The 57671-nt window shown below is 33.9% G+C and carries 56 protein-coding genes and 1 tRNA gene (1 of these 57 running past the window's edge); 43 read left to right on the forward strand and 14 right to left on the reverse strand.

Features of this window, described 5'->3' with window-relative positions; all coding sequences use genetic code 11:
• The coding region (locus J3U14_RS09745) for an autotransporter outer membrane beta-barrel domain-containing protein (protein ID WP_267369645.1) at nt 1–221 on the forward strand (221 nt) is incomplete at its 5' end.
• A 137-nt stretch (nt 222–358) separates the two neighbouring features.
• On the opposite strand, the gene J3U14_RS09750 is transcribed toward J3U14_RS09745, so the two are convergent.
• Nucleotides 359–1750, reverse strand: coding sequence for an MATE family efflux transporter (locus tag J3U14_RS09750; protein WP_267349680.1), 1392 nt, complete (start codon nt 1748–1750; stop codon nt 359–361).
• A gap of 363 nt (nt 1751–2113) precedes the next feature.
• Here J3U14_RS09750 and yejK point away from each other — a divergent pair, with 363 nt between their 5' ends.
• The 6 genes from yejK to J3U14_RS09780 all read left to right on the forward strand — a co-directional run bounded on the left by yejK (nt 2114) and on the right by J3U14_RS09780 (nt 7643).
• Complete coding sequence (gene yejK, locus J3U14_RS09755) at nt 2114–3118, forward strand: nucleoid-associated protein YejK (protein WP_267349678.1); 1005 nt, start codon at nt 2114–2116, stop codon at nt 3116–3118.
• Nucleotides 3119–3161: 43 nt separating this feature from the next.
• Nucleotides 3162–4010 (forward strand): deoxyribonuclease IV, encoded by an 849-nt coding sequence (nfo, locus tag J3U14_RS09760; protein WP_267349677.1) that lies wholly within the window; start codon nt 3162–3164, stop codon nt 4008–4010.
• Nucleotides 4011–4468: 458 nt separating this feature from the next.
• A complete protein-coding gene (locus J3U14_RS09765; RefSeq protein ID WP_267369647.1) occupies nt 4469–5335 on the forward strand; it encodes a hypothetical protein in 867 nt (288 codons plus the stop codon).
• Nucleotides 5336–5504: 169 nt separating this feature from the next.
• Nucleotides 5505–5906, forward strand: coding sequence for a hypothetical protein (locus J3U14_RS09770; protein WP_267369648.1), 402 nt, complete (start codon nt 5505–5507; stop codon nt 5904–5906).
• Nucleotides 5885–6493, forward strand: coding sequence for a hypothetical protein (locus J3U14_RS09775; protein ID WP_267349674.1), 609 nt, complete (start codon nt 5885–5887; stop codon nt 6491–6493). Before J3U14_RS09770 ends, J3U14_RS09775 begins: the two co-directional genes overlap by 22 nt.
• A 562-nt stretch (nt 6494–7055) precedes the next feature.
• A complete protein-coding gene (locus J3U14_RS09780) occupies nt 7056–7643 on the forward strand; it encodes a hypothetical protein (protein ID WP_267349672.1) in 588 nt (195 codons plus the stop codon).
• Nucleotides 7644–7750: 107 nt separating this feature from the next.
• Here the strand turns inward: J3U14_RS09780 and yccS are convergent, their stop codons facing one another.
• Nucleotides 7751–9895: a YccS family putative transporter gene (yccS, locus tag J3U14_RS09785; protein WP_267349670.1), complete on the reverse strand. Its 2145-nt coding sequence runs from the start codon at nt 9893–9895 to the stop codon at nt 7751–7753.
• 455 nt (nt 9896–10350) lie between these two features.
• Between yccS and J3U14_RS09790 the strand changes: the two genes are divergently transcribed.
• The gene (locus J3U14_RS09790; RefSeq protein WP_065558000.1) at nt 10351–10677 is read left to right on the forward strand and encodes a Grx4 family monothiol glutaredoxin; all 327 of its coding nucleotides are present in this window, start codon (nt 10351–10353) and stop codon (nt 10675–10677) included.
• 41 nt (nt 10678–10718) lie between these two features.
• Here the strand turns inward: J3U14_RS09790 and rnt are convergent, their stop codons facing one another.
• Together rnt and J3U14_RS09800 are read right to left on the reverse strand one after the other, a co-directional pair.
• The gene (gene rnt / locus J3U14_RS09795) at nt 10719–11402 is read right to left on the reverse strand and encodes a ribonuclease T (protein ID WP_267349667.1); all 684 of its coding nucleotides are present in this window, start codon (nt 11400–11402) and stop codon (nt 10719–10721) included.
• Between the two features lie 106 nt (nt 11403–11508).
• Nucleotides 11509–12261, reverse strand: coding sequence for a hypothetical protein (locus J3U14_RS09800; RefSeq protein WP_267349666.1), 753 nt, complete (start codon nt 12259–12261; stop codon nt 11509–11511).
• A 371-nt stretch (nt 12262–12632) separates the two neighbouring features.
• Here J3U14_RS09800 and J3U14_RS09805 point away from each other — a divergent pair, with 371 nt between their 5' ends.
• From J3U14_RS09805 to cysZ, 7 genes are all read left to right on the forward strand, one after another.
• A complete protein-coding gene (locus J3U14_RS09805) occupies nt 12633–13391 on the forward strand; it encodes a Nif3-like dinuclear metal center hexameric protein (RefSeq protein ID WP_267349664.1) in 759 nt (252 codons plus the stop codon).
• A gap of 95 nt (nt 13392–13486) precedes the next feature.
• Nucleotides 13487–14365, forward strand: a complete 879-nt coding sequence (dapA, locus tag J3U14_RS09810) for a 4-hydroxy-tetrahydrodipicolinate synthase (protein ID WP_267349663.1) — start codon at nt 13487–13489, stop codon at nt 14363–14365.
• Nucleotides 14366–14400: 35 nt separating this feature from the next.
• On the forward strand, nt 14401–15117 hold the full coding sequence (gene bamC / locus J3U14_RS09815; RefSeq protein WP_267349661.1) for an outer membrane protein assembly factor BamC: 717 nt from the start codon (nt 14401–14403) through the stop codon (nt 15115–15117).
• Nucleotides 15118–15375: 258 nt separating this feature from the next.
• The gene (gene purC, locus J3U14_RS09820) at nt 15376–16086 is read left to right on the forward strand and encodes a phosphoribosylaminoimidazolesuccinocarboxamide synthase (RefSeq protein WP_267349659.1); all 711 of its coding nucleotides are present in this window, start codon (nt 15376–15378) and stop codon (nt 16084–16086) included.
• The gene (locus J3U14_RS09825; protein ID WP_267349657.1) at nt 16086–16541 is read left to right on the forward strand and encodes a DUF441 domain-containing protein; all 456 of its coding nucleotides are present in this window, start codon (nt 16086–16088) and stop codon (nt 16539–16541) included. The genes purC and J3U14_RS09825 overlap by 1 nt, the downstream gene beginning before the upstream one ends.
• Before the next feature lie 3 nt (nt 16542–16544).
• Entirely contained in the window at nt 16545–18488 is a 1944-nt protein-coding gene (locus J3U14_RS09830; protein ID WP_267349655.1) for a tRNA(Met) cytidine acetyltransferase TmcA, read from the forward strand.
• A 71-nt stretch (nt 18489–18559) separates the two neighbouring features.
• The gene (gene cysZ, locus J3U14_RS09835) at nt 18560–19372 is read left to right on the forward strand and encodes a sulfate transporter CysZ (protein WP_267349653.1); all 813 of its coding nucleotides are present in this window, start codon (nt 18560–18562) and stop codon (nt 19370–19372) included.
• Between the two features lie 31 nt (nt 19373–19403).
• Here the strand turns inward: cysZ and J3U14_RS09840 are convergent, their stop codons facing one another.
• The 3 genes from J3U14_RS09840 to J3U14_RS09850 form a co-directional block, all read right to left on the reverse strand.
• Nucleotides 19404–19595 carry a hypothetical protein gene (locus J3U14_RS09840; protein WP_267349651.1) on the reverse strand — a complete coding sequence of 64 codons (192 nt, stop codon included), beginning with the start codon at nt 19593–19595 and terminating at the stop codon, nt 19404–19406.
• Nucleotides 19596–19720: 125 nt separating this feature from the next.
• A complete protein-coding gene (gene dapE / locus J3U14_RS09845) occupies nt 19721–20857 on the reverse strand; it encodes a succinyl-diaminopimelate desuccinylase (RefSeq protein ID WP_267349650.1) in 1137 nt (378 codons plus the stop codon).
• A gap of 13 nt (nt 20858–20870) precedes the next feature.
• Nucleotides 20871–21227, reverse strand: a complete 357-nt coding sequence (locus tag J3U14_RS09850; RefSeq protein WP_267349648.1) for an ArsC family reductase — start codon at nt 21225–21227, stop codon at nt 20871–20873.
• 353 nt (nt 21228–21580) lie between these two features.
• On the opposite strand from J3U14_RS09850, the gene J3U14_RS09855 reads away from it, so the two are divergent.
• The 5 genes from J3U14_RS09855 (at nt 21581) to tkt (ending at nt 27883) form a co-directional block, all read left to right on the forward strand.
• Nucleotides 21581–21823: a FeoA family protein gene (locus tag J3U14_RS09855; protein WP_267349646.1), complete on the forward strand. Its 243-nt coding sequence runs from the start codon at nt 21581–21583 to the stop codon at nt 21821–21823.
• Entirely contained in the window at nt 21820–24117 is a 2298-nt protein-coding gene (gene feoB, locus J3U14_RS09860) for a Fe(2+) transporter permease subunit FeoB (protein WP_267349645.1), read from the forward strand. The genes J3U14_RS09855 and feoB overlap by 4 nt, the downstream gene beginning before the upstream one ends.
• Before the next feature lie 95 nt (nt 24118–24212).
• Nucleotides 24213–24443: a FeoC-like transcriptional regulator gene (locus J3U14_RS09865; protein ID WP_267349643.1), complete on the forward strand. Its 231-nt coding sequence runs from the start codon at nt 24213–24215 to the stop codon at nt 24441–24443.
• 360 nt (nt 24444–24803) lie between these two features.
• Nucleotides 24804–25754: a transaldolase gene (gene tal, locus J3U14_RS09870; RefSeq protein WP_267349642.1), complete on the forward strand. Its 951-nt coding sequence runs from the start codon at nt 24804–24806 to the stop codon at nt 25752–25754.
• A gap of 122 nt (nt 25755–25876) precedes the next feature.
• Nucleotides 25877–27883 carry a transketolase gene (gene tkt / locus J3U14_RS09875; RefSeq protein WP_267349640.1) on the forward strand — a complete coding sequence of 669 codons (2007 nt, stop codon included), beginning with the start codon at nt 25877–25879 and terminating at the stop codon, nt 27881–27883.
• Between the two features lie 79 nt (nt 27884–27962).
• Here the strand turns inward: tkt and J3U14_RS09880 are convergent, their stop codons facing one another.
• The 4 genes from J3U14_RS09880 to J3U14_RS09895 form a co-directional block, all read right to left on the reverse strand.
• Nucleotides 27963–29285 carry a phosphoethanolamine transferase gene (locus J3U14_RS09880; RefSeq protein ID WP_267349638.1) on the reverse strand — a complete coding sequence of 441 codons (1323 nt, stop codon included), beginning with the start codon at nt 29283–29285 and terminating at the stop codon, nt 27963–27965.
• Between the two features lie 574 nt (nt 29286–29859).
• Nucleotides 29860–31248 carry an MATE family efflux transporter gene (locus J3U14_RS09885; RefSeq protein WP_267349637.1) on the reverse strand — a complete coding sequence of 463 codons (1389 nt, stop codon included), beginning with the start codon at nt 31246–31248 and terminating at the stop codon, nt 29860–29862.
• Between the two features lie 9 nt (nt 31249–31257).
• Nucleotides 31258–32574, reverse strand: a complete 1317-nt coding sequence (gene rimO / locus J3U14_RS09890) for a 30S ribosomal protein S12 methylthiotransferase RimO (protein ID WP_267349635.1) — start codon at nt 32572–32574, stop codon at nt 31258–31260.
• Between the two features lie 393 nt (nt 32575–32967).
• Nucleotides 32968–33897, reverse strand: coding sequence for a siderophore ABC transporter substrate-binding protein (locus J3U14_RS09895; protein WP_267349634.1), 930 nt, complete (start codon nt 33895–33897; stop codon nt 32968–32970).
• A gap of 169 nt (nt 33898–34066) precedes the next feature.
• On the opposite strand from J3U14_RS09895, the gene J3U14_RS09900 reads away from it, so the two are divergent.
• From J3U14_RS09900 to J3U14_RS10005, 22 genes are all read left to right on the forward strand, one after another.
• Nucleotides 34067–36055: a TonB-dependent receptor domain-containing protein gene (locus J3U14_RS09900; protein WP_267349633.1), complete on the forward strand. Its 1989-nt coding sequence runs from the start codon at nt 34067–34069 to the stop codon at nt 36053–36055.
• 756 nt (nt 36056–36811) lie between these two features.
• On the forward strand, nt 36812–38380 hold the full coding sequence (locus tag J3U14_RS09905) for a hypothetical protein (RefSeq protein WP_267349631.1): 1569 nt from the start codon (nt 36812–36814) through the stop codon (nt 38378–38380).
• 853 nt (nt 38381–39233) lie between these two features.
• Nucleotides 39234–39392 (forward strand): hypothetical protein, encoded by a 159-nt coding sequence (locus J3U14_RS09910; RefSeq protein ID WP_267349629.1) that lies wholly within the window; start codon nt 39234–39236, stop codon nt 39390–39392.
• Between the two features lie 127 nt (nt 39393–39519).
• Entirely contained in the window at nt 39520–40056 is a 537-nt protein-coding gene (locus J3U14_RS09915; protein ID WP_267369654.1) for an antiterminator Q family protein, read from the forward strand.
• Between the two features lie 747 nt (nt 40057–40803).
• Nucleotides 40804–41130 carry a phage holin family protein gene (locus tag J3U14_RS09920; protein WP_218837354.1) on the forward strand — a complete coding sequence of 109 codons (327 nt, stop codon included), beginning with the start codon at nt 40804–40806 and terminating at the stop codon, nt 41128–41130.
• An 11-nt stretch (nt 41131–41141) separates the two neighbouring features.
• Nucleotides 41142–41582 (forward strand): D-Ala-D-Ala carboxypeptidase family metallohydrolase, encoded by a 441-nt coding sequence (locus J3U14_RS09925; RefSeq protein WP_267369657.1) that lies wholly within the window; start codon nt 41142–41144, stop codon nt 41580–41582.
• A complete protein-coding gene (locus J3U14_RS09930) occupies nt 41582–42058 on the forward strand; it encodes a lysis system i-spanin subunit Rz (RefSeq protein WP_267369659.1) in 477 nt (158 codons plus the stop codon). Before J3U14_RS09925 ends, J3U14_RS09930 begins: the two co-directional genes overlap by 1 nt.
• 306 nt (nt 42059–42364) lie before the next feature.
• Nucleotides 42365–42862, forward strand: a complete 498-nt coding sequence (locus tag J3U14_RS09935) for an LIC_12616 family protein (RefSeq protein WP_267351839.1) — start codon at nt 42365–42367, stop codon at nt 42860–42862.
• Nucleotides 42859–44370 carry a DUF3383 domain-containing protein gene (locus J3U14_RS09940; RefSeq protein WP_267351840.1) on the forward strand — a complete coding sequence of 504 codons (1512 nt, stop codon included), beginning with the start codon at nt 42859–42861 and terminating at the stop codon, nt 44368–44370. The genes J3U14_RS09935 and J3U14_RS09940 overlap by 4 nt, the downstream gene beginning before the upstream one ends.
• 9 nt (nt 44371–44379) lie before the next feature.
• Nucleotides 44380–44814 carry a phage protein gene (locus J3U14_RS09945; protein WP_065558727.1) on the forward strand — a complete coding sequence of 145 codons (435 nt, stop codon included), beginning with the start codon at nt 44380–44382 and terminating at the stop codon, nt 44812–44814.
• Complete coding sequence (locus J3U14_RS09950; protein ID WP_065558726.1) at nt 44814–45230, forward strand: phage tail assembly chaperone; 417 nt, start codon at nt 44814–44816, stop codon at nt 45228–45230. Before J3U14_RS09945 ends, J3U14_RS09950 begins: the two co-directional genes overlap by 1 nt.
• A gap of 159 nt (nt 45231–45389) precedes the next feature.
• Nucleotides 45390–47261 (forward strand): hypothetical protein, encoded by a 1872-nt coding sequence (locus J3U14_RS09955; protein ID WP_267351842.1) that lies wholly within the window; start codon nt 45390–45392, stop codon nt 47259–47261.
• A complete protein-coding gene (locus J3U14_RS09960; protein ID WP_267351844.1) occupies nt 47261–47983 on the forward strand; it encodes a phage baseplate protein in 723 nt (240 codons plus the stop codon). The genes J3U14_RS09955 and J3U14_RS09960 overlap by 1 nt, the downstream gene beginning before the upstream one ends.
• Before the next feature lie 68 nt (nt 47984–48051).
• On the forward strand, nt 48052–48408 hold the full coding sequence (locus J3U14_RS09965) for a phage baseplate plug family protein (RefSeq protein ID WP_267351846.1): 357 nt from the start codon (nt 48052–48054) through the stop codon (nt 48406–48408).
• On the forward strand, nt 48362–49186 hold the full coding sequence (locus tag J3U14_RS09970) for a phage protein (protein ID WP_267351848.1): 825 nt from the start codon (nt 48362–48364) through the stop codon (nt 49184–49186). Before J3U14_RS09965 ends, J3U14_RS09970 begins: the two co-directional genes overlap by 47 nt.
• Before the next feature lie 60 nt (nt 49187–49246).
• Nucleotides 49247–49534: a DUF6694 family lipoprotein gene (locus J3U14_RS09975; RefSeq protein WP_267351849.1), complete on the forward strand. Its 288-nt coding sequence runs from the start codon at nt 49247–49249 to the stop codon at nt 49532–49534.
• A 429-nt stretch (nt 49535–49963) separates the two neighbouring features.
• On the forward strand, nt 49964–50632 hold the full coding sequence (locus J3U14_RS09980) for a Gp138 family membrane-puncturing spike protein (protein ID WP_267351851.1): 669 nt from the start codon (nt 49964–49966) through the stop codon (nt 50630–50632).
• Nucleotides 50629–50994, forward strand: a complete 366-nt coding sequence (locus J3U14_RS09985; protein ID WP_267351853.1) for a hypothetical protein — start codon at nt 50629–50631, stop codon at nt 50992–50994. The genes J3U14_RS09980 and J3U14_RS09985 overlap by 4 nt, the downstream gene beginning before the upstream one ends.
• On the forward strand, nt 50975–52096 hold the full coding sequence (locus tag J3U14_RS09990) for a baseplate J/gp47 family protein (RefSeq protein ID WP_267351855.1): 1122 nt from the start codon (nt 50975–50977) through the stop codon (nt 52094–52096). The genes J3U14_RS09985 and J3U14_RS09990 overlap by 20 nt, the downstream gene beginning before the upstream one ends.
• The gene (locus J3U14_RS09995; protein WP_267351857.1) at nt 52089–52745 is read left to right on the forward strand and encodes a DUF2612 domain-containing protein; all 657 of its coding nucleotides are present in this window, start codon (nt 52089–52091) and stop codon (nt 52743–52745) included. Before J3U14_RS09990 ends, J3U14_RS09995 begins: the two co-directional genes overlap by 8 nt.
• Nucleotides 52742–53581: a hypothetical protein gene (locus J3U14_RS10000; RefSeq protein WP_267369661.1), complete on the forward strand. Its 840-nt coding sequence runs from the start codon at nt 52742–52744 to the stop codon at nt 53579–53581. The genes J3U14_RS09995 and J3U14_RS10000 overlap by 4 nt, the downstream gene beginning before the upstream one ends.
• A gap of 11 nt (nt 53582–53592) precedes the next feature.
• A complete protein-coding gene (locus J3U14_RS10005; protein WP_267351863.1) occupies nt 53593–53760 on the forward strand; it encodes a hypothetical protein in 168 nt (55 codons plus the stop codon).
• Nucleotides 53761–54102: 342 nt separating this feature from the next.
• Here J3U14_RS10005 and J3U14_RS10010 read toward each other — a convergent pair whose 3' ends face one another.
• The 3 genes from J3U14_RS10010 to J3U14_RS10020 all read right to left on the reverse strand — a co-directional run bounded on the left by J3U14_RS10010 (nt 54103) and on the right by J3U14_RS10020 (nt 55714).
• Nucleotides 54103–54360, reverse strand: a complete 258-nt coding sequence (locus tag J3U14_RS10010) for a gp53-like domain-containing protein (protein WP_267369663.1) — start codon at nt 54358–54360, stop codon at nt 54103–54105.
• A 100-nt stretch (nt 54361–54460) separates the two neighbouring features.
• Nucleotides 54461–55396 (reverse strand): tyrosine-type recombinase/integrase, encoded by a 936-nt coding sequence (locus tag J3U14_RS10015; protein WP_267360067.1) that lies wholly within the window; start codon nt 55394–55396, stop codon nt 54461–54463.
• 241 nt (nt 55397–55637) lie between these two features.
• A tRNA-Val gene (locus tag J3U14_RS10020) sits at nt 55638–55714 on the reverse strand.
• Between the two features lie 234 nt (nt 55715–55948).
• Between J3U14_RS10020 and recQ the strand changes: the two genes are divergently transcribed.
• Nucleotides 55949–57671, forward strand: partial view of a DNA helicase RecQ gene (gene recQ, locus J3U14_RS10025; RefSeq protein ID WP_267351869.1) — the 5' portion only. 107 nt of this gene lie beyond the right edge of the window; 1723 of the gene's 1830 nt are visible here — the first part of the coding sequence; it begins with the start codon at nt 55949–55951; its stop codon lies beyond the right edge, outside the window.

The raw sequence follows: 57671 nt of genomic DNA on the forward strand, positions 1-57671 counted from the left end.
TTATTGAAGCAAACTGGCTATATGATTCATCTTCACCAGAAGCGAAAGTAAAAGGAAAACATGTTGACTCAAATCAAGGTAAAAATTACGCAGAGTTTAAAGTCGGTGTGAGTGGAAGTATGACAAAATCACTAAGTGCTTATGCTCAACTTGATACTCGATTTGGCTCAGATAAATATTCACGAATTGGTGGACAACTAGGTTTAAATTATTCATTCTAATAATAGTAATATCTTAGTAAATACAAAGCAGTACAATTAAGTACTGCTTTTTTTATAGATAATTATTAATAACATCAAAAACGATACAATTGTATGGCTTAATCTAACCTAATAACCGATTCTAAACAGCTGAAAAATTATTCATTTAGTTTTGATGAACAATCTCGATTTTTAATGGATTTAAAATAACAATAGAGCACAATATAGGCCGTTCCTGTCGATAGCAGATCTGCTGTTGGCGATGCTGCCCAAACACCATCAAAACCAAAGAATAGCGGTAAAATATATAACGCAGGTAATAAAATTAAAATCTGCCTTGAAAGACTTAATAGGATCGAAATTTTTGCCATGCCAATACATTGGAAAAAGCTTGTTGTCACCATTTGGAATCCAACAAAAGCAAACGAAAGTGTCGTATAGCGAAGCGCTATAGCTGATAAAGAAACCAAATCCTGTTCAGAACTAAAAGCACGAACAAGTGTATCGGGAATAAAAAATCCCAGTATAAATCCAATTGATGTGACCACCGTTGCAACCTTAACCGCATAAAAAAACGTTGCTTTAACTCGTGCGTAATTTTTAGAACCATAATTGTAACCAATTATAGGTTGCATGCCTTGATTAATACCGATGACTATCATAATAATTAAGGTAATAAGTCGATTTGCATTTGAATAAGCTGCGATAGCATCATCGCTCGATTCATGGGCTAATGGTGCATAGTGATTAAGTTGCCAGTTGATAAACACAACCACAACGGAAGCGGCAATTTGCATAGCAAAAGGTGACATCCCGATGGATAAGATCGCTTTGACAATTTTTAAATTAAGTCTGAAATTGCGTAGATACAATTTAATATTGCTATTTTTACTAATAAAATGCTGCATGACAAACAGAAAACTTATCAACATAGATAGTGTGGTTGCCAAAGCAGCCCCACGCATACCCCAACCCAAACCAATAATAAAGATTGGCGCTAAAATTATATTAGCAATAACGCTGACAAACATCGTTACCATCGCTTTAAACGGATAACCACTTGCACGCATCATATTATTATAGTTAAACGTCAATGTCAGGAAGATACTGCCAGGTAAAAAGACTTCTAAAAATTCTCTGGCATAAGTGTGATTAACGGGACTTGACCCCACAAACCGTAAAACGGGATCAACAAAAAAAAGCAATAATGACAATGTTAAACCACTTAATAGCGCAGTTAACATAAACGAGGTACCGGCAACTTTTTCTGCCTGATCATTTTCGCCTCGCCCTAAAAAAATTGATATTCGGCTAGCAGAACCTATTCCAACTAACATACCTATTCCTGCCGCAAAATTCATGACTGGCAAAATAAGCCCAGCGGCGCTGAGTGCTTCACGTCCAATCCAATGACCGATAAAAATACCATCAATAATGTTATATAACGTATTAACAATTGTTCCTATTACCGCAGGCAATGCATATTGCCAAAATAATGAACTGATTTTTTTATTTCTGAAATCATTATATATATCTTTGGAGTGAGCCATAGTTATTCTTACCACAATAAGGTTTTTTAAAAGTTATTTGTTTACAATATAGTTTAATATATTATTTAAAGTCAGTAATGTTTGCTAGTTGAATTAGCAAAATTCGTTACTTTGACGATTTATCAAACCAACATTTAAAATTAATATTCAATTAATACCAGTAAATTTTTTTAAGAAAGCGAGTCATCGTCATCTATTGTAGCTTTAAATGGTAAGAAAGCTTAAGTAGATAAGATGTTATTGCCGATTTTGGAATGTTTATCTCATATAAGTCAAACAGGTTTTCATTTGTTGATAGCACTTTTTCAGTGCTTTGGTAAAATATATCATAATTTAATACTGCGATCCAAATAGGAATCCCTAATGAGTGTACAAATAGAAAAAGTTATCTTGCATAAATTAATTAGAAAAAGCGATACTGAAATTGAACTACAATTGCGTGACTCGATGTTAAGTAATCAACAAGCTGTGGTTAATTTAATTGAAGATATAAACCGTATTTATAATAATAAAAGTAAAGCATATGGTCTGTTCAACGAAGAAAGTTTATTTGAACAATCCCTTAAAGAATTACGGCTTGGCAACCAAGATTTTTTACATTTTAGTCAAGAATCTACCAAACAGTTACGCAATGAACTGGCTAAATATCCTTTTGCTGAAGGTGGCACAGTCGTTTTTTGTCACTATCGTTATTTAGCCGTAGAGTATCTGATCATTGCGGTTTTAAATAGTTGTTCGAGTATGTTAGTCAATGAACAACTTGATATATCTGAAACACAATATTTAGATATTGATCATGCTGATATTATCGCTCGAATTGATATCACTGAATGGGAAACCGATGCAGATTCTAAACGTTACTTAACCTTTTTAAAAGGAAGAGTAGGGCGTAAAGTATCAGACTTTTTTATGGATTACTTAGGTGCAAGTGAAGGGTTAGATGCCAAAGCACAGAATAAAACTTTAGTGAAAGCGGTTGATGATTATTGTCAGGAAATGCAATTTGATAAACAAGACAAAGTTCATGCACGTGAAAATGTTTACAATTATTGCCAAGCTCAGTTGCAAGCCGGTGAAGAAATTGAGCTTAAAAATCTCGCCAATGAATTACCAACTCATGGTGATAACAATTTTATGGAATTTGTTAAAAACAGTGATTACGATTTGGAAGAAACGTTTCCGGTTGATCGTAGTGCTTTGCGCCAACTTAAAAAATTCTCAGGAAGTGGAGGGGGATTAACATTAAGTTTTGATTCCGATCTCCTTGGAGAACGAATTAAATGGGATCCGCAAACCGATTCATTAGTAATAAAAGGTGTGCCACCTAACTTACGTGATCAGTTGCAACGCAATAGTAGTTCAAACTAATTATACACTTCCTTTTTTAACACAATTATCAGGATTCAAAAGTATGAAATATGTTGGCGCGCATGTGAGCGCTTCTGGTGGGGTTGATAACGCCCCAATCAATGCTTATCAAATTGGCGCAACTGCTTTTGCGCTATTCACCAAAAATCAACGTCAATGGCATGCAAAACCACTTGAAAGCGCTATGATCGATAGCTTTAAAAAGCGCTGTGAAAAATACGGCTTTACTAGTAAACAGATATTGCCACATGATAGTTATCTTATCAATTTAGGTCATCCGGATAGTGAACAACTTGAAAAATCACGCACCGCCTTTTTAGATGAAATGCAGCGTTGTGAGCAACTCGGATTAACGTTACTTAATTTCCACCCGGGTAGTCATTTAAAACAGATATCTGTTGATGAATGCCTTAGCCGTATTGCTCAATCTATTAATATTACGTTAGATAAAACTAACAATGTGGTTGCCGTAATTGAAAATACCGCAGGTCAAGGCTCTAATTTAGGTTATAAATTTGAACATTTGGCACAAATCATTGACCAAGTGGAAGATAAAAGTCGCGTTGGTGTCTGTATTGATACTTGTCACGCCTTTGCTGCCGGTTATGATTTACGTACTGAAAAAGCCTGTCAAGAAACGTTCGCCGAATTTGAAAAAATTGTTGGTTTTGAATATTTACGAGGCATGCATTTAAACGATGCCAAAAGTGAACTTGCCAGCCATGTTGACCGCCATAATAGTTTAGGAAAAGGGAACATTGGTGAAACGGCTTTTAAATATATTATGCAAGATCCAAGAATTGATGAAATCCCGCTGATTCTCGAAACTATCGATCCGGATATTTGGCCACAAGAAATTGCATGGCTAAAAGCACAGAGTAAAGAAAATTAAATTAAAAAATACCAATGGGGAGAGCAACTATTTAAAGATTTACCTTTAATGGTATTTTGCTTTGAATAGTTCGCATTTAGCTGTGAAGACTTCGATTTTATTTCCCTTACAATGACGAAATAACACCAAAGGGGATAATCGTCATTAAATGGGACTTTCAAGACATTATCTGGTTGGAATTTAAGCAAAGTACATTGGTATTTGAAAGAATTACAATAACAATAAAGGTAATAGGAAGGCACGCTCAGTGTGCTAAAACAGTGAACCAGACAACCAGTAGCCTAACGTTGTCTTATAAAAAGTGCATAGGAAATAAAATGAAAAAACAGTTATATTTATTACTGATGAGTTTTATCACATTGTTATTACTCAGCAATTGCAGCACCAACACCAATTCGGATAAATCTGAAACTTCTGGATCGAACATAAAAGTAATAAAAGATGTCGAGATATATTATGTGGAGAGCGTCGAATATCTCGACCCTGATAGGGTATTTTTTCACGTATCGTTATCGGAAACTTTACCGCCCGATGCTGACAAGAAAATACTGCCTGCCAATCTAACCCAAAAAAAATATACATTAACCGACAAAGAACGTAAATTGTTTATGAAAATGGCAGGGATTGCAGAAGATGCGTATTTCTGGATTTATGATTACACAAACAATCAACTCTACTCCTATCCAATTTTATCTATGGAAGCAACGGCGATATTAGATTCTTATAGATCCGATCGTTCGCCTCCTTATGATACGGAAGATTATCGAATTGGATTCGACTTACCGCAAGATTTATTGCCAAGATTTCGTTCAAATTATGATTTATTCGTTTCTATAACAAAAGACAATCCTTTTGCACAAGAACAACTTACACCACTTGATTGGCGGTTAATTCCAAATGCAAATTATCCGGATACAGGGCCAGATAAATTATCAAATAGAAATTATGGAAATCTCCCGAAGTATCTAAAAAGTTACATGGCCAATGCGAATAATATGACTTTTTATGTTCAGGATTATGTAGATGAAAAAGAGCCACAACTACGGGATATTTATAAAATTTTTGAAAGAGAGCTTCTAGTTGTAGATAACGAAGGAAACACTCTTTTTAAAAGGCGTATGTATCAAGGTGAAGGTATGTCATTAGTTGGATTAAACAATTACCATGATTATGAAAATGAAAAATTCCAATGGGCAGGACAACTATTCAAAGATTTACCCCCAGTGGTATTTGGTTTTCAATGGTTTTCATTTGGTTGTGAAGGTCTCGATTTTATCGCACCCTACAGGGACGGTATAGAATTTAAATGTGATAATCGCCATTAAATGGTACTTTCAAGACATTATCTGGTTGGAATTTAAACAAAGTACATAGGTATTTGAAAGAATTACAATAACAATAAAGGTAATAGGAAGGCACGCTCAGTGTGCTAAAACAGTGAATCAGACAACTAGTAGCCTAACCTTGTCTTATAAAAAGTGCATAGGAAATAAAATGAAAAAGCAGTTATATTTATTACTGATGAGTTTTATCGCATTGTTATTACTCAGCAATTGCAGCACCAACACCAAGTCGAATAAATCTGAAACTTCCGGATCGAATTTAAAGGTCATAAAAGATGTCGACATATATTATGTGCAGAGCGTCGAATATATCGACCCTGATAGGATATTTTTTCATATATCGTTATCGGAAACTTTACCGCCCGATGCTGACAAGAAAATACTCCCTGCCAATCTAACCCCAAAAAAATATACATTAACCGACAAAGAACGTAAATTGTTTATGAAAATGGCAGGGATTGCAGAAGATGCGTATTTCTGGATTTATGATTACACAAAAACAATCAACTTTACTCCTATCCAATTTTATCTATGGAAGCAACGGCGATATTAGATTTTTTTAGAGCCGATCTTTCGCCTCCTTATGATACGAGAGATTATCGAATTGGATTCGAATTACCGCAAGAATTATTGCCAAGGTTTCGTTCAGATTATGATTTATTGGTTTCTATAGCAAAAGATAATCCTTTTGCACAAGAACAACTTACACCACTTGATTGGCGGTTAATTCCAAATGCAAATTATCCGGATACAGGATCAGATAAATCATCAATTAAAATTTATGGTGATGACAAAATTTTAATAAAAAGCTATATGGCTAACGCTAATGATATGACGTTTTATGTTCAGGATCTTGTAGGGTCGCATATGGATACTTTTATAAGAGAACTACAAGTCTTGGATAATAAAGGTCACACGATTTTTAAAAAGCACTTAGATCATGGCGAACATGGCATGTTTGCTAAATTAAATAATTTTCATACAGATAGTAGAGACAAACTCCAATGGGCAGGACGACTATTCAAAGCGTTACCGCCAGTGGTATTTGGCTTTGAATGGTTCAGATATTACTGTGATGAACTTCATTTTATTGTGCCTGAAAAGGATCGGATAGCATTGAAATGTGATAATCGCTATTAAATGGGACTTTCAAGACCTTATCCAGTTAAAATTTGACCAAAGTACATTGGTATTTGAAAGAATTACAATAAAAATAAATGTAATAGGAAGGCACACTCAGTGTGCCAAAACCGTGAGCTCGACAACCAGTAACAATAATTTATCTTAATAAACGGCATTGGCAGTGAAATAAAAATAATAATCACTAAGATTTTATTGGATATGGCATAACGCATTATTAAATTGATGTAATACACTTAAAACATTTAATGATCATATAAATTTAAAAATTATGGTCATAATATATTGAAAAAAATCATTAAATCAGTAAGATATTTTTTGAACTGAAAAGGTAAAAATATACAATAGCGAGAATATACTATTCGTTTTTTTATATTTTTTTGAGTTGTTGTTACATAAATAAGAGTATAATTGCCTAAAAATAAATACAATAGTTAATGGTATCAAAAAGTTTTTTTCTATGTTCATTAGATTGTATTATATTTAGACAGATTAATCATAATATAAAAACATTATAGTTTAACCCTATACGCTTAAATATTTTTAAAATCAAGGATGTAGTATGAGTTATATTCAAAAATTATTTAGAAACATTGGTATTTTAGTTGTTGTTACACTATTAAATTTTGTTTGTTATGCAATAGCTGCCCCTGCATCAAATCTATCTGATAATGAACAAATAGCCAAAAATGTTGAAGTACGTGAGTTAATCTATATTGATTATTTAAAAGAAAAAAAACGTTTTGCCTTTATCCCTGTCACTGATGATTTACTTAAACATGGTGGTCGTTCAATAGAAGCTTTTTTCTTAAGTCATGCAGAGCAAAATCATACCGATCCGGTAAGTGCAGAATACAAAAAAAAATATTACCGTATTGAAGGTAAAGACTATGAAATATTTATAGCTAAATCAGGCTTATCAAATTCAGATTTTGTCTTCGTGTTTGATAAAGATTCGAAACAACTTAAGTCATTTGCATTAAATGAGTTGAATGCTATAGCAATAATTAGCCCTGATCACTCTATTAAAGATAGTGGTCCTTATTTTGAATCCGATTTTTTATTTGGATTTGAAATTGATGCTGATAAATTAAAGGATTTTACCAATCCATTAGTTTACATTGGTAAAGAAAATCCATTTATTCATTAAAATTACCTTGAAGCATTCCAAAAATTTTTATTAGATGTTTGAGAATATAATTAATTGTATTGACCAGATTCATTAATGATCCTCAAACATCTAAATTTTCTAAGCAGTCAGTTTGTTGGTTCTTCTAACTCCACTACTAAATGAATGAATTCTGGCAAAATGTCTAATATTAATGCCAGTTGCTGCAAAACCAAAATATCATTGGTGTTTTGTTCGTCATTAATGGAAATGGTTTCAATATAATTTGAAATCATTTTTTTCATGACTTGTTCATTTTCATCGATTTTTTTATCGTTTAAAAGATTGATGATATAGACTGCTAGATCATCAAATAGATCCAATGTATGTTGAGCAATGATTTTATCTCGGTGCGAACCTAATGTTGAAAGATAGCTGATTAAAGTGTGATTAAGCGTTAATAAACGGAAACCCTGTTCAATCACGTTTCGATTTACATGAGGTTCTTTTGTCATCAGACTAATCAATGTCGATAGGTCAGCATTACTATCGTGGGCGGCGCGTCTTGCTAATCGATATTTTGGGTCATTGGTTTTACCCGTTAAATATTGACTTCCAATAAGCGCCAGATAGTGACTATCATCATGGCAAACGCGATCAATTAGTTTGGTTAAATTTCTAAACTTCCAGTCTGGCCAAATAAAGCTAACAGCAAACCATGCAATAAAGCAACCTATCAGTGTTGCAATAATTCGTAGGATAGCAACTTCTACACTATTTTCGCCAATTAAACTGAAACTAAAAAAGACTAATAATGTAATAAATGCGGTAGCGTAAGCATATTGAGAATTTTTAAATAAGAAAAATAGCCAACCAGTTATGATGATTAAAATTAACTGTTCAATGATGCTTGGAAATAGATAGGTTAACGGAATGCCGACAATAATACCCAAGATAGTACCAATAATACGTAATTTTAGTCGATATTTAGTCGTTGAATAGTTTGGTTGGCAAACAAAAAGACTGGTAAGGATAATCCAATAACCATGAGAAAGATTAGAAAAATAAATGATGATATAGCCAACAAACAGGACAATACTCATACGTATTGCATGACGAAAAAGGGAAGACTTGAGAGTTAAATTATGCTTAATTTTAGCAAAAATATCATAGAAACTTGTGAGTTCCTCATCAATTAATTCATTATTTTCTTTGTCTTTTGAAAGATGTTGTTCATTATCAATATTTGCTAATAATAAGTCGATAGATAACAAATTTTGATAAAGATTTTGTAGGGATTTAACCAGTAAGGCTTCCGTTTTATTTTTAGCTTGATAATGGGCAATAGCTTCTTCTAAATATGAAAAATGACGAGCAAATAAGGAATCATGCTGATAAGTTTGATTCATTTTAATGGCAACAGCTAATTTGGCACATGCTTTTGATTGTAAATTCAAAATTCGTGCAAAGCGAAATAAAATATCACTATGTTTAAAATGTTGACTTAGCGCTTGATAATCACCATGTGAAGAGCTTGCTCGCTCATGAATATCTTGAGCAACAAAGTAATAACTAAGCATTTTTTTCACATATGATTGGCCTTGATAAGCTTTTAATCGGTTAAAAAGAGCGTGTTTAGCCTGATTAAACACATTAATCAATTGATTGTTACATTCGGTTAATTCTAATGTTTGACTTTTAAATTCATGAGTTTCATCTGGGTCAAACATCGCTGCTTTAGCATCAAGGTAATGACTTAATTTTACAAAACAAGTTGAAATAGTCTGTTGGGTCGTTCGAATCGGCTGAATGAGAGATTCAATCAAAGAGACAATGTTATACCATAAAGCGCCGAGTAATAAATAACAAGGTAGCGTGTAATTATCATCAAATAAATTATGCCCTAACATGGTATAGGCTGCGATCAATAACGATCCAAAAGCAATCACACCATAACGTTGACCCAAAGAACCAAGCATAATGAAGATAAATGTTGAACTCATCAACCCTATAATGAATAGAAGTGGAATATTAAATAATAGTTCGACAGAAAAGGTAGCAATTGCAAAACACACTAACGTTAATAAAATATTTATACATCGGCTTAGTAAACGTGTATCAATTTCGGATAATCCTGCTGCCACAACACCCAGTGTTAAAGGAATGACATACGACACATAGCCTAAGTACCAAGGAACCAAGGTTGAACCTGTTAAACTGATTAACATACGAATACTAAAAAGTAGATTACTACTATAAAAGACTTTACGTAAAGTTAAGATTATTGGATGCACGATGTTTTTTGAATTGAATGTTAGTTACTGTAAATGTAAGTAGCATACTATATTGTGTCAATTTGTAAAAGGGCTGAGGCAACTTGCTAAAACTAATGTTTTGATTATTTGTGTTAACTAAAGTTAAATTAAAATATATCATTGACACAAAAGTCATTGCTAAGTGAGATCTCATTATTAATGAATGCATTTATTACACTAATAGGTTAAGCCTTTTATTTATTTGTTTGGCTTCTTTTAATGCAAAATAAAACCATGTTACTCACTGAATTTAAAGTAATTTATCTGTTCATGTCCCGATTGATTACTGACTTAATTTATCTACTAATGACGTAATTAAAGGTTATCATTACGTCAACTAAATGGGTAAGAGTATAACTCGCCTTATTTCTAAGTTAAAATACGACGTAAAGTAGATATTAAATAACAAGGAATAAATCGTTATGACAACTGAAATGACAACACTTGATAAGATAAAAAAACAAATTGCAGAAAATCCTATCATTCTGTATATGAAAGGCTCGCCTAAATTACCGAGTTGTGGTTTTTCAGCACAAGCAGTACAAGTATTATCTCAATGTGGTGAGCCTTTTGCGTACGTCGATATTTTACAAAATCCCGATATTCGTGCTGAATTACCAAACTATGCAAATTGGCCTACTTTTCCACAGTTATGGGTTGAAGGTGAACTAGTAGGGGGATGTGATATTATGATCGAAATGTTCCAAACTGGTGAACTGCAAACATTAATAAAACAGACAGCTGAAAAACATAAAGCTTAAAAATAGACACATTATTTAAATAAGAGAGTTTAATTACTCTCTTAAATCTCTTGAACTTCTTCATCTATTGAACTTGGCTCGAGTTGAGGCAATGGCCAGCCTCCTAATCGCTTAAATCGATTCACTATTTCACAAAATAAAATAGCGGTTTTTTCGGTATCATAAAGTGCAGAGTGGGCTAACTTGTGATCAAAAGGAATGCGAGCAAGTTCACATGCTTTTGCTAGAACGGTATGCCCAAACACTAAACCACTCAGTGCTGCAGTATCAAAAGTAGCAAAAGGGTGAAACGGATTACGTTTAATATTGGCTCGTTCTGCTGCTGCCATTAAAAAACTATGGTCAAAGTTTGCATTATGCGCAACCATAACAGCACGATTGCAATCGTTTGCTTTAATTCCCGATCTAACCATTTTAAATATCGCTTCAAGCGCCATTTTTTCGTCAACAGCTTGTCTTAATGGATTGTCGATATCAATACCATTAAAAGCTAAGGCACTCGGTTCTAAAATTGAGTTTTCAAATGGATTGACATGAAAATGAAGGGTTTGGTCTGGAATCAGCCATCCCTCTTCAGTCATTTGTAGTGTGATTGCCGCAATTTCTAGAATAGCGTTAAGTTTTGGGTCAAATCCTGATGTTTCTATATCTATTACAACAGGATAAAAACCACGGAAGCGTTCACATAATTTAGCATTTGGCACAATAGTTGTCTTATTTAGCATAAAATAAAATTATTATGCCAGTTTTTACCGTATTCGCCTAGTTTTACCTTCGATTCAGCACTGTTGAACTCGAAAAAAAATATACTAAATAAAAACACTAAAAACGCTATCTGTATAATTTTTGTTTAGATTGTTCAATTGATTTTATCCAAGTCTGATTAATACGTTTAGCATGTTTAGGCATGTGTTTTAAGCGTAGTTCAATTTTTTGTAAAACTTCTTTAGCGAGTGAAAATTGCTGCCACTCAATTAAGGTTTGTAAATAGTATGAAGCGGCTTCTAAACTTGGATAATAACTGATTAATGCATTAAATTCTTCTTGAGCTTCTTTTTTTAAATCAAGTCCAATTAAGATTTTGGTATAAAGTAAATGTCCTTCATCAGAACGATAAGTTGGATTTTTATCTCTTAGATAATCCAAAGTTTCTTTTGCCTTTTTGTACTGTTCAACTTGATAGAGTGCGTAAGCATATTGTAATAAAATATCTGGTGCTGATTCATAGATCCCAGTTAATGCTTCTTGATAATAAATTAACGCTTCATGAGCTCTATCATTATCAACGAGTGCTTTAGCTAAACAGACTTTTGCTTCAACAGTGGGCGAAATTTCATAATTACTTAAAGCTTCGCGAAGTTCACGTTGCGGATCTAACGCTTTTAATAATTTTGATTCAATTTGATATCCCACTGAGGTTTGTCTAAAATCGGGTAGAAATATGACTAAAAAGTAAATCAAACTACCAATAAAAGGAAAAAGGAACAATATAGACAGCCAAAATCGTTCTTGCTCTGTTTTAATTACATGAACAGCAAAAAATAGAGCGATAATTGTACTGAATCCTATACCTAAAAATGGCAAAACATATACCTCATTGAATATAAACCGACGTAATGTATCATTTAGCTAAAACTTAATAAATAATAGAAAAGAACAAATTTGTTAATTTGTTTAACTCCGTGTTTTCATGCATCCAAAAATCATTTTAAAACAGGATGTTATTTATTGACCTTCTGTAAACATGAAAGAATTTATTTAAAATTTCACCATTAATATCACTATATCGAATCGTTACGTGAGATAATTTATAATAGTTTATACTTAATCATATAGGCTGGTTTATAAAAAAATTGCCAATATTTCGATTATAATAATTTCGAGATTCATTAAAGGATTTTATTAAAAAATTCATATTGTTCTTTAAAAAGTCATTAAAAATACGAGAGGAAAACGTGCAAAATTTTGAACTTCAACAAATTATTAATCATGAATTACAAGTTGAACGCTACCGTGACTATGCACCTAATGGTTTACAAGTACAAGGACGTAAGCAAATAAAAAAAGTGATAACTGGGGTAACCGCATGTCAACGTTTATTAGATGAAGCCGTTAAATTAGATGCTGATGCGATTTTAGTTCATCATGGCTTTTTTTGGAAAAATGAACCACTAACGATAACAGGAATAAAATATAAACGCTTGCAAACATTGCTTTCAAATAATATTAATTTATTTGCGTATCATTTGCCTTTAGATGGACATCCCGTTATCGGCAATAATGCATTACTTGCGGATTTATTCAATATCGAAGTGGATAAACGTGAGGATATAACCGATTTATTATTTAAAGGGACACTCATTGAACCGACCACATCACGGCAATTTAAGCAAAAACTTGAACAAGTTTTGCATCATCGTTCACGGGAAATATTATTTTGTGGCGATAATGCTCCTCAAATAATTAAACGAATTGCGTGGTGTAGTGGTGGTGGTCAAGACTTTATAGAAGCGGCTGCAGAACAAGGATTTGATGCTTTTTTTACAGGTGAAGTTTCTGAACGTACCATTCATATTGCTCGAGAATATGGAATTAATTTTTATGCAGCAGGGCACCATGCCACTGAACGTTACGGAATCAAAAAACTTGGTGAATGGCTAGCCAAGCAATATGACCTTGAAACTATTTTTATTGATATTGATAATCCTGCATAACAAAAGTTGAATTTAAATAAGAAATATCGCATACTTGTCGGTAGATTTTTTATTCTTGAAGTTGGTTATCAATAAATAATATGAGAGGTCATTTTATGTTTACAGGAAGTCTGGTCGCCCTTGTTACTCCAATGGATACAAAAGGAAATGTAGACCAAGTAAGCTTAAAAAAATTGGTCGAATATCATATTGCCAATGGCACATCGGCAATTGTTTCTGTTGGTACCACTGGCGAATCAGCAACGCTTGATCATTATGAGCATATCGATGTAATTAAAAGAACGATCGAATATGCAGATGGCAAAATAAATGTCATTGCCGGAACTGGCTCAAATGCGACTAAAGAAGCAATTGAATTAACTAACCGTGTTGAAAATATTGGTGTAGTTGGCTGTTTAACCGTTGCGCCATATTATAATAAACCAACTCAAGAAGGTCTTTATCAACATTTTAAAGCAATTGCGGAAAATACAGCTTTACCCCAAATAATCTATAATGTACCGGGTCGTACTTGCAGTGATATTAAGCCAGAAACAGTTGGACGATTATCTAAAATAAAAAATATTGTTGCATTGAAAGATGCAACAGGAGATTTATCAAGAGTTTATAAAACTCGTATACTTGTTGGTAGTGAATTTAAATTATTAAGTGGTGATGATGCGACTTTCTTAGATTTCATGATTTTAGGTGGTGACGGTGTGATTTCCGTGACAGCGAATGTAGCTGCCAAACAGGTTGCAACAATTTGTGAGCTTGCAACGAAAAATCAAATTCAAGAAGCTCGAAAGCTGAATGATACGTTATCAGCACTACATAGTAGCTTATTTATTGAGCCTAACCCAACTCCAGCAAAATGGGCTTGCACAAAATTGGGTCTAATGGCGAACGATACGATCCGTTTGCCGCTGGTTTCACTTACAGATGCTTCTGTGTCTGTGGTTGAAAAAGCTCTTAAAGATGCGAATTTACTCTAATTTATGTATAACCAATAATTTATAAGCAGATATCTATGTTTAATAAAACTATGTTAAAAAACAAAGCGATTAAAAACACAATGGTGATGACAGCCATTGCATCTTTATTTTTGGTTGGTTGTGGTAGCGATCAAAATTATAAACGAGAAGTTGATGGGAACGAAGATTATTTGAATTCGCCAGTTTTGAAACCGCTAACTGTCCCTCAGGGTGTAACGGTACCTGCTGAAAGTTCCGAATATTATATTCATTTTAATAAAAATGAAGGCGCTGTATATGGTAAGCAAGTGGATATTCGGGCACCTATCATTCCTATTCCAACTATTCCTGATTCTTATGCGTCTTATAACTATGGTACCGCTTCATTAAATGCGCCTGCTGATGCGAATGTATGGTCTGTTATCCCAACTGCGCTGAATAAATACAATATTCCGATTAGTAGCAGTGATAATAATGTTATTGTTACGGGCAATGCTTCAATTTTTTCAAGTGATGAAGAGCCGAACATCCAAGCGTCTTATGTTATTCATCGGCAAAATTATCCTGGTACAGAAAATATCATTGTCGAGTTGAAAACATTAACTCGTGGTACACAAGATATTTCATCTGATTCTATTGAAGTGCAACGGTACGTTGTTCGCTTATTTAATTTAATAATGGATGAGGCTGCACCTAAGTCATCACAAGCGGCGCAAGAACAAACAGATGAAAACGTCGTTGAAGACAAAACCATTCATGAAGATTCAAAATAAAGCAAGACGCTATGAGATATTATTTGTGACAAGTAACATTTTGATAAATAGTTAAGATAATCAGTAGTGAAGAATTTAGTTAATTCTTTTATGTAAAACTGGCTATAGATTGAACTTCACTATTCGAGACGATATAGCAAACAATAGCATCTTATTATTTATTGCATTGGTACAAATACGTGAGTATCGAAAAGTTTAAAACTAAGGAGCGAATAGCTCCTTAATCATTTGTTGGCAATTTGATATAAGGTTAGAACCATGAAAAAGTTGGCTGAGCTTTACCGTGGTAAAGCAAAAACGGTTTATACTACTGAAAATCCCGATCTATTAGTGTTAGAGTTTCGCAATGATACTTCCGCTTTTGATGGCTTACGTATTGAACAATTAGAGCGTAAAGGGCGCGTCAATAATAAATTCAATTATTTTATTATGAATAAACTGCGTGAAGCAGGTATTCCTACTCAAGTTGAAACGCTTTTGTCTGATACAGAAGTCATCGTCAAAAAACTGGATATGGTACCTGTGGAGTGTGTGGTTCGAAATCGTGCCGCAGGTTCTTTGGTCAAACGCTTAGGGGTTGAAGAAGGTAAGGTGTTAAATCCGCCAACATTTGAATTATTCCTAAAAAATGATGCATTGCATGATCCCATGGTTAATGAGTCATATTGTAAAACATTTGGTTGGGCTACTGATGAACAGTTATCAACGATGAAGGCACTAAGCTTTAAAATCAATTCAATTTTGACCGATCTTTTTGATAAAGCAGGATTTATTTTAGTGGACTATAAACTTGAATTTGGATTGTTTAAGGGTGAAATTACGTTAGGTGATGAATTTTCCCCTGACGGTTGTCGATTATGGGAAAAAGAGACCTTAAAAAAAATGGATAAAGATCGTTTTCGCCAAGGGCTTGGCGGTGTCATTGAAGCTTATGAGGAAGTCGCCACCAGAATCGGCGTTGCTTTGTAATGTTTGCTCAATTTGATATCTCCTTTTTTCTTTTACTGGGTTTAGCTGCACTGTGTTATTTAACGCATAATAACACAGTCACTTTTGCCGTATTATTGCTACTATTATTTAAATTAACCCCATTGTCGACCTATTTTCCGTTTTTAAATCAATATGGACTGACAATTGGTATTGTCATTTTAACGGCGGCTATGATGGTTCCGCTTGCCGACGGATCTTTGAGTATCAAAGACATATTAAAATCATTCACAACATGGCAATCAATTTTAGCTATCTTTGTCGGCATACTAGTCTCTTGGCTAGGTACCCGTGGGGTTTCTTTAATTGGCGCACATCCCACCATTGTTAATGGTTTAATCATTGGAACCTTGATTGGTGTTGCTTTTTTCAAAGGTATTCCAGTTGGCCCCCTTATTGCCGCAGGCTTGCTTTCCATATTGATTGGAAAAAGTTAGTCGATGATTAATCTTGATAGCACCAGAACTTTATGGGTGTTGCGTGGTGATGTAACGAAATTATTCAGTCAATTAAGTGACATCATTAAGCAACATAAAGGGGATTGGATCACAATAAGTGATCAAGCCATTTTATCAAATTATGTGCCAAATATCGTATCAATATCTAATACTAAAACCCTTTTAGGACAAGAGTATTTACATGCCATTTTTGATGCAACTCAGTCATTTAATTTAGAAGCATTTGCCATGTTGTCAGGAACGCTTGTAAAAGGAAGCCGATTGATTTTGTTATTACCTGAAAATTACAATCTTTGGGCAGACAAAGATAGTTTACGTTGGAATGAAGATGCTTATCCAATACCTGTGCCTAATTTTATAAACCATTTACAGCACACTATCTCTAAATTTAACGGTTTCCAAAAAAATAACTTTTCTGAATGTTATTTGACATCGCCTGATTATGATGAACAGCAACACACATTAAAACAAGTGTTAAACAGTGATAAGCCTATCCATGTTATCACGGCAAAACGAGGTAGGGGAAAATCCGCTTTGGCAGGTCAATTCTCTCACTATCGACATTGCATTGTTACGGCTCCTAACAAAAAATCGCTGACCACTTTCTTTCGTTTTGCTAAACCTGATGTTCGTTTTTATGCACCTGATGAATTAATCGAAAAAGGTGTCGATGATTTTGCTGACTATCTTATTATTGATGAAGCAGCCATGATACCTTTGCCAATGCTAAAAAAATTGCTGCAACTCGTGAATTTAGACAAAAGCCGTATTTTACTGACTACTACGGTTGAAGGTTACGAAGGTACCGGACAAGGTTTTTTATTAAAATTATTAAATGATAAACAATGTGATCATTTTCATCTTGAAAAACCAATTCGGTGGAATGGCGATGATCAGTTAGAATATTTTACTGATTGTTTAGTTCTCAATGGACTAATATCAGCAGAAAATCAGCGAATGAATAATACAAAGCCAATTGATTATTCCATAGTAGCGCGTCATGATTTAAGTAGTTTGAAGGAGATCTTTTATTTACTGAAAACAGCCCATTATCAAACTACGTTAGTTGATTTAAGGCGACTTTTAGACGCGACGAATTTGACGATTTGGCAGGCTAAACAGAGTCATAACCTAATTGGTGCAGCCATAACGGTTAAGGAAGGAGATTTACCGGATGACTTAATTGAAGAAATATGGAAGGGTAACCGTAGACCAAAAGGAAATATGGTTGCACAATCTTTGGTAGCCCATGCAGGTGTTAAACAAGCAGCAAAATTAAAATCTGTCAGAATAAATCGCATTGCAGTGATAGCTTCTTATCGAAGACAAAATATTGCAACGCAATTGATACAACATACTTATGAAGCGGCAAAAAAACAACATCAAGATTTTTTATCCGTGAGTTTTGCCTATAGTAGGGAAAATTATCAGTTTTGGTCATCTGTAGGTTTTGTCCTTGTACATGTTGGTAGCCGTTTAGAGGCAAGTAGTGGCACATATTCGGTAATGGCAATAAAACCGATTAACCAAAATGGTATAAATTTGGTTAACGTGCTATCCAAAAAGTTACAACGTAACATGATGTGGCTAAAAGAGATCATCGCACTCCCATTTGATGAAATGCTTATTGCTGATACTGATCAGCAATTGACTAAGCAAGATATTATGGAATTATACGGATTTTGTTATTTTCATCGAGCATTCGAAGCAACTTATGCTTCATTATGTCGCTTACAACAATTTAATGATAAGCAAAATAATCGAGTGAAATTATCTGTCTTAGGTGCTTTACTGAAAAATAAAAATCAAGGCAATGCGATCATTCAGCAATTTCAATTGACTGGGCGAAAAGCATTATTAGAAACAATTAAACAAGAGGTTAAGCAATGGTTGAATAGTAACAATGAAGTTATTTATGAAAAATAGCAATGTTGTTTTATTGAAAACCATGCTGATAAGTTGAATTTAGCGTTATTTCATGTTTAAAAGGAACAAGAGTGAAGAGTAATAATGTAGATAAATTAAGATTTAATTCAAATTTAAATCATGATCGGCGTAGATCGGGATTTGAATATTTTCTGTTAGGCTGGTCCTTAGCATTCAGCCCGAAAATTAGACATTTTGTATTCTTGCCTTTATTGGCGAATATGGTGATTATGTCAGCGCTATTTTATTGGTTTTTTTCCACAATTACCGGCATGGTTGACTGGGGATTATCTTATGTACCGGGGTGGCTTTCTTGGCTTGGCTATATTATTAGTTTTATGGTGATTCTGATTTTAGTCATATTATTTTGTTATTTTTTTAGTACAGTGGCTAACTTTATTGCTGCACCGTTTAACGGCTTGCTTGCCGAACAAGTTGAAGCTGAATTAACGGGGATACCTGCACCCGATACTTCTTGGTTAAGTTTAATCAAAGATTTACCTAGAATATTTGGTCGTGAAATTCAAAAATTAATCAATTATGTATTATGGTCTATCCCAATATTATTAACGTATTTTATTCCTGTTATTGGTCAAACAGTCACACCGATAATTTGGTTTTTATTTACTGCATGGCAAATTAATATTCAATACGCTGATTATCCTTTCGATAATCATAAGATTACTTTTCATCGTATGCGTGAGTTACTTAAGCAGGATAAAGTTGATAATTTAGTCTACGGTATTTTAGTTAGTTTTTTTACTATGGTGCCACTATTAAACCTAATTATTATGCCAATTGCAGTTTGTGGCTCAACTGCGATGTGGGTCGATCGTTATCGCCATCAAGCTTTATTTAAAAGTGATATTAACGATATCCGATAGGGAAGAAAGTGATTAATTTTTTCGAAATTAATCACTTTTTGTTTTTATCCTCACCACTTTTTGGAGTTTGGTTATTCTCTTCATCATCATAAGGTATGGGTTTAATTCCTTTTTTATCAATGTAAGACTTAAAATTAAGCTTATTGAGAGCTTTAATGGCATTAATAAAAATACCTAAGATGAATAATAAAATTACCCACCAATAATCTTTTATCCACTCCATTTTTTTACCTTTGTTGGATGCATGTTAGTGACGCTCGTTTAGTCGAATGTCCAAAGTAGCATTAAATAATCTATTCAAATTTTGTTTGAGCAGATTTAACAAGTTAGATAACTTAGCCAATCTTATTAAACGAGTAATTTTTCCAAAATTCTTTGATAAATTTTTTTCAGTGTGATGATATCCTGACAATTTACATTTTCGTTAATCTTATGGATTGTTTTATTTAATACCCCAAACTCGATAATCTGACAGCCCATTTTTGCAATGAAACGTCCGTCTGATGTTCCGCCACTTGTTGATAATTTTGTCTCAATATTTGTGTACTCTTTTATCGCACTTGCTGTAGCTTGAGTCAGTTCACCTTGCGGCGTTAAAAACGGATGACCTGATAAACGCCAATTTAACGTATAGTTTAATTTATGCTTTTGTAAAAGTTGCTCAACGCGGGTTTTAATTAATTCGTCAGTGAGTTCACTACTGTATCGAAAATTGAACTGCACAGATAGATCACCGGGCACAACGTTTTCAGCTCCTGTGCCTGCCTGAATGTTTGCAATTTGCATAGAGGTTTGCGGAAAATATTGATTGCCATTATCCCAAACCGTATTAACCAGTTCAGCCAATGCAGGGGCAAATCGATGAACAGGATTGTCAACTAAATGAGGGTAGGCGACATGACCTTGCATACCATGAATAATTAAATTTGCTGTCAAAGAACCTCGACGCCCATTTTTAATTTGATCGCCTAAAACCTTATCACAAGAAGGCTCTCCTACAATACAATAGTCTACACGTTCCTGACGTTCAATAAGACGATTAACAACTTTAACTGTTCCATCGGTTGCATCAGCTTCTTCATCAGAGGTAATTAGAAACGCAACACGACCACGGTGATTGGGGTTTGCTTTAACAAAATCTTCAGCAGCACAGATCATTGCTGCGACACCACTTTTCATATCTGATGCGCCACGGCCATAAAGTACACCATGAGTATCAATGGTTGCCTCAAATGGGGGATACAGCCATTGGCTTTCATCGCCAGCAGGCACTACGTCGGTATGACCAGCGAACATAAGTGTTGTTTCTGACGGATCGCCATGATAAGCCCAAAGATTTTTAGTGCGACCAATATTGAATTCTTCAATGATAAAGTTAAGTGATGTTAAGCGCTCGATAAGGATATTTTGACAATTTTTATCATCCGGACTTATCGATTTTTCGGCAATTAATGCTTTGGTTAGTTCAATAACAGGCTCTGTCATAATGATCTCGGTTTTATTGTTGTTGTTTGAAAAATTGCGAATAACTTTCGTCTGAAAATCCGAGTAATACATGCTTACCCTTGATTATTAGCGGTCGTTTTATAATTGAAGGATTGTCCAGCATCAGTTTCATCGCAGCTTGCTCATTGTCAACGTTAGCACGTACTGATTCATCCAATTTACGCCATGTTGTACCCCGTGTATTAAGTAGGTTTTGCCAATCAACGAATTTCAAAATAGTCTGTAATTGTTCAGTTGACAGTCCATCTGTTTTGTAATTGTGAAATTGATATTTGATTTTATTTTCATCAAGCCATGTGAACGCTTTTTTCATTGTACTGCAGTTTTTAATACCGTAAATGGTTAACATAATTCTCATTCCTTAAGCAAAGTATAAAGTCAAATTATATCAGTTGTCTTACCGAATCTCTAATTTTGAATTGGCTGAGTAATCTAAACATTAATTAAATGAATAATCGAAAGATTAATCGCTTGAATTTAACCTTATTCAGATTCTTTTTGTTTTTCAGAACAAAACACTTGAAAAAAACATATTAATCCTTATTTTTGACATAAATTTTATTTTTTAAAGTTACTTTTCTATTTTTTTAAATATTAAATATTAATATTGCGAATTATTCGCATTTTAAAACTATTTTTATAGGTGAATATTTTTTAAAATAAGCAGAATAAAACGTGCTAGCATAATTCACAGGAACATTAATGTCAGTATTAACATTAAATCACCTCCCTTTAGGAAATGAGGCGGTTATCTCTCGTCTATTACCTGAATCCTTACCTTTTCGTAGAAAGTTACTGGCAATGGGATTAACACCAGGCTGTAAAATTTCGATTGTTCGTGTGGCACCTTTGGGAGACCCACTTCAAATTAAAATACGTGGATTTTTTCTTTGTCTAAGGCATCGTGAAGCAGCAACCATTGAAGTAACGGAGATAAATGAGTGAAAATAGCACTGGTTGGAAATCCAAATTGTGGCAAAACAACACTGTTCAATTTACTGACAGGATCAAAACAGCGAGTCGGTAATTGGCCTGGCGTGACAGTTGAACAAAAATTAGGTTTATTTTCTTATCACCATTACCAATACGAGGTCGTAGATCTACCGGGGACTTACTCTATTGAGTCTGATGCGGTTTCAATGTCGCAAGATGAATGGATAACGCGTGAATTTGTTCTGACAGAAAAAAATAATGTCATTATTAATGTTATTGATGCCAGCAATTTACAGCGAAGCTTATATCTAACATTTCAATTGATTGATCTACAAGTACCGATGATTGTTGTACTCAATATGATTGATACGGTTAAGAATATGGGCGAAAAAATCGATCACCAACGATTATCCGTTTTACTGGGTTGTCCTGTAGTACCTATTTCATCAACCAAAAAATTAGGTATTAATTCATTTTATCAAGCAATTGAAAATAAGGCGGTCAATAAGCAAAAAGCTCAACCTTCTATAGACACGTTAGGGCAATCTCAGCAAAAAATGTTGACTCGTTATATTAGTGAGTTACCAGAAGAAAGTCGTGTTCATCAACTTAATCGCTGGCAATTAATTGAAGCCTTATTAGGACACAACACAGATCAGTTTAATTCACTTGAATTAGAAAAACTTGAAATTTGTCGACAACTCCTTTCGGCATGGTGTGATAATGAAATTGATGTTGCGCTAGCAAGTGCCAGATATGAAACGATTGATCAAGTGTGTAAAAAGGTTATTGCTAAACCTCGAGAATTAAGTCCCGATATTTCAGAAAAGTTTGATAAAATTACGCTTGGACGCTTTACAGGGATACCATTTTTTTTAATTGTGATGTATGCCATGTTTATGGTCGCTATCAATTTTGGTTCGGTATTTATCGATTTTTTTGAAAAATTTTTTGGAGCAATTTTTGTCAATGGAACAGCAAATTTATTACAATTCATTCATGCGCCCGATTGGGTTCGTGTCATATTGTCTGATGGCATAGGCAATGGGATTCAAACTGTTTCAACGTTTATTCCTGTCATTGCCGCGATGTTTTTTGCTTTATCTTTTTTAGAGGATTCCGGTTACTTGGCGCGTGCCGCAATGGTGGTTGATCGGGTTTTACGTTTTATCGGTTTACCGGGTAAAGCTTTCGTGCCTATGTTAATGGGCTTTGGCTGTGGTGTACCAGCAATTATGGGCACGCGTACATTAGAAAGTTCTCGAGATCGTATAATGGCTATCTGCATGATCCCTTTTATGTCTTGTGGGGCAAGATTACCGGTTTATGCATTATTTGCGGTTATATTTTTCCCGCTTCATGCTTCTTTCGTTGTATTTATGTTATATCTGCTTGGTATTGGTGTCGCAGTCCTGTCGGGGATGATTTTAAAAAACACGTTATTAAAAGGTGAGTTGACCCCTTTTATTATGGAGATGCCAGTTTATCGAATTCCAACCCTTCGTAGCATTTTACGCTTAACTTGGCAACGCTTGAAAAGTTTTATATTCAAAGCCGGAAAAGCGATTGTAATTATGGTGACGATTTTAAGCTTACTCAACTCTTGGGGAACAGATAATACCTTTGGACATGAAAATACTAATCAATCGGTATTATCAGTCATAAGCCAAAAAATTACACCTGTTTTTCAACCCATGGGGATCGATAACAAAAATTGGCCAGCAACAGTGGGCATTTTTACGGGAATTTTTGCAAAAGAGTCCATCATTGCGACGTTAAATTCACTTTATTCTATGGATAGTCAACCAGAAGATGATGAACAATCGGATTGGTTTGAAGACATTAAATCGGCTTTTGCCACTATTCCAGATAATTTATTTGCTTTGTCTGAAACGATTACTGACCCTCTTGGATTGTCATCATTAAATGATGATATCGATACTTTACAAACTGATTTAGCGATCAATTCCACTGCTATTTCTAAAATTAAGACATCATTTACGTCTTCGTCAGCCGTAATAGCTTATTTAATATTCATCTTACTTTATACACCATGTACAGCAGTATTAGGGACTATTTATCGTGAAGCAGGGTGGCGTTGGATGATTTTTGTTGCAGTATGGACATTCATAATTGCTTGGTTGGTGGCGACAATCTATTATCAATTTACACAACTTGCCTATTCAAATACTGCAAGTTATTGGTTGTTCGCTTGTGGACTATTGATAACATTGATGATGTTTATTCTGCGCAAAGTGGGGAATGATTCATTTAAGAAAAATAATATATTCAATCATAAAAAATAAAGAAAATCATCTTGTTGTGATTGATTTGCTTTTATCATTTGATTCTCTGGAGAACAAAGTAGGTAAAACCTATAAGACTAATATAGAAAATGTTAATGACCTCGATTCGTGATTATGTACAATTAAAAGGGCGCGTGGAATTGCAAGATATAGCACGTCATTTTAGATTGCCTGAAAGTGCCCTTATGCCGATACTAAACTTTTGGGTAAAGAAAAAAGTGATGCAACTCATCGTTGTAGAACAACCCGATTTTTGTCAGTCGAAAAAATGTGATAACTGTGCTGGTTGTAATTTTGCGAATAAAACGATTTATGCATGGATTTAGTCAATATTTAATATCATGCATTTTTGTTTTAGGGCTGGTCAATATAGCGTTAACGATTAGCTGAAAAATACTAGATTGATTTTTTATCGAGATATTTTTCATATTGATAAAGTGAATTTCGTGATTTAGGTCACATTAAAAAATCAATTTATAATGTAAAAATAACAAACTGATAGTAGAGATAAACAAGCTATAATTGCTATCACAACTGTGTGAAAATTTTGCTTTTTTGTTATCTATTTCAGGTTATTGTTAAATGTATAAAAACGTTAAAATAACGAGTCGCTAAGTCGTTTTATCACTAGATAAATGCTATTATAATCTTTTAGAAAATTGAAGCTGTAGAGGATATAGAAGTATATGAGTCAATTAGATGAATTTAAAAAATTAACCGTCGTTGTTGCCGATACAGGTGATATCGATTCAATTAAACAGTTTTCACCAGAAGATGCAACCACGAATCCTTCTCTTGTATTAAAAGCCGCTCAACTTCCTCAATATCGTTATCTGATTGATTCTGCAGTTGAAACTGCAAAAAAATTAGGTGGTAGCAAAGAACAACAATTAGTTAATGCTTGTGACCAAGTTGCTGTCAATATTGGTGCGGAAATTTTGAAAATTGTACCCGGACGAATTTCGACAGAAGTGGATGCTCGTTTATCTTTTGATAAACAAGCTTGTATCGAAAAAGCCCGCCGAATTATAGAACTCTATCAACAAAAAGGTATCGATAAATCACGAATTTTGATTAAAATTGCTTCAACATGGGAAGGGATTAAAGCTGCCGAAGTTCTTGAAAAAGAGGGCATTAATTGTAATTTAACGTTACTATTTTCATTTGCACAGGCACGTGCTTGTGCTGAAGTCAATGTGTTTCTCATTTCGCCTTTTGTTGGTCGTATTTATGACTGGTATCAAGCTAAAAAACCAATTGAACCTTATATTGCCGATCAAGATCCAGGTGTGGTATCAGTACGTAATATTTATAATTACTATAAACAACATGGTTATAAAACGATAGTTATGGGGGCAAGCTTCCGTAAAGTTGAACAAATTTTAGCATTAGCCGGTTGTGACCGATTAACGATTGCGCCAAATTTATTGGCTGAAATGCAACATTCAACAGCGCCTGTTGAACAAAAACTGTATCCAAATCAAACTGTCGTTGAACGACCTGCACCGATTACCGAGTCTGAATTTAGATGGCAACATAATAGCGATGCCATGGCTGTCGAAAAATTGGCAGAAGGAATTCGTGCCTTTGCGGTGGATCAAGGTAAATTAGAAGAGATGATTGCAACACTTCTATAATAATAAAGGGGGAATCACCATTCCCCTTTCACTTTTTTTATAAAGTTAATAATATAAATCTGTTTCAAAAATACAGAAAAAATGAATTTGAATAACTTAAAATATATTTTGGAGATTAAAACATGAATGCAACGACGCTATCTCACCGCGAGCTTGCGAATGCGATAAGGGCATTAAGCATGGATGGTGTACAAAAAGCAAAATCAGGTCATCCGGGTGCGCCTATGGGTATGGCTGATATGGCGGAAGTACTTTGGCGTGGATTTTTAAAACATAACCCGAACAATCCAACTTGGGCAGATCGAGACCGTTTTGTATTATCAAATGGTCATGCTTCGATGCTAATTTATAGTTTACTACATCTTACCGGTTATAAAGTTAGCATTGATGACTTGAAAAATTTCCGTCAGTTGCATTCAATCACAGCAGGGCATCCAGAATATGGTCATGTTCCGGGCGTTGAAACCACAACCGGACCTTTAGGACAGGGCATTGCTAATGCAGTTGGTATGGCAATTGCAGAAAGAACTTTATCTGCACAATTTAATAAACCAGGTCATACTATAGTCGACCATTTTACCTATGTATTCATGGGTGATGGTTGTATGATGGAAGGGATTTCACACGAAGCTTGTTCATTGGCTGGAACACTGAAATTAGGAAAACTCATTGCATTTTATGATGAAAATGGTATTTCAATCGATGGCGAAATAGAAGGTTGGTTTACTGATGATACCGCGAAACGCTTTGAAGCTTATGGATGGCATGTTATTCGCGGTATTGATGGTCATGATGCAAATGCCATTGCTCAAGCGATTGAACAAGCACAAGCTGTGACCGATAAACCTTCTTTACTGATGTGTAAAACAGTTATAGGTTTTGGATCACCAAATAAAGCGGGCAGTCATGACAGTCACGGTGCACCACTGGGAGATGCTGAAATTGAAGCAACCCGTCAAGCACTTGGGTGGAATTACCCGCCGTTTGATATTCCTAAAGCTTATTATGAAGCGTGGGATGCGAAAACCAAAGGCAAACAAATTGAAGATGAGTGGAACACTCGCTTTGAAGCTTATGCCAAAGCATATCCAGAACTTGCAAGCGAATTTAAACGACGAATGCAAGGCGATTTACCAGAAAATTGGCAACAAGTGGCTACCGATTTTGTCAATAAATTGCAAGCAAACCCAGCAACGATAGCGACGCGTAAAGCATCACAAAATGCAATTGAAGCTTTTGCACCAGTATTATCTGAGTTTCTTGGTGGCTCGGCTGACCTAGCTCCAAGTAACTTAACAATGTGGTCAGGCTCAAAAGAAATTTTAGCCAATCCGGATGGTAACTATATTCACTATGGTGTACGTGAGTTTGGGATGTCTGCTATTATGAATGGTATTGCACTTCATGGCGGCTTTATTCCTTATGGGGCAACATTCTTAATGTTTATGGAATATGCACGAAATGCGGTACGCATGGCTGCCTTAATGAAGATTCGTTCACTGTTTGTTTATACCCATGACTCAATCGGACTAGGTGAAGATGGACCAACACATCAACCTGTTGAACAAATGGCAAGTTTACGGGTAACACCAAATGTCAGTACTTGGCGTCCATGTGACCAAGTTGAATCAGCCATAGCATGGCAATATGCCATTGAACGTAAAGATGGTCCAACAGCATTGATCTTCTCAAGGCAGAATCTTAAACAACAACCACGAACAGCTGAACAATTAGCCAATGTTTATCGTGGCGGTTACATTTTAAATGATTGTGCAGGAACGCCAGAGTTGATCTTAATTGCGACGGGTTCAGAAGTCGAATTAGCGGTAGAAGCCTATCATCAATTAACAAATGCAGGGAAAAAAGTACGGGTTGTTTCAATGCCATCAACTGATGCGTTTGATAAACAAGACTGCGCTTATAAAGAGTCGGTATTACCTTCTTCGGTCACTGCGCGTATTGCGATTGAAGCAGGGATTAGTGATTACTGGTATAAATATGTGGGACTAAATGGCAAAATTGTGGGTATGATAAGTTTTGGCGAATCAGCACCTGCTGAACAGTTATTTGAAAAATTTGGTTTTACAGTTGAAAATGTAATTGCAAAAGCCAATGATTTATTGAAATAATTGTTATTCCTGTTTAAAGCGCCATTACCATATAGGTAATGGCGTTTTTTTTTGGCATCTATCTTAAGATATTATGATTTTATTTGATAAAAAAAGGATTCGGATCTTTTTTTAATTTCTCATAAGGATATAACTCATTTTTCCAATCTTTAATTTTAATTTTTGTTTGGTGTGGTATATCTATCAATTTGTTTTGCATATATTCATGTGAAACATCTAAAGTGATACCCATCCATTTACTTAACAAGTAAACAAGCTGATAACCTGAAATTTTTTTCTCAATTTTTTGTTGTGTTGTACTTTTCGAATCAAAGAAAATAAAAGGTACTTCGTAGCTATTTTGGTATTCCCAGTTATGTCTTAAATCTTGATATTGATCCAAGTGGGTAAGACCATGATCGGCAAAATAGACAAGCGAATAATCTTCATTATGTTTTTTTAGTATATCAATTGTTGATTTAATCAGGTCGTCCGTTTCTTTTATACTGCTGACATAGCAAGAAATATTTTCGTTATATAGATTGAATTGAATATCAAATTGTAATCGACGACAAAAATTGGAATGAGATCCCATAAGGTGCATGACGATCAGTCTTGGCTTAGCCTGTTTATCTGATAATATTTTATCTAATTCTGGTAATAGTAAAGTATCATGTTTTCCGTGTGATGACTTACCATTATATTCCCCTTTTTTGGTGTAGAAGTTATAGTTTGCATAAGCGGCAATGCGAGGTACGGTAATCTCAATTTTTCCGAGTTTGCCTTGATTAGAAAGCCAATAAGTTTCAAATCCTGCATCGTTAGCAATACTAACAATATTATTATTTAACTGAGCATTCACTATTTTATCGTCTGAATAAATAGCTTGGCTAATCAAATGAGGGACAGATGCTTGCGTATTCGAAGCGGGTGCGATTAAACCATCCCATATCAAATTTGCATGTTGAGTGGCAAAAGGCGTATTGTCATAACTAAATCCATAGGCATTCATATAATCTTTACGGACACTTTCACCAATAATGATAAGGTAATTTTTGTGGTCTGGATTAACCGATAAAATAGGAATCGTATTTTGTTGTTCAATTTGTTTAAGTTGTGCTTCTTTCTCGGAACAATAAATTTTTCCACTGGTAAAAAGCGCTTTATAAAATTCAAAAAAAGGATATTTCACATTATCCATTATCTCTTCTGACAGTGAATGAGAAGGGGTCGGGATAAATTTAATATACGCTTTAATTGGTTTATAGCACAATAAAATCAATGTAAAAATAATCAGGTAATAGTTGTGAACAGTAGGAAATGGCAGTTTGATAAATATTAGAACAAAAGCGATTAGAAGTAAGAAGGTAATCAAAAATAGATAAGTCGATATTTGCGAACAGAATTCATTTACTTCGTCCATGTCTGTTTCAAACAAAGCACTTATCACTGCTACATTAGGAGGGCCGTAATAATAAGCAATGGGAAAGTAAAGAGCAGCTATAACAAATGATAGACCAAAAAAAAATCGAAAAATGGTGAATCTGCCTAGGAAAATTAATGAAAAATAAGTAAGCAATATACGATCTATTCTTTTCGGATATCCTAATAAATACACGACTAAGACTGCAAGGCTAAGACAAATACAATGAGAAAACAAAATTTTTTTAGAGAGCTTCACAACATTATTACACTATATTAAATTTATCTACAAGGCACGTGATTATATAGTGAATTATTATTTAATCAATTTATATCGTCATTTTGTGTTTGATTCAATTTGAATTGAACTAAATGATTTTTCTATCATTTATGTATCTAATAAAAGGCGTTTAACAGCCTTAAACGAAGGAATAAAATAGCTGTTTGAGTTAAAAATGGTTAACTGTATGGAATAGTTGTTATGGAGTAGAGGCTATCAATGATTTAACACTTATCGGTTAATTTGATAAGTGTTAAATATTAAGATGAGAAGTGGCTTACTAGCCAATAAATCGTTATTTTGATGATCGATTTAATATTATTGCTTCAGGCTGTTTTTGGATATAGATCATTCTGGCTATTAATAAAATAGCGGCGACTGCCAGACCTAAAATAATGCCAATCCAAAAACCGGCAGCCCCAATTGGCGCTATAATCAGATCGGTTAAACCTAAGATATAACCTACAGGTAATCCTACTACCCAATAAGAAAGCAATGTAATAAAGAAGATGCTTTGCGTATCCTTATAACCACGAAGCACATTGCTGGCTACAACTTGCAAATAATCAGAAGCCTGATAGATTGCTAATAAAATAATTAGGTGCATACATATCGTAATGACAGCAACTTCTTTAGTAAATAATGCAATGATTGGTGTTCGAAAGACAACCAAAATTAATGCGACAATAATTGCTATTGCCAACGAAATAGCTAAACTTATATATGCGGTATGTTTGGCAAGAGATAGCTTTTTTTGACCTAACAAATAACCAACACGAATGCTAGTAGCAACACCGAGTGAAAGCGGAATGGCAAATGTTAAACTGCTAATCGTAAATATGATTTGATGTGCCGCAACTGTAATTTTACCCAATGGGGCTATCAGTAATGCTATGACGGCAAATAAACTCATTTCGAAAAAATAAGCCAATGCCAGAGGCGTGCCTAACAGGATAACTTTTTTAATAATAGACCAATCAATAAGTTTTGTGAAAGGTGTTATACGAATATCACGTTGGCTAGTGGTGGTTAACGTATAAAGGCGAATTAAAAAAAACATTAGCCAAAATATAATCGCTGCGGTAATGCCACATCCAACTCCACCGAAAGCAGGCAAACCTAATTTTCCATAAATTAATACATAATTAATGGGAATGTTGGCAAGTAATGCAATAAAGATGATCACCATGGCTGGTTTGGTATTGGATAACCCTTCACACTGATTTCGGTAAACTAAAAATAATAAGAACGCGGGAACACCCCACATAATGGCACGTAAAAAAGAAACGGCAACTTCAACCATTTCAGGATCGATAGGATGTTCAACTGAACTTCTTAAACTAATCAGTTTATCTGAATGGTATAAAATGAACATCATTACCACTGATAAGAACAAGGCAATAACGACTCCTTGTCGAGTGTGATCAGCAACTTGATGACGTTTAGCAGCCCCATTTAAATTGGAAATAATCGGTGTTAAGACACTAAGTAAACCCTGTCCAAATAATATGGTTGGTAACCAAATTGAGACTGCAATGGCAACCCCTGATAATGCTGTGTTACTGTAGTTACCAGCCATAATGGTATCGACGAAGGTAATCGCTGTTTGCGATATTTGTGCTATCAGTACGGGTACCGAAAGGGCAATAAGTTTTTTGATTTCGTTTCGATAATGTTGTTTCATTGGATATGTTTACTGTTTAACAGTTCCCCATAAATCATATTCATCGGAATGTTCGACTTCAACTTGAACAATATCACCAACGTGAACATTTTTTTCTTCATTTAAATAGACAACGCCATCAATTTCTGGTGCATCAGCCATACTGCGTCCAATAGCGCCTTCTTCATCCACTTCATCAATAATAACCGATAAGGTTTTGCCAATTTTATTTTGTAATTTTTGGGTAGAAATTGTCTGCTGTAATTGCATAAAACGATGAAAACGTTCTTGTTTAATTTCTTCCGGAATTTGATTTGCGAGCTGATTGGCTGCTGCACCTTCAATCGGACTATAAGGAAAACATCCCACACGATCAAGCTTAGCTTTGTTTAAAAAATCGAGTAATAATTCGAAATCTTGGTCTGTTTCCCCTGGATAACCAACTATAAACGTTGAACGTAAAGTAATATCTGGACAGATTTCTCGCCATTTATGAATTCGTTCAAGTGTTCTATCAATGGTGCCTGGGCGTTTCATTGATTTTAAAACCGAAGGACTGGCATGTTGAAGTGGTACATCCAGATACGGTAAAATTTTCCCATCCGCCATTAACGGGATCAAATTATCAACACTTGGATAAGGATACATATAATGGAGCCTTACCCAAATGCCTAACGTTGCTAATTGTTCGCATAACGTTTGAATATCAGTTTTTAATGGCATACCATTCCAAAAGTTGGTACGATTTTTAATATCGATACCATATGCTGAAGTATCTTGAGCAATAACGAGTAACTCTTTAACGCCACTATCAGCTAATCGCTTTGCTTCATCAAGTACATTACCAATTGGTCGGCTAACCATTTCGCCACGTAGCGATGGAATAATGCAAAATGTACAGTTGTGATTACAACCTTCTGATATTTTTAAATACGCATAATGCTTAGGCGTTAATTTCACACCTTGCTGTGGTACTAAACTGGTAAAGGGATTATATGCGGGTTTAGGGGCATATTTATTGACATGAGTAAGTACTGCCTCGTAGCTATGGGGGCCCGATATTTCAAGTACTTTAGGATGTACATTACGTATTTGATCTTCTTTTGCACCTAAACAGCCTGTCACAATGACCTTGCCATTTTCATTTAAAGCTTCGCCAATGGCTTCTAACGATTCTTGTACGGCGCTATCAATAAAGCCACAAGTATTGACGATAACTAAATCTGCATTTTCGTAGCTTGGTACTACTTGATAACCTTGTGTTCGTAATTCAGTTAAAATTCGCTCTGAGTCAACCAAATTTTTGGGACAACCAAGGCTCACAAATCCAATAGTAGGGGATGACATATTCATAATATTTATAATAATGCTTAATATTTAAAGAGGAATTAAATTGATAATAAAATAAATTTTATCGATTAATTAGTTGTTGTTAATTTAAAATGTCGGCATTTTAACACATTTAAGCATTGTAAATATACTAATTTTCAAATTCTTAATTAACAGAAAATGGGTTTTAAGTGGTAACGTCAGGCAAGTGTATAAAGTGGGATTTTGACCTGTTAAATTTACCATATTTGATTGAAATCATGCGAGCATAACTTAATAGATGAATATTACCTTCTCAAATTTTGTGACCTAAGAATACTTGTGGGCAGGTCGATTTAATGTGATAAATCCGTTGAATGCTAACTCATACAGCCTTTTAATTGGGCTGTATGAATTAATTTAAACAAAATGTTAATCGTTTAAAGCATTGAGCACTTCAGACACTTGACGGTCTAAACTTTCTGCTCCACCACCAGATAAGTACCAAAGATCAGGTGTCAAATAGACAACGGTGGTTTTACTTTTATTGAGAACTTTTGTATCAAAATAGTTGGCTTTCATGGCTTGTTGACCAATAGCATGACTTCGGTCAATGACAAAAATAATATCTGGCTTAACGGTTTTAATATATTTATCGTCAACAAAAGTAGGTGCTGGGCGTTCTCCATTTGTAGCTAGCTGGTTAGCTAAAAGTGGTACCGCTCTTTTGACTTTTAATACATCATGGATAAGCGCAGCACTTGAGCTATTATTAATAAGAATCATTTTTCCATTGTTGTGAATAGCGACAATGGCCTTTTTAGGGCTTGCTGAGGTCATTCTTTGAGCTTGGTTGATTTTGTTATTGAGCGAAGCAATGAGTTGAGTTGCTGTATTTTCGGTTCCGGTAAGGCTCGCTAACAAATTGATATGATTTTTTGTTGATTCAAAATAATGTTTGCTATCAACACTTAAATTAAGCACTGGGGCAATTTTTGACAACTCATCTTTTTTATTTGCTTGACGTCCATCAATAATAATAAGATCAGGATTAGTTTGTTTAATTGCATCTATATTGGGTTCTTTCATATTACCCGTATCAACCACATCATCCCTTTTAAATTGATTCAAATAGGATGGAATGACCGATTGTGGGGTTGCCGTCACTATTGAGCCTTTACCTAAAGCATCTAATGTATCTAATGCTCCATAATTCATGACAACAATTTTTTTCGGAGATTTAGGTACGATGATCGTTTCACTATTGTTTGTGACAGTCATTGTCGACGGTGATTGACAACCGGTTAACCCCAAAACTATTAATGCAATGCTACTTAGCAGCAATTTTTTCTTTCTGTTCATAGACACCCTTTATATTAAATGTAAATAATAATTATTATCATTTGAAGTAGGTTGCTTGTCTAGCGAAAAATAATTTAATAAAAGATATTGATAATTATTATCATCTAATGTAGTGTTCATACTCATGGGTAATTATAAAATATCATTATAAATAATGGGGTTATAATAAATGAACGTTAAGCTAAAATTTAAACTGACAAATTATGTCATTAATTCAGGTTTTTTATTATTATCAAGTACAGCACTAGCCGCTGTGAATAGTTCAGATACTGATACAATGGTTGTTACCGCTTCGGGTTTTGCACAGCAAATCAAAGAAGCCCCTGCAACCATTTCTGTTATTACCTCAGAAGAAATTAGTCAAAAATCGTATCGTGATGTCACTGATGCGTTAAAAGATATTCCTGGTGTCACCATTACCGGTAGCGGTGATTCAACAGATATAAGCATTCGAGGTATGGATGCCAAATATACGATGATTTTAGTTGATGGTAAAAAGGTCAGCACCCGAGAAACGCGACCAAATAGTGACGGTTCCGGATTTGAACAAGGTTGGTTACCACCATTAACGGCGATAGAACGTATTGAGGTAGTCCGTGGTCCTATGTCATCACTGTATGGTTCTGATGCAATGGGTGGGGTAATTAATGTTATTACCAAAAAAGTGTCAGATAAATGGCATGCAGGATTACGTTTAGAATCTGTAATTCCTTATCGTTCTGAAGAAAAAAACACTTATACAGGAAGTTTTTCAGTCATGGGACCGATTGTTGATGATAGAGTTGGCATCCAACTATATGGTCAATATTCAAAACGAAATGAAGATAAATTTTTGAATGGTCATGCCCAACAAAAACTTCAAAGTCTAAATGGTAAGCTGTCTTTAAATGCAACAGATACGCAACGATTTGATTTAGATATGGGGCGTTCAATTCAAAAAAGTAAGGCAACAGCGGGTAATACCCGAGCTAAGAATAGAGGCGATTTTCCTCGTGATAATCGCCGTAATACGTATAGTTTAACTCATACTGGGCTGTTTGGTGATATTTCGACAACTTCATTTATTGCTTATGAAGGTAATAATAACCCGGAAAGAAAGATGAAAATTCGAAATACCGATCTTGATACCCGTGTAACAATTCCGCTTAATATTAATATGTTAACAGTAGGGGGAAAATATAATTACCAAGAGTTACACGATAAAGGTAATCAATTGAAGAAGACATTAACTAAAATAGATCGTTGGAATTATGCTCTATTTGCTGAAAATGAAATAAGTTTATTAGAAAATTGGAATTTAACTGTTGGATTACGTTATAACAAAGATGAAAACTATGGAAGCAACTGGAATCCAAGAGTTTATAGCGTATGGAATATTGATGATAATTTCACTCTCAAAGGCGGCTATTCAACGGGTTATGCAACACCACAATTACGGCAAGTCGTTGCTGATTGGGGACAAGTTACAGGGGGTTCCGGCACGGGTAATAAAGGAATGGTACTGGGAAATCCTAATTTAAAACCTGAAAAATCAGACAATATCGAAATTGGACTGGGCTATACTAATGATTATGGAATAGATGCTTCAGCCACGGCGTTTTATACAAAATATAAAGATAAGATTCAAACTTATTACATTTGTCAGGGACCAGCTGGAAAAGGTAAATGTAAAGTGAATGGTTACCAAGAAAAATTTGATTTTGTTCAAGGCAGAGAAAATGTCGATAAAGCCGATCTTAAAGGCGTTGAATTAACGTTTAAAACGCCATTGTTTAATGAGTTCTTGTTGACGTCAAATTATTCATGGACAAAGACAGAACAAAAAACCGGTATCAATAAAGGACGTGCATTAAACCGTACACCTAAACAAAAATTTAATATGCAATTGGATTGGTACATCAGTCATAATTGGGACTTATGGGCTAAGATGGCATACTACGGACAAGAAAACGCCAATAAGCGAATGGGTAAACAAAGTAGGTATGTCACGTATCCTGGATATACGTTCTGGGATATGGGAGCAGCGTATCAAATCAACAAGAAAGCAAAAATTTACACGGGTATTTATAACTTGTTTGATAAAGATGTTGACAATGAAGACTTTGGTAAAACCTTAGATGGACGTCGCTATTTTGTTGGAACAGAAATTAGTTTCTAGATAACATTTTTCTCATCAATTGGTCATCAAATGTATTTAATTGATGAGAATGATTATTTTTAGTCAATGGTATGATTAATAACATTTTTATCAAATCTTCTTTTTTAATCATATTTTTAATCTTAGGTAAATTCTCATTGAAATATTTGAATTCATTTTGTACAAATTACACATTGCTTACTTATTCATAACAATCCGTTTACATATGTTTTAATAAATTGTAACTTACTTAACCTATAATTTTGATAGGAAAAATTTATTGAAGAAAATGAATTGTATAAAACCTGGATAAAACGCTTAAAAATAAATTAATATTATTCATTATGTTATTTTAAAGTGTGAACTAATGTGATTAACCTGTTTTTATGTTTGCATTATAACGAATATGTCATAAATATCGTGATTTTATGTTGTTTTGATAGTGATTCTAAATTGATCGTATATTGATAGATCGATAAATCCGATCAATAATATTTTTGAAGATTATCTCTTCTTTTAAATTAAGTGGATAAATTTTTCAATTATTAAATCAATTTTATTATCTCCTCATATTGAAAATAATGTAAGGAATATAGCAGTATCTTATTATTTTTGATAGTGATTTTAAATTGATTGGGTGTTGATGGATCGATAAATCCGATCAATAATATTTAAAAGGATCACCTCTTCATTTAAATTAATTGGATGAATGTGAAGTTATTAAATCAATCTTAAGATTTGTGATTGATTTGTTATTTTGTTAATGAAGAAAACTATATGAAGCACATTATCAACCCTAATTCACGAAATTTTAGTGAATACAAACCTAACCATTTAGTCATCTCTAAATTGAATATAGGTTCGCATTTAAATTGCTTATTATCTATGCTAAAAAAAAATAGGACTGCAACTAAACTGAGTTATTTAAGTGCAGTTTTGGCTTTCATTTCAGTTAATCCTGCTAATGCAGCACTATCAACAACGACCGTCAATTCGATAAAAGGGGATAAACCTGTCTTTTTTGCAACAGAATCGATCGTTAATAAATTAGGTTTTAATTACAACGGTACTGATTACAATGAAATATCCGGTAACATCACTAGTAATACCACCAAATATTTTGATCATACGACTAACTTAAATGATTTTGTCATAAAAAGTTATTTTGTTCCTAGAACAACTATTGATGATAATAAGGGTGATTATTTTGATATTAATAATGATGCTTTTGATCCTAAGCAACCCATCAGCAACACATTAAATTATGTTTGGAAGGATAGTAATAATGTTAAAATCGATCCTGCAGATTTTAATAATATTGCTTGTAGCCATAACAAATATAAAATGCCGTTAAAATTAGAAATCACCGCGACTGATATTAAAGTTCATACTCAATTTGGCGATCCTAATGAAAGCGATCCTGTCAATTTTATTGAAACTCAATCAATGGGTGCTCAGCCTATAACAAAAACTTATCAAATAGCTATCGCTAATACTTGCTTTGCAAAACCTTATAGTCTTATCTCAGATCCACTTACTCAATGGCGTTCAGTTAAAAATGACAAATCTGAGAATGATGAAAAGTGGAATCTCACCGGAATTGGTATAAATAACATTCCTAAAAATAAACCTAATTTTGCAGTAGGTGGCGGAGTAACTGAAGATTATGTCTTCAATCAAGGATTTAAAGTGACACCTACCTTATCTAAAAAACATTTTCCAACGACAGGTTTTGCCGGTGCGCAATTTCAGTTAGTCATGGGTGGTGTACAAAACGATTATACCTTCACGACAAATAATAGTTCTGTTACTGTTGATAAAGATGGTTTAATTACGCTTAACCAGCCTACTAAAACGGTCACTATAACGGCAACCTTAAAATCTGATGATAAAATCCATTATGATTATACATTCAGTCTTGATTTATGGCTTGAACCAAAATTACAATCTTTCCAAAATCAAAACGATGCAAGGGCTCAATGTACAGGTTCTTCAAAATTGTTGAGCCGAAAAGAATTAAATAATTCATCCGAGTTCTCGACTAAAAATTTAGATGGTGCGAAAGGTCGTATTTATAATGTGTTTACACGCGGAATTGGATATGGTGTCTTCAGTGAGTGGGGGAGATCGCTTAATCAACAGTATAATAGTTTGATTGTAACTTATCCAAAATCTAATTGGAAATTTGGTTGGTATTATACTAATGAATCTCACAACACCACTAATGACAATAATGAAGCCATTTCAGAAGCGATTCTGGTTTCAAGTCACGATGGAATGATTTCGTTTCCTAGTGCTTGGGGTATAGATGAAGCAAAAAGAGCCGTTTGCGGAACTTACTTATAATGATTATAAGGAGTATTTAACCCATTCAACAAGGGTTGTTATTTAGCTAGTATTAGGGATGAATTTACACTGACTAATACTTCAAAAGTAGCGTTACCTATTAAAATGATTTTATCAAGTCTGATATGAAAATATGATAGGTAACCTCTTTATCACTTTACCTTTTTCTTCCAATAAAATGTCTATATTAAATCACAGTTATGATCAAAATGATTTTTTGTTATCTTGCTGGATTTCATCATTAACTGTATTGTTTTAACCTTTTTATAAAAATTTGAATAGTCCTAATAAGGTTAAAAAAGCCCCAATATAGGGGCAAAAATGTGGACTACCACTGTCTTTCCAGTTGTCAGGTACTCAATATTGTAACTTTAAAATACGCTATCAAGTACCGTATCAAAACTGCAGTATGTTCGTACGCCTCTGCTAGCTACTTGAATCTTCTTACCCCATTAGTAACTCGTGGTATTGCTAACTTTATGGTAAGTCAATTAGTTTTGATAACACTTATGATAATATAAGTTATCAATTTAGTCAAGACTAAAAGTTATTGTTTTTCAGTTTTAATCAAATATTAAATACCACTATTTTGATTGTAAATTGTACTATACATATTAGATCATTATTTTTGTTGTCGTAATATTTATTAATAAATAATTGATATTAAGTTAATTTATGTTTTTTTGTTGAGGAGGTATGACACCAATTTTAATAAAAATATTATGTTAGTGTAAAACTTTAAACATTTTGTTTTTATAGGATTATCATTAATTTTTTATAACAATAGTTATTGATTTTAATGATAACTATTGTTATTATAGGTGTGTTTTATTTTGAATAGGAAAACTTCACGATGACACCAGAACAGCAATTAGCTTTACTTGATGAAAAAATAAAAGTCGCTGAGAAACATGTTGACCAACTTTATGATTATCGCCGTCGACTCATAAATCAATATGATCTTAATAAGGGAAAATATCAAAACATTAACGTAACGCGTCCCCTTTTTTAATTAATCCTATCGATATTGTTACTAAAAAAAGAGTTTTTCAACATATGACAATAAGTTAATAGTCACAGATTAATAAATAGTTAAACATTATAAATTGGAATTATATGGAAAATATATGAGGTAAATAATGACAGCACCGTATCTGAATATTCAAAAAAATAATAAACCGACACAATGGTTAAATAAAGTGAGTTTGAATGCTGATTATGATATTACTCAAGTATTAACCCGTTGGGGTAATTGGGCTCGAAAAGAAGCTTATCAACAACGCAAAGTATTTAGTCTATATCAATCCCAAAAAAAGGAATATAAACAGGTCTGTTTAGATAAAGACGGGTTAATAATAGATAGCATTATCTCAACGATGAAAAACAGTAAAATCGCGAAAATAAAAGAAGAAGCAAAAGTCTTAATTAAATTCTATTATGGAGACGAAATGATTGTTGACGATCATCTTTATATTGAACGAAGCAAAACACAAACATCGTCGACATTAATTATCAAACCTAAAAATTTACGTGAAATAGCGCAGGATTTAGTGTGCAGTGAAGGCAATATCCGAAAAATAAAAAGTAGTGGTGAAAGTTACATTATTGGTGCATTATCGATGCAAACGATGTTAACCGGCACTGAACTGGAGTTATTGCAATATTTAGTGTTTTAAAAAAGTGGGAAAGTTAATCTTGACAACGTACGTAAATGTATGTATAATTACCTCAAAATCAAGAATTGTCACTAAAGCCCGCTAAGCGGGCTTTTTTATTCTTCTTATTGCTATCTTAACTATTTAGTCAATAGTGTTAATAAATAAAATCTCTCAAAACAATAATTCAATTTATTAGCTATAACTTTTCTAATATTTCTGCCTATATTCGTGCTAAATAGACATTCATTTTATGTTAATACGATTAGTCATATTTTTAACAATTTCATTCTAATTTTATTAATATGATTATTTAACATCTGATAAATAATCAGAACTTTTGAATTTCAACTATTTTTCCCTATTGTGCCCTTATTAAAACTTATTTAACTAAGCTTAACGAATAATATTAGAATGAAATATTAGCTCAAGGGGTTGACAACGTACGCTAATGTATGTATAATTATCTCAAAATCAAGAATTGTTACTTAAGCCCGCTAAGCGGGCTTTTTTATTGCCTTTAATTTGCAATATGTTATTTAACATTCTGTTTATTCATATAAAATAATTAAATCAAAATAAATTAAATAAACTTCTTTAATATAAGTCTCTTTTATTCAACCGCTTCATTGCGGTTTTTTTATGCCTACAATTTAACTATCAGTTATCACAATTCAACGGGTTCGCAGAGCAATCTCAGAAAATAATTTATACATAAGTGCTGCGTAACCCTTTCTTATTTTTAACTGCCTCAGCAGGAGGCTCACGATGAAGATGAAACCTATGCCAATCAAAGAGCCTGACCATATCAATTGGTATGTTGTCGTTTATTTGTTTTTTGTCACCTTACTGGGGTCATTAGCCAGTTATTGCTATCACATTATTAATGGGAATAAGTTTAATCTGATGATTTTAATTGCTCAGATATTTATTTCTACTTTTGCCGGCGCGCTGGTGGTGTTGGCAGCCAGTTATTTTAACTGGCAGTTTGAGCTGGCCGGCGGTGTTGCCGGTTTAGCGGGGTGGTCGGGCGCAACCTTAATTAAAGCGCTTGAAGAACAATTAATAAAAAAAACACGTGGACATGATGATTAAAAGGAAAACTAATGAAACTGACTGAACATTTTAAACTGGATGAGTTTATCTATTCATTGACGGCCAGTCGATTAAAAATTGACAATTCCGTACCGGCAGCACTGATGCCCAATATCCAATTAACAGCAATAAAACTTGAACTGGTCAGAAAAGCCCTTGAGCACCCCATCATCATTACTTCCGGTTACCGTTGTCCGGCATTAAATGCCCGGGTAGGCGGGGTGGCAAGTAGTGCACACACTCAAGGTTTGGCTGTTGACTTCCGTTCGCCATTCGGCACACCGAAACAAATCTGTCAACGATTGATAGATGCAGGGGTTGTGTTTGATAAGCTTATTCAGGAGCATAATCAATGGGTTCATATCGGATTCAGTCCCACTCATAATCGCCAAATAATGCTGACCGCCGTCAAAAATGGTGGTAAAACGGTGTATTTAAACGGATTAGTATGATGAATAAATTAACATTGCTGATTAAGTTATTACCGTATGGTGGCATTGTAATAACCGGTTTAGCGATTTATTTTGCATATCACTGTTGGCAAGGCGAACAACTGGCAATGGCTAAAACGGTGGCGTTAGAAGCACAATTTAACGCGTATAAACAAGGTAACAGTGCCATTAAATTAATTGAGTCAAATATTCTTGAGACAATAAAAGATGAACAGGTTAAAACAGATAGTTTACGTGATGATGTGGATAATGGCCTTGTCGAGTTGCGCATCAAAGTCGCCACCCTCGAACGAAATAGTGCCGCCACCGGCGATATTGCTGACAAAGCCTTACGACTTGCAAAATCTTCTCAACAAGATTATTACCGTCTCACCCACGCAATCAGCTATAACCAAGCCCTAATCGAAGGATGGCAACAATACTACTGTCAGGTCATTGCACCTCAAAATAACACACTGTTTATGTGTAATAAATAAATTACGCATCACCCTTTATGTAATATTAAATAATATATGGCGTTATGATGATTATATCCTAATGATTAACGCAGTTTTATAACGTTATATCAAACTAGTTTTATACAATCACAATTGTTTTTACTTCGATTGGGTTAAAAAATTTTTAACCTACTTAATCCCTGTTTATATGATTTAACAATGGATAATGTGAACAATCAATTCAACTAGATTTATCAATTTATTACAAATAATAAATCAACAACAGCATGGTTTTTATATTATCACCTTATCGTTAAACCCTATCTTCTTTTTTATGGAGTCATTATGCGAATCACGACTGTTTCTAAGCTTGAAATGACTGAAGTTAGACGTTTGATAGCGGAAATTCTGTCTTTACCTGAAACAATTATATTTGAGGAGGATAACATACCCGATGTCTCTCGTTTAGATAAATTCATCACTGTTCTTAATATGTCTCAAACCGAGATAGGCAAAGAAATTTTATATCACGGTGAAGATGAAGAAGAAGTGATATCGACACTAAAAGAAGCAACCATTACCGTCAAAGCATACGGTAAAGATGCCTATGAACAGCTATGCAAATTAACAGAATCAATGCAGTTCACGCCTGTTTGGCAAAAGTTAAAGAAATTAAGAATGGGGTATCTTCGATGCTCCGATATTGAAAACGTATCTACAACTTCTGCAGACAAAACCGTTCAACATGCACAAGTAGATCTTATTTTTTCCATCAATCCAATCGTTAAAACCAGCGTTAAACGCGGTGATAGCGTTAATTTTACATTCGAGGTTACTAAATGAGTTTACCATTAAGTCAAGTCGTAGATGCAACTCTACAACAATCGCCAAGAGGGGCACAAAAACGTGACCTAAGCGTTGTGGCTATTTTTACAAAAGATATGTGTGAAGAATTCAGCAATAAAGATATTCGTTATGTTGTTGTTTCAGATGCAACAACAGTTGCAAATTTATTTGGCACTGATTCTGATGCATATCAAGCTGCTTGCGCATTATTCTCTGCTCAACCTAAACCGAAAACGGCATTGATTGCTAAATATATGCAAGAGGGGGTTACCACTAAAGCGTTGAGTTCAAAAATTAATGGCTCTGCTTTAGCTGTCAGCTATATTCAATTTAAGAGTATTAAAGATGGTTATTTTTCTTTTTACTTTGGTGATGCTAAACATCAAATTACTGATTTGGATTTTAGCAATGTATCAAGTATGAATGATGTTGCAACTGTCATCAATACTAAATTAAAAGATAGTGGAGTTTCAGTTATTTATGATTCTGTTGGTAATAGATTTATTTTAGCTGCTCAAAAAGAAGGTAAGGGCGACAATTTTGGATATGTGTTTGATTCTCAATCAGAAGGCTCTTATATCGGTAATCTTTGTAATTTAATTGATGGTAAAGCATCATTAATTAAAGGAGAGGATGCGACAACTTATCGTAAAGAGTCGCCTGCTGAAGCATTAACTGCATTACAAAATCAATATCAAAATTGGTATGGTGTGTATTTTGCAAATACTATTACAGATAGTGAATTAGTGGAAGCGCATGATTGGGTTGTTGCTCAAGGGGTTGAAAATGCCAAAGTATTAGCCTATACCGAAACTCGAGAAAAAAATATTGAATACAGTGATGATAATGTTTTAAAAACATTGTCAAAACGAAACAGCGGACGTTTGATGGTTCAATATAACAACAAAGGTAATAGCCATGCAGCAGCTGAACTTATGGGCATTGCGTTAACCACCGTATGGACAGGTATTAATACAGCTAAAACAGTCAAATTTAAACAAGAAGCTAGTGTTACATCAGACGACAAAATCACTGTCAATGAAGCGATGAAATGTCGTCGTTTAGGTGTCAATTTTTATACAGATTATGCCGGTGTCAATATGCTTGCAGAAGGCGTTATGGTTGGTGGGACATTCATTGATGAAACCACAGGACTAGATGCATTCATTAATGCAATTCAAGTACAAGCATTTAATGCGTTACAAGGTGAACCGACTAAAATTCCACAAACTGATAAAGGACAACAACGCTTAATCAGCAAGTTAAAAATTATTGGTGAGCAATTTGTCAATAACGGTTTTCTTGGCATGGGTAAATGGTCGCTTGGCGATATTGGTGAGCTGAAATTTGGCGATACAGTGAATGGATACTATTTCTATTCAGATTCTTTTGATACGCAAGACACGGCTGATCGTGAAGCGCGCAAAATGATGCCAATTAATTGCGCATTAAAACTTGCTGGTGCAGGTCACAGCGTTGATATTATTGTTCAATTTAATCGATAAGGATACACGATGTCTAATAAATCTTTTTCTTTAGAAGATGCTGTCTTAACAATAGATGGCTATGAAATAACAGGTTATGAAAATGCTCAAGATTCCATTAGTATTGCACCCATAGGAGATGATGGTGATATCACTTATGGTATCAATGGTGAAGGGGTGTTTGTTAACACTTGCAATAAAGGTGCTACTGTCACGATTAAAACATTACAGCACACTGAAACTAACGAAGTATTAAATCAATTACGACAAGCCCAAATTAATAATCCGACAAAAGCTAAAGGTAAATTAATTACCTATAAAGATTTGCGTAATGGTGATGAATTTTTATTGACTGGATGTTGGTTTACCACGCCACCAACTATTGCACGTGGTACAGCTCACAATGGTTTAACATGGACACTTAAAGCAACAAAAGCTGAATTTAACATCAAAGGAGGTCAATAATGGAAAACAAAGATTATACGATAGATAATGTTGTTTATACCTTTAAACAAGCAGATTTTTACAAAGCCAATAAATATCTCAAAAAACTCACAGCCCTCTTAAAGGGCTGTTTTTCTGTCGGGGATACTACATCAGGATTTGATATTGGACAGTTAGCTTCGAATATTGGTACTGAGCAATTTGAAGAAATTGAGCGATTTATTCTCGATTATGTCACAGCCACAGATGAAGCTGGTAAAAAGATATTATTCCAAAACCCAAGAGAAGCCAGTGAATTTTTTAATGCGCATAGAAGTCATTATTACCAAATCATCATTGAAGGATTGAAGTTCCATTTTTTGGCTTTTTTACCAAGTGGCCTATTATCCAATCTAAATACGCTCAGCTTGGAGGAGATAGCCAAGAAAGCGATATAGATTGGTTTATGTGGAGTGTTATTGTCAACAATTATGCAACACTCCACGAATTAAAAACTGTATATTCACTTGATGATGTTATCGATATGCACCATGTGATAGCAGAAGTTAGATTGGCTGAAAAGCCAAAGGAGAATTAAAGTGCATCTAGAGCAATATTTGATAAAAATTGGTGTTGATATCTCACAGGTAAACAATCTAACTAAAGTCACGACTTTTTTAGAAATCAGTGCAATGAAGTTATCTAACATTGGCAAAGTTATAAATACTACACTTAATAATGCGATTAACGATGCGAGTCAATCTAATGAAAAAGCGGCTGAGTCATCTGAAAAAGCTAAATCTAAATTTGATATTTTAAAACAAGCTTTAACAAGTATTACGGCTGCAGCCAAAAACTATGGGGAAAAAATGATTAGCGCTTTTAACAGCGCTATTGATAAAGCAGAAGAACTTGCTGGCAAAAAAAATCTCTTATTTTCGATTTCGAAAAGTGAACTGGCACAAGTAAAGAAATATAAGATCGAACTTGAGAAATCCGGTCTTGCGATTGATAGCATAAAAACAAAAATTGCTTTAGGATTATTACCAAGGGTAACTGATCTTGTAATAAGCTTTAATAAATGGCTCAAAGCTAACAAGGAATTGATTGCCAAAGGTATCAACGTTGTAATTAGTGTTGTTTCGAATTTTATTCAAGTTATAAAACATGCTTTTGAATTTATCGATATGATAATTTCTAAGACCATTGGTTGGGAAAATGCCATAATAGCCTTGAGTGTTGCTTGGGCAGTCTTAAATCGTGCTATGCTGTTTAGTCCGATTGGGCTAGTCATCGGTTTGATAGCTGGATTATTGTTGATCATTGATGATTTTATGGTTTTCTTAAAAGGTGGTAAGAGTCAATTTGCTCCATTTTGGCAAGCCTGTATCGACAACATCAAAAATGCAATAACTTGGTGGCAAAATTTAGATAAAAACTGGAAAAGTATTATTTTTGCCGTATTGGGCTATTTGCTTTTATTAGGCGGAAAAATAGCGTGGGTATCAGCTAAAGCTAAATTAATTACCTCAATCTCCAATGCTATTCTAAGTATTGGTAATGCTCTCAAAACGCTTGGAAATTTAGTTAAAATTATTAAAACAATTGGCAGTGCAATAAAAACACTGACGTCTATCATGATAGCTAATCCTATTCTGGCTATTATTACTGCTATCGCTTTGGCTGCTTATCTTATTTACGATAATTGGGATTTTCTTGTTTCCTTTTTTTCTGATTTTTGGAATAAAGTTACTAATTTCTTTAAAAATGGTATAAAAGATATACTCATGTACTTTGGTATGAGTGAAGAAAATGCCGAGAAAACGGTCAATGCAATAGGCGCTACCTTTGACGCAATTTTAGACTTAATTACGGCACCATTTAAGGCTGCTTGGGAATTGGTTAAAAGCTTATTTACAATTTGGACGGATGATAGCACTTCAACAACTGAGAAAATTGGTCAAACCTTTGAAGCAATAACTGATTTTATTACAGCGCCATTTAAAGCTGCTTGGGAATTCATAAAAGGATTATTTGAGATTTGGGGTGTTGATGTCACATCTTTAATCGATAATTTAGGAAAAACGTTTTCAGGTATTCTTGACTGTATTACGCAACCTTTTAAAGATGGTTTGAAATGGATTGAAGACAAGTTTTTTGCTGTCATCGATAAGATGAAAAGTAAAATAAAAGGTGTACTTTCTTTTTTTGGTTTTGGTAGTGATAAAGATGAACAAGCTCAAGAAGAAAATCTTAAAGCCACGAATTATTCCGCAACCCAAAATCTTGCACTCGTGAGTACAGATGTAGCAAAAGCTGGAGGTTTATCTGCATTAAATAAAAACGTCAATAATAACAGTGAAATAATAATTCATAATACAATGAATGTAACTACACCTCAGAATGGTCTCGATCAAGTTTGCAATCTTGTCGACAATGCTGCGAGACGAATCAATGATAATACAGTTACAGCGATGGGGTCTAACTGATGTTTCAATCTATTTTAAACAAATCATCAAAAAATAGTGGGTTAATTGTTACTGACAATTTTGTATTCAGTTTAGATATTAATACTGTCGAACAGCATACATCAAAATTAAAAGTCACAGAAAATCCCATTGAAAATGGGGCTAATATTGCCGATCATGCAGTTTTAGAACCAAAAGAGATTTCAATAAATGGTCTTATTGTGGGATATGAAAAAAATACTTTCTCGATTGACCATTTTTTGGGAATAGATTTATCCAATTACCCTTTGCCTATGCCAATCAAAACTTTTGCAGCACAAGCGGAAAACATGGTAAATCGTTTTGCATCACATTTTCAAACAAGCGCTGAAAGGTTGAATCAAGTCGTTGCCGATTTTCTACCTGAATATCAGTCTCCTATTATAAATAGCTTATTTTCAGATCGTATTGCAGACGCTTACGAAAAATTGCTGGCAATTCAACGGAGTGGTGAACCTGTTATCCTGCAAACTAATGCTAAGCAATATAATAATATGGTTCTAAGTTCTGTGGGTTTGACTCAACAAAAAAATACTTATGGTGAGTTTTCCTTAACGTTTCGAGAAATTTTTATCGTCGAAACGCAAATTGCAAGTGGTCTAAATCAAACGGTTAAAAAACAGAATCTTGGTAAAACACAACCACAGAAAATCGAAGAACTAAAATCTGTTCTTTATAAGATTTTTAGTTGGTTTATTAAGTAATGTAGATAACTTCAAAGCTAAAAAAGTGATTAGTTGTTGGTAAATAAAGAAAATTTGAGAGATTAAGTATGTATATAATTCAGACAACTTATGATGATGTGCTAGAACAAACCTTTACATTATACGATATGAATTTACGATTAACATTAAGATTCAATACGGTATTAGTCGGCTACCAATTTGATTTGTTTGATATTAACAATAATCAATATATTACAACCAATAAAGGACTGTCTGTAGGCAGTCCAGCGCTTATTGAATTTGACCTTCCTTTTGTTTTAGTCCTTTATGACAAATCAGGATTAGGAATTAATGCAATAACGAAAAATGACTTACATAATCGAATGCAATTATTAATTATGACAAAGGATGAATATCGTGAGACAATTCGGGCGAGTTTTAGAACTGAAAATAGGCAATCGTAAAGAAAGTATTGTATTGAACAATCTTAGAGTCACTTTCTCGGTCAACAAAACACTTACTTCCGATCCTAACACCGCTGAAATTTCAATATACAACCTCAACGATTCAAATCGTAATTTAATCAGCACAAAACAATATGATTATGTAGAATTATATGTAAGTTATCAGGATGATGTTTTACGGATGATTTTTTGTGGCGATATTTTAACGGTGGAAAATCAACTTTCTGAACTGGATATTATCACGACCCTAAGGTGTGCTGATGGTCATAAAGCTTTTACAGAAAAAGTTATTATCAAAACATTAGAAAAAGGACAAACTGACAATGATTTTTTTAATGAAGCGTTAAAAAGTTTTGGTTTAAAAAAAGGCAATGTTAATCTTCCTAATAATAAAGCACTTCCTCGCGGAAAAGTTTTCATGTGTGATACTCGCGAACTTATGCACCAAATAGCAAATAATAATGATGCCGATTGGTCTATTCAGGATGACGAACTGATTGTTATCCCCAAAAGTAAGGCTATTTCAAATCATGAAGGATTTGTTATTTCAAGAACGACGGGCATGATAGGAACGCCTAAAAAGACAGATAAAGGGTTAGAAATAACAACATTATGTAATCCGCATTATAAGATAGGTGCATTAATTCGAGTTGAATCTAAACTCACAGAACTCAATGGAGACTATAAAATTAAAGCGCTACAACATAGTGGGGATCTATATGGGAATAACTGGCAAAGCAAATTACAGTGTATTTTTGGTAACTTCGAAAAAATTTGATTTGTTATCAATTTAGATATAGGATGAGCATCCCAATATAATTTATAAAAGGATGGAAAAATGAAAAAATTACTTGTACTTTTAATGTCTATAACTTTATTAACTGCTTGTGGCGATAAAAAGATTGATGCTTCAACACCTGAAAAATATCAAGAATCATTAGCTGAAGTTGTAAAAGACCTTAACTTCAGTGAAGCGCAATCTTTTACAGCAGCTTTGAGTAAAATTAATATGCAGGCGGCTACCGAAGCAAATTACGATAATAAGAAAATGGAAGAAATCATGAAGCAAAAACTTGATGGTAAAACTGTTTCAGAAGTGATTAAACTTGCTGAGCAAATTAATTAAACCTATTAATGCAATCAAATGAATATTCTTGATTAATATCTAAAAAAGATTGCAATTTTTGGGATCTGGTCATTTTTATTGTTATTGTACCATTGTTTAGATGTTTTAAGTAAAGCTTAGTAAAAACAAAGTTAACACGCTTAATCTAATCAAACATTTTACTGTAATATTAAAGTTAGCAGATATACGCTAACGTTCCCGAAGCTAAAGATTGCAATCTCAACGTAATTTTTTTATTTCCATTCGTTTCAAATATTTTCTAATCTATCAAATCAAAATTAAATTTCTGGTATCTTTTATAAAACAATAAGTTATTTTAATTAAAATAATCATTCTATCAGTCAATACTAGACAATTACTCTGTAACCAACAATAAATTAACCACCTGCCAAAGGTGGTTTTTTATTGGCTTAAATTCGTAGGTAAATTATGGTTGATACGCTATACCAAGCAATTGAAAATCAAATTAAACGTGCCCAATCAAATATTTATACGGCGTTGCCTGCAAAGGTGATAAGTTTTGATGGTCATACAGTGCAATGTAAACCGATGATTAATAGAGTATTAGCAAATGGGGAAGAGATATCGATTCCGCCATTGGTTGATGTTCCTGCACAATTTCCTCACGCCGGCGGTTTTTGTATGACGGTGCCTATCAAAGCAGGTGATGAAGGTCTGGTGGTCTTTTCCAGTCGTTGCATTGATGGCTGGTTTGCATCGGGCGAAGCATCAAAACCGCTTGATAATCGTATGAATGACTTAAGCGATGGTTTTTTTATCGTTGGTTGTAACAGTGTACCTAACAAAATTCCAGATTTTTATCATGATGGCGTATCGATGCAAACAGATGACGGGCAAACTCATATTCGATTAACGGAAGGAACAATCTATATCAAAGGCAATATTGTACATGAAGGAAATAAGCAACAGTTTGGAAACTATGACCAAATTGGTAGTTTCAATCAATCTAACGGCAATACAATTAGTGCCGGCATAATCACTGCACAAGATGTCATAACAAACAAAGGAATTAGTTTGAATACTCATAGACATACAGGTGTGAAAAGCGGCGAAGACACGACAGGAGAGCCAACATGAAAGTAAGAGAGTTAGACAATAATCATGATTGGACATTTGGGCAAGGTTTGGCTAATTATTTACATCAGTCAGATGCAATAGCCCAGTGTGTAAAAACTAAATTATTATCCTTAAAAAAAGATTGGTTTTTGGATCGCAATGACGGTATTGCCTGGTTTGATTATCTTGCTAAAAACCCAAATACTAAACAGTTGGAAATTGATATAAAAAAACAAATTTTCAACATTGAAGGTGTGATTAGTATTGATGAGTTCGATATTTTATTGGATAGCGAGACGCGTGAGTTTCTCATTCAAATTACCTACACAGATAAATTCAACAATTCTAATGAGGCTTCATTTAATGTTACAGATAACAGATAAAGGAATTGTTATTGATGATTTTGACACAATTAAAAATCGTTTAATAACAAGTTTTAAATCGATTTATGGTGAAAATGTCAATTTAGATAGTGATACGCCAGATGGGCAATTGCTCGGTTTATTTTCTCAGGAATTATCGAACATACATCAAGCAGTATCATTTATTATTCAGATGTTAGACCCTTATCAAGCGACTGGGCAGTGGTTGGAACAACGGGCAATGTATGCAGGATTAACAAGAATAACCGCATCATATTCATACATCGATGAAGTCATTTTTAATGGAACGCCAAACACATTGATTCCTCAAAACGCTATTTATGTTGATAAAAACAAAAATAAATGGGTAACAACAGAGCCAATAAAATTAAATGATTTAGGTAGTGCTCGTTCAAAATTTAGATCGCTAGAGTTAGGTCATTATACCGTTAACGCAATGGATGAATTTACACCGAGCACTATTATCATCGGCATAGATAAAATTACTGCCAACACCCAAAGCTATGGCGGAGTTGATGAAGAAACTGATGCGCAACTATTAAAACGCTTTATGTTATCTCATTCAATCAATAATTATGATGATCGCCAAGGCATACAGTCTGCATTAATGAATATAACAGGTGTGACTAAATGCGTAGTATATGAAAACTATACGAATAAAACGGATGAAAAGGGTGTGCCTGCTCATTCATTTAATGCCGTGATCCTTGGTGGCGATGATGAAAAAATAGCAGAGGTGATCACTAAAAAGAAAATTGGCGGTTGTGGACTATTTGGGAAAATTGAGACGATGTATTTATTAGATGAAATACCTCGAAAAGTTTACTTTGATAGACCAAGAAAAGTCGATATCAATGTCTCAATGACAATTGGTCGTTACAAATCTTTTAATGATATTAATTCAGAACAGATTAAAGCTAATTTAAAAAGTCTTGATTTTGAAATTGGTGAAAATGTGTATGCATCTCGCATTATTTCAAGCATTAACTTAGTTGACGGATTTTATATTAAAGAACTCGCTGTAAACAGTGCCAACATTGTCAATATCGATTATCGAGAGTATGCACAGATAACGCATGTTGAGGTGCTAATAGATGAATAGAGAAAAATTCCTCATTTGGCAATATCGTACAAAACCCAAGGCATTAGGCACTATCAGAGCTATCAATAAAGAGACTGGTAACACGTTTAACAATGTCATTCAAATTGCGGATGTTCTCAGCATCAACGACGCGACAGGTTATGCACTTGATTTGATTGGTCGTCATGTTGGCGTCTCGCGTGTGTTACCTTCTGCTATCACCAAAGAATATTTTGGATGGTTAGAAGATAACACAGCATTATCATTTGATATTGGTGAATTTTATCGACATGGCGATGCTTTAACGGCATCTGTTGTATTAAATGATAGCGATTATCGTTTCTTTATTAAGGCAAAAATTACTAAAAATTATCAAAGTGGTGAAATATCAAACATTGTAAAATCAATTAAATTCGTGATTGGCAAACATGGAAATATTATTGATTCCCAAAATATGACAATGAATGTATTAGTTAACAGTGATCAACTCAATTCACTTACTTTATATGCAATTAGTAAAATGGATATTTTAGCCCGACCTGTTGGTGTTATGTATCAATATATTGTTCTAATTAATAACGAACCGTTTGGATTTTCGCATGACAATGCATCATTCGGTTTTAATTTAGGCAAATTTGTTCGACTTCAAGAAATAGGAACTATTCAATGATTATACAAAAAAAACCAGATTATTTAATCTTTGCAGATTCAGCAAAAAAAGGGGAAGTTACGGATTTTCCTGATGTAAGTCGAGGCTGGGGAATCACCATCGATCAAACCGCATCAAAACCACCGCTTGAATGGATGAATGGCGCATTTAACCGTATTGATAAAAATATGCTGTATCTGCTGCAACAAGGCGTTCCGGAATGGAGCGAATCAGTGACATATCCTGCAAATGCAATCATAAAATATAATGGTTTTCTATATACCGCTTTAGTTGATAATGATAATGCCAACCCATCTAAAAATACGTCAAAATGGAGAAAGATACAAGCGGATGATTTTAATGCTTTACCAGCACAAAAAACGATGAATGGTAATGAACCTATTTATGAGGTAGGTCATCATTTTAATTGTACTAATAGACCATCAGTTAATAATAGTCCAATAGTGACTGCAGATCAATTTCCTGCACACAACAATAAAGCTACAGGTTGGTATTCGATGCCCAATGGTTATATCCATCAATTCGGAACAATAAATCTCCCTCCTATTGGAGATTATAATGCATTAAATATTAATGGGACTATCTATTACACAAATATATATAAAATATTGTTTCCTAGATCATATCCTGTAACTCAAATAACAACAACTGTTTCGCTAGCAGGACAACCGTTGCATCGCGATAAACAGTATAATGAATATGGTACGTGGGTTCGTAGTAATCGTGGTGAACGAGAAAAGGAAGGAGTGGTATCACGAAGTTCTTTTGACGTATCAGTAACATCATCTACACTTGGATATATTCCTATTATACATTTTTATTCAGTTGGTTGTTAAAAGGAGTAGTTATGCTATATAGTAAAATTGAAAATGCATTTTATGTTGGTGATGAGTTAGATATTAATATTCCAGATGATGTTATTGATGTTAATTTTGAAATAGAATCCGAAATACGTAAAGCGGTGATCAATGGGGTATCGTTTGAAATACTCGATGGCAAAATCGTAAAAAAGTAGAGCTTATGCTCTACTTTTTGATTTTTTAAAAACATGTTAATAGAATAAGATGAATATCAATACGGCAATGATTTAGAATTAACAATATTAATTTTAAAAAATGTTAAATCTATTTCTTCAGATAACTAATTGTATTTAATGCTATTGATCTTAATATCAGAATTTTCTTAAATTATATGAGCAGTAAATTATAGCCTTATTTTGAGAAAAAATAATATTAAAATTAACCAATTAATTCTGACATTTTTTCTTATTGTTTGTTGAAGAATCAAAATGCTGGTTAAAATATAATTTATTAACAATTTTATAGATCAATATTTTTAGAGTAAGTAAAACAACTACTTAAAACCCTATTGCAATATAAAAAAGACCCGTATTAGCATATGAACCAAGTGGATTTTTTCCCCAACACTTAAAATAGGATTTTGATATTGGATTAGCAGCTGTTGAATTGACACCTCCCCAACCATCATTAGTGATAATAGCGAAACATTCGTTTGGAAAAGGTATGTTAAATGGCACTAAACTTCCAGCTTCTCCATCTTCAACTGCATAATTGGCACTCCCCCATTGAACATACAATCCATTTGGTAATTTCAAATAACCATTTTTATTCAATGAACCGACAAAATCACGAAAAGTTGTTATTGCTGAATTACTAAATTTAGGTCGTTGTTTAAACTCTATTTGATGACCTACCTCATAAATAGGATGCTTTATTAATCCTTAGTTTTTTATATTCCCTACCTCTATTGTCATTATATCTATCTGTCATTTGTTGGGATTTGTGTCCTAATAAAGTCATTGTATCGAGTCGTTGTTCTCGATATAAACGTTCTGCTAATGATCTTATTTCATGAAATGTGGTAGGTGTACCTGTCCAATAATTTTTTTTAAAAACTTTATCACGTAAACGTGCAAATTGTCTTGTTATTGCTTCTAACTTTATTTGTTTATTATTATTGCTTAGCAAATAATTATTTTTGGTTGAATCAATGATATCTTTTAAACTAATATTCAGTTTTTTACATTTCAATTTAACTGGTAATGCTATTTTCGCTCCAGTTTTATATTGTTCAATTAATAAGTAATTACGTTTAATGTTAGATTTTTTCATAGTTGCGATATCGGAACGACGTTGACCCGTTACTATGGCTAACATCATTGCATCATGTAACGTTTTATTTCCCGTTTTGTCAGCTTCATTTAATATTTTTTTAAACTCATTTAATGTCATTCGAGATCGTTTTACTGTAACTTTTGGGCATTTTATTGGATCAGTTGGATTTTTATCATTCCAGCCTTGAGCATAAGCTTCTCTAAATATATCTTTGAGTAAATGATACATACATTTCGCTGATGGTGCTTTATCTTGATCAGTATAAATCTTAATGAGTTGAGCAATATCTTGAGGTGTGATTTTTGCTAAAGGTCTTTTTCCAATGTTTTGTCTGATAACTTTGATTAAATATTTTTTTATTTCGATAGTTTTAGGTTTTAAATTACGTTTTAATAGAATATCTAGATAGTTATCAAGCCAGTTATTAACTAATTTTGAATTTGAAGATTGAAATAATTTAGATAGAAAAAGCATAGCATACCATTCTTTAAATGGAATATTCTGCGCTAAATACATTGAATTAGCTAGCAAATTGAGATATTAAATTTAGATACTCAATGTGAATTCAATAATTAATTTATACTACAATATTTAACAATTGATATTTTTTTAATTTTTTGAATTTAAAACTTTATATCTATATTTTATTTTGAATAATTTTAGTTAAATAAAAACTTTGTGATGTGAAAATTCGAAAAAACGATTAGTTAAGGATATTGAAACTTATTATTTTGATACGCATTCATTAACATAATGATGGTACGCCCGGGTGGACTCGAACCACTGACCCCCACCATGTCAAGGTGATGCTCTAACCAACTGAGCTACGGGCGTAAATTTGAAACACGCAAATATTAGCTTTCAAATTGATTACAAGCAAGTAAAAAAATTATTTTTTGGTTGTTTTTTCATCTGTTGAACATTTTTGACTATAAAAAACACAAAATTTGTTAGTTTTAAAACTATAACAAATCTAAATTGAAAACAAATATCAGTTCAAGGTGGTTTGTTGCTTTAAATTTAGCTATACTCGATAAATTAACAGCAGTGATTTATTTTTAGGTTAGCATGTCGATAAAAGATCAGATTGATACAGTTTTGCATAATGTTTTTGGTTATAAATCTTTCCGAAATCAACAAAAAGAAATTATCGAATCGATTATCGATGGGCGTGACACTTTAATTATTATTCCTACTGGTGGCGGAAAGTCGTTATGTTACCAAATCCCCGCTGTAATCCTACCTAAAACCGCAATTGTAATTTCACCCTTAATTTCATTGATGAAAGATCAGGTAGATCAATTAGCCGCAAATGGTATTCCTGCTGCTTATCTAAATGGTTCTCAATCGTCATCCGAACAGCAAAATGTCATAGAACAATACCTTAATCATTCTATTAAGCTTTTATATATCTCACCAGAAAGATTGGCATTAGCGTATTTTCAAAGTTTAATCGAACAAAATCCACCGTCTTTAATCGCAATTGATGAAGCACATTGTATTTCACAATGGGGGCATGATTTTAGACCTGATTATCGGCAATTGGGACAACTTTCAGCACGTTTTCCTGGTGTGCCGATTGTTGCTTTAACGGCAACTGCCGATAAAATGACTCAAGCAGATATTATTACCCAGTTAAATTTAGTGGATCCCTTAGTTGTCGTTCGTAGCTTTGATCGTCCAAATATCCGTTATACAGTTGTCGAAAAATATAATTTAACCGACCAAATTGTCTCATTCATTGAAACCCAAAAAGGGAATAGCGGCATTATTTATTGCGCTAGTCGTTCAAAAGTAGAAGATATGACTACCAGACTTGCTGCACGGGGATTTTCCGTTGCAGCTTATCATGCAGGACTGACTAATCAACAACGCCAACAAGCACAAGAAGCTTTTTTAAAAGATGATATACAAATTATTGTTGCAACCGTTGCTTTTGGTATGGGGATCAATAAACCGAATGTCCGTTTTGTTGTTCATGCCGATTGTCCACGCAGTATCGAGGCTTACTATCAAGAGACTGGGCGAGCAGGGCGTGACGGTGTGCCGGCTGAAGTTATGCTACTGTTTAATGCCAATGATCTGAGCTGGTACCGACAACAGATTAGTGAAAAAATGGAAGGACAACACAAAGATGTTGAATTCCATAAAATCGATGCAATGCAATCATTTGCCCAAAGTTTAACTTGCCGTCGTATCGTTTTACTCAACTATTTTGGTGAACAACGACACGAACCTTGTAATAACTGCGATATATGCCTTTATCCTCCTGAACATTATGATGGTTTAGTTGATGCGCAAAAAGTATTATCTTGTATATATCGTGTTGAGCAGCGCTATGGTGCGCAATATATTGCAGAAGTTTTACGAGGATCAAACCGATCGAAAATAAAAGAAAACGGACATGATCGTTTGTCTGTTTATGGTATTGGAAAAGAACACTCCATTGATTATTGGCTTCATGTAATAAGGCAATTAATTTATCATGGCTATCTAATACAAAATATTGCTGCGTATAATACCCTACAATTAACAGAGCGTGCACGCCAAATATTGAAAGGTGAAATTGCATTATCCTTGGCTAAACCACGACTTGAAATTGTGAAGAAAAGTCGTTTAAATCGTTATGCAAGAGCAATAAATTTAACCACTATCTTATCTTATGAAGAGCGTATTTTATTTGGGTATCTTAAAAAATTACGTAAAGACATTGCCGATAGTGAAGATGTTCCACCCTATATTATTTTTAGTGATGCAACCTTACTCGAAATGGTACAAACCATGCCTGAAA

Source organism: Gilliamella sp. B3801, assembly GCF_026536645.1.
GTDB lineage: Bacteria > Pseudomonadota > Gammaproteobacteria > Enterobacterales > Orbaceae > Gilliamella > Gilliamella apicola_I.

Excerpts from the sequence above, each read along its gene's own strand:
- J3U14_RS09980 (WP_267351851.1), top strand. The coding sequence starts at position 49,964 with ATGGTTGATACGCTATACCAAGCAATTGAAAATCAAATTAAACGTGCC.
- J3U14_RS09910 (WP_267349629.1), top strand. The coding sequence starts at position 39,234 with ATGACACCAGAACAGCAATTAGCTTTACTTGATGAAAAAATAAAAGTC.
- J3U14_RS09950 (WP_065558726.1), top strand. The coding sequence starts at position 44,814 with ATGGAAAACAAAGATTATACGATAGATAATGTTGTTTATACCTTTAAA.
- J3U14_RS09945 (WP_065558727.1), top strand. The coding sequence starts at position 44,380 with ATGTCTAATAAATCTTTTTCTTTAGAAGATGCTGTCTTAACAATAGAT.
- J3U14_RS09750 (WP_267349680.1), bottom strand. The coding sequence starts at position 1,750 with ATGGCTCACTCCAAAGATATATATAATGATTTCAGAAATAAAAAAATC.
- rnt (WP_267349667.1), bottom strand. The coding sequence starts at position 11,402 with ATGCTAAATAAGACAACTATTGTGCCAAATGCTAAATTATGTGAACGC.
- J3U14_RS09770 (WP_267369648.1), top strand. The coding sequence starts at position 5,505 with ATGAAAAAGCAGTTATATTTATTACTGATGAGTTTTATCGCATTGTTA.
- J3U14_RS09920 (WP_218837354.1), top strand. The coding sequence starts at position 40,804 with ATGAAGATGAAACCTATGCCAATCAAAGAGCCTGACCATATCAATTGG.
- J3U14_RS09825 (WP_267349657.1), top strand. The coding sequence starts at position 16,086 with ATGTTTGCTCAATTTGATATCTCCTTTTTTCTTTTACTGGGTTTAGCT.
- J3U14_RS09880 (WP_267349638.1), bottom strand. The coding sequence starts at position 29,285 with ATGGACGAAGTAAATGAATTCTGTTCGCAAATATCGACTTATCTATTT.
- J3U14_RS09830 (WP_267349655.1), top strand. The coding sequence starts at position 16,545 with ATGATTAATCTTGATAGCACCAGAACTTTATGGGTGTTGCGTGGTGAT.
- yejK (WP_267349678.1), top strand. The coding sequence starts at position 2,114 with ATGAGTGTACAAATAGAAAAAGTTATCTTGCATAAATTAATTAGAAAA.
- nfo (WP_267349677.1), top strand. The coding sequence starts at position 3,162 with ATGAAATATGTTGGCGCGCATGTGAGCGCTTCTGGTGGGGTTGATAAC.
- J3U14_RS10005 (WP_267351863.1), top strand. The coding sequence starts at position 53,593 with ATGCTATATAGTAAAATTGAAAATGCATTTTATGTTGGTGATGAGTTA.
- dapE (WP_267349650.1), bottom strand. The coding sequence starts at position 20,857 with ATGACAGAGCCTGTTATTGAACTAACCAAAGCATTAATTGCCGAAAAA.
- rimO (WP_267349635.1), bottom strand. The coding sequence starts at position 32,574 with ATGTCATCCCCTACTATTGGATTTGTGAGCCTTGGTTGTCCCAAAAAT.
- J3U14_RS09985 (WP_267351853.1), top strand. The coding sequence starts at position 50,629 with ATGAAAGTAAGAGAGTTAGACAATAATCATGATTGGACATTTGGGCAA.
- bamC (WP_267349661.1), top strand. The coding sequence starts at position 14,401 with ATGTTTAATAAAACTATGTTAAAAAACAAAGCGATTAAAAACACAATG.
- tkt (WP_267349640.1), top strand. The coding sequence starts at position 25,877 with ATGAATGCAACGACGCTATCTCACCGCGAGCTTGCGAATGCGATAAGG.
- J3U14_RS09930 (WP_267369659.1), top strand. The coding sequence starts at position 41,582 with ATGAATAAATTAACATTGCTGATTAAGTTATTACCGTATGGTGGCATT.
- J3U14_RS09995 (WP_267351857.1), top strand. The coding sequence starts at position 52,089 with ATGAATAGAGAAAAATTCCTCATTTGGCAATATCGTACAAAACCCAAG.
- J3U14_RS09915 (WP_267369654.1), top strand. The coding sequence starts at position 39,520 with ATGACAGCACCGTATCTGAATATTCAAAAAAATAATAAACCGACACAA.
- J3U14_RS09960 (WP_267351844.1), top strand. The coding sequence starts at position 47,261 with ATGTTTCAATCTATTTTAAACAAATCATCAAAAAATAGTGGGTTAATT.
- J3U14_RS09940 (WP_267351840.1), top strand. The coding sequence starts at position 42,859 with ATGAGTTTACCATTAAGTCAAGTCGTAGATGCAACTCTACAACAATCG.
- J3U14_RS09895 (WP_267349634.1), bottom strand. The coding sequence starts at position 33,897 with ATGAACAGAAAGAAAAAATTGCTGCTAAGTAGCATTGCATTAATAGTT.
- J3U14_RS09935 (WP_267351839.1), top strand. The coding sequence starts at position 42,365 with ATGCGAATCACGACTGTTTCTAAGCTTGAAATGACTGAAGTTAGACGT.
- J3U14_RS09775 (WP_267349674.1), top strand. The coding sequence starts at position 5,885 with ATGGAAGCAACGGCGATATTAGATTTTTTTAGAGCCGATCTTTCGCCT.
- J3U14_RS09975 (WP_267351849.1), top strand. The coding sequence starts at position 49,247 with ATGAAAAAATTACTTGTACTTTTAATGTCTATAACTTTATTAACTGCT.
- J3U14_RS09885 (WP_267349637.1), bottom strand. The coding sequence starts at position 31,248 with ATGAAACAACATTATCGAAACGAAATCAAAAAACTTATTGCCCTTTCG.
- tal (WP_267349642.1), top strand. The coding sequence starts at position 24,804 with ATGAGTCAATTAGATGAATTTAAAAAATTAACCGTCGTTGTTGCCGAT.
- dapA (WP_267349663.1), top strand. The coding sequence starts at position 13,487 with ATGTTTACAGGAAGTCTGGTCGCCCTTGTTACTCCAATGGATACAAAA.
- J3U14_RS09900 (WP_267349633.1), top strand. The coding sequence starts at position 34,067 with ATGAACGTTAAGCTAAAATTTAAACTGACAAATTATGTCATTAATTCA.
- J3U14_RS09925 (WP_267369657.1), top strand. The coding sequence starts at position 41,142 with ATGAAACTGACTGAACATTTTAAACTGGATGAGTTTATCTATTCATTG.
- J3U14_RS09905 (WP_267349631.1), top strand. The coding sequence starts at position 36,812 with ATGAAGCACATTATCAACCCTAATTCACGAAATTTTAGTGAATACAAA.
- J3U14_RS09850 (WP_267349648.1), bottom strand. The coding sequence starts at position 21,227 with ATGTTAACCATTTACGGTATTAAAAACTGCAGTACAATGAAAAAAGCG.
- J3U14_RS09855 (WP_267349646.1), top strand. The coding sequence starts at position 21,581 with ATGTCAGTATTAACATTAAATCACCTCCCTTTAGGAAATGAGGCGGTT.
- J3U14_RS10000 (WP_267369661.1), top strand. The coding sequence starts at position 52,742 with ATGATTATACAAAAAAAACCAGATTATTTAATCTTTGCAGATTCAGCA.
- J3U14_RS09965 (WP_267351846.1), top strand. The coding sequence starts at position 48,052 with ATGTATATAATTCAGACAACTTATGATGATGTGCTAGAACAAACCTTT.
- J3U14_RS10015 (WP_267360067.1), bottom strand. The coding sequence starts at position 55,396 with ATGTATTTAGCGCAGAATATTCCATTTAAAGAATGGTATGCTATGCTT.
- J3U14_RS09790 (WP_065558000.1), top strand. The coding sequence starts at position 10,351 with ATGACAACACTTGATAAGATAAAAAAACAAATTGCAGAAAATCCTATC.
- J3U14_RS09990 (WP_267351855.1), top strand. The coding sequence starts at position 50,975 with ATGTTACAGATAACAGATAAAGGAATTGTTATTGATGATTTTGACACA.
- J3U14_RS09865 (WP_267349643.1), top strand. The coding sequence starts at position 24,213 with ATGACCTCGATTCGTGATTATGTACAATTAAAAGGGCGCGTGGAATTG.
- purC (WP_267349659.1), top strand. The coding sequence starts at position 15,376 with ATGAAAAAGTTGGCTGAGCTTTACCGTGGTAAAGCAAAAACGGTTTAT.
- J3U14_RS09780 (WP_267349672.1), top strand. The coding sequence starts at position 7,056 with ATGAGTTATATTCAAAAATTATTTAGAAACATTGGTATTTTAGTTGTT.
- J3U14_RS09840 (WP_267349651.1), bottom strand. The coding sequence starts at position 19,595 with ATGGAGTGGATAAAAGATTATTGGTGGGTAATTTTATTATTCATCTTA.